The organism is Streptomyces sp. NPDC088707, assembly GCF_044752725.1.
GTDB lineage: Bacteria > Actinomycetota > Actinomycetes > Streptomycetales > Streptomycetaceae > Streptomyces.
In genome coordinates this window covers 1-49,863 of sequence record NZ_JBIVLV010000021.1, presented here as the reverse complement: position 1 = coordinate 49,863, position 49,863 = coordinate 1, and the positions used below count along the sequence as shown (strand labels likewise).

Here is a 49,863-nt window from a genome sequence, read left to right as displayed (position 1 = left end):
TGACGGGCCGAACAGAGGTAGGAGAGGGTGCGGGTAGGCGATCCGGGTGCGTGCTTCAAAGATAGCAGCTAGCTTAAGACTGGAATGGTTCCGCACCACCCTTGACCAGGAAAAACCGGGCTGCGGATTACTTCTGAGGTGTGGTGTGCGAGAAATAGAGAAAGGCCGGACAATTAGTGAATGGCAGCTCCAGAATAGAGCGCCGGAAATAGGGAGTAATTCGACCGGATACGCTCTGCGGTGATTAACCGGGATGGTGTAGATGAGAGCTGTGAGCCTGCAGGATCTGCGGGGCGAGGAGGCCCGCCGTCTCGTGAGGCTGGGGCGGCCTGGCGGGCGGATCGACGGAGCTGCGGGTGGCCGGCCCTCACGCGCGCGAGGGGGTGGCTGGAGCCCACTGATAGGTGCGTATAGAGGGAACACGCATCGTCGCAGGTCAGAGGCCATGTGATGTATCAATCGAGGCTATTCGAGTAGCAGATCGGGACGCACCTTTCCCCTGGAGGGGAAACGCTCAGTGGTCCGGATCGGGCGCCGGTCGGCGTGGCGGGTTCCCCTGGAGGGGAAATGCTCGCTACGGTCAGGCCGCGTACATCGTTCCCCTCTAGGGGAAATCCCAAGGTGAGGAGCGGTATGAGCCGGGCAAGGCCAGCGGTGAACACCAGCACGGGCGAGTACGTCCAGCTGGAGCTGCTGAAGGAGGACGACAAGCCGTACGACTGGAGTGGCGGCGGTCGGCACGTCAACGCCAGCAAGAAGCTGGGCGCCGCGCTGTGGAAGAAGGGCAGCGGCTACACCAAGAACGACAAGCTGGTCTACGGCTACTACCTGTTCAACGCGCCGTCCGGGGACGAGCCGCTGCGCAGGAGCTTCCGCGAAATCGGCAACGACCTGGAGTTGCGTCCGAACGCGGTGAGCAGGTCCGTGGGTAACCTCAACAGGGGAGGCTTCCTCCTGGAGGCCGAGCAGGTGGGCCGGGTGAAGTTCTACAAGCTGAACTCCCGGGCCGCCTTCGACGGCTCCTCGGGGCAGCAGCGCTGGGCTACGCAGCACGCCCGACACCCTGTAACCCCGTGCCCGCCGGAGAAGAAGGAGAGGGAGGCGTCATGACGTCGCCGATCGCCGAGCCGTTCGCGCCGCGCTTCATGGAGGCCGGCGAGCTCAACGACCTCCTGCTGCGGTCGAAGCTCAAGCAGGGCGCGGACCTGAAGGTCCTCATGTACTACGCCACCGCGGTCCCGGTCGGGGAGCCCGTGCGCAGCACCGCCACGGACATCGGGAAGCTGGTCGGCCTGAGCACCACCAGCGCCTCGCGCAGCATCGGCCGGCTCGCCGAGAACGGCTGGCTGGCGCTCGCCTACACGGCCGTCGGCGTGAAGTTCTACCGCCTGGGCTCCAAGGCCACCGGTCAGCCGGCACCCACCGAGCCCGAGGACGACGACGCGCCCCTGGCAACCGTCCGGCAGCTCCACGCCTCGTAGCCACACCGCCCGCACTGCGGCGCCGCACCCCACGGTGCGGCGCCGTTTCTGCGTGCGCCGAGGGCGATACATCGTTCCCCTGGGCGGGAAACCAGCAGGTCGGTGACCAGCTCAGGGCGGGAGTTTGTCCCCGCACGGGTGGCCAAAGGGGCCGAATTTGTCCACGCAGAGGTGGAACAACGTTCCCCTGGAGGGGAAAACCGCAGGTGGGGAGCCGCCCGCGTTGTGTCGGCAGGAACACTGCCTTCGGGCCCTGGGCAGCTGACGAGGCTGTTGCGGGGCCTCGTGAACATCGTTCCCCTGGGGGGGAAGGCCGGGCCAAAGGCCGGGAGCTCCACCGCTTCCCGCACGCGGGACGCGTATGTCAGATACGCGCACACGGTTCCCGCAGGCGGGAAACGCGCAGGTCGCGGCCCCGCGAAAAGAATCATGAGCGACCCTCTTGCGCCTCCCTCCTGTATGAACTTCAATACATGTATTGAAGTTCATACAGGGGAGGAACCCACCGTGTTAGTCACCCTCGTCACCGCCGCCCTCGCCATCGTCGGCACGCTGCTCGGCTCGATCGTCAGCGGGCGTTTCCAGGAGCGCGCCGCCGAACGGTCCGTCCGCGTCACCCACGGCGAGGCGATCCGCCGCGACCGGCTGGAGGCCGTCACCGCGCTGGCCTGCGCCGTCAGCGACCACCGCCGGGCGATGTGGATGCGCGGCGACGCCGTCCTCAAGCAGGCCGGCTCCGAGCGGATCGAGGCCCTGCGCGGCGAGAGCCACATGACCCGGTCCGCCGTCACCCGCCCGCTGGTCGCGCTGCGGGTGCTCATCGAGGACCAGGCGGTGCGCGCCGCGGCCGACGAGATGGTCACGCTGACGTACGCGCTGCGCGACGCCTACGCCAGCACCGAGGCCCTGACCGCCGCCCGCGAGGCCGCGAAGGTCGCCCACGACACCTTCGTCGACGTCGCCGCCGGCTACCTCAGCCGGACCGCCTGACCCCCCGCCAGCCGAGAGGAGAGCCCGTCATGGAGCACACGTCCACGGAGATCGTGAAGGCCGCCGACATCACCGCCATCGAGACCAGCGCCGACCGGGGCGGCGTCGACAGCGAGCTGGCGTACCTGGCCCCGGCGGCGGCCGCCGCGCTCGGGCTGCTCGCCGACGCCATCAAGCGGGGCACCGCCGACCGCGAGTCCGTGCTCCAGGCCCTGAAGGAGGCGGCCGTCCACGAGCGGTTCGCCGACGTCCTGGCGGCCGCGTCCGAGGACGTCATGGACGAGACGGAGGACCCGTTCGACTTCGACGCCCGCCTGGACGCCGACAACCTCTCGGGCGCGGCCTCCGAGGTCCGCGACCTCTTCCGCTGGCTGTAGACCACCCGCCCGCTGACCCCGCCGCTCGACACCCACGAGGGAGACACCGTGTTCAACGGAACCGCTGAGGAACTCCGCGCCCGCCAGGCGCAGGCCCGCGAGCTCGCGGAGCAGGCCGCCGCGCTGTTGAACGAGATCGACGCGCTGGGCCTGGGCGCGGGCGGCGGGCAGCTGCACACCCCCGGCGGCATCATCCGTATCCGGCCCGGCGAGGGCTGGACCGTCGCCGACCGCTGACCGATCCACCCGAGGAAGGAGACCGCGGTGAGCACCGACCCCGCGTCCGACAACCACCGCCAGGAGCAGCTCCTGGTCCCGCTCGCCGCCGAGGACGTCGCCGCGCTCGGCAGCGACGGCGAGCAGCTGGCCGCGCTGTTGGCCGCCGCGCTGCACGGCCTGGCGCTGCTGCGTACGGGCGGTGCGAGCGCCGCGGAGCTCGCGGCCGCCATCGAGGGCGCCACCGGGCTGCTGGAGCGCCTGGAGGCCGTCCGGGACGCCTCGCTGCGTCAGCCGGCGGCCAAGGAGGTCTCGCACGCCGACCTGGCGAAGGCGATGCACCTGGAGAGCCGTGCGACCGCGCAGTCCCGCCGTCGCACCCTGCTGAAGAAGCCGGTGAGCGACCTGGAGCGGTGGGCCACCGGCACCGCCGACTGAGGGTCGCAGCACGCCGTGCAGCAGCCGAACGACCGTTTGCTGCACGGCGTGCTGCCCCCGGTGCAGCACGGCCTGCTACCCGAGCAGCACCCGTGCGGCGCCCGGGGCCGGCCTTCGAAATGTCATCGCTCTCCGGCACCCCCGACCACCAGCAGCAGCAACCGAGCAGCAGACACAGCAGCGCCCCGGACCCAAGCGGATCCGGGGCGCTGCTGCATGTCGATCAGGCTTCGACGTACGCGACGATCGTGATCTGCCGAAGGGCCGTGACGTAGTAGATGACGCGGACCCCGTCGACGTCGTCGACGTAGTCGCGCAGCAGGGTGTCGGGCACCGGGGTGCCCAGCTCGGGGTTGACGCTGATCGCGACGATCGCGCGGTCCAGGCGGTGCGTCTCGCGCGCCGTGAGCTTCGCCAGCTGGCTCAGCGCGGGCTCCACCAGGACGACCTGGGAGCGGCGCGGGGCGTGGTCAGGCGACACGGGGCTGCTCACCGGCGAGGCGGTCCAGGTGGGCGTCGCGGGCTTCCTCCCACAGCACGCCCGTCTCCGGGGACGGGTAGCCGTTGGCGGCAATGTCCTCGAGGACCGAGGCGAGGACGTCGACTCGGGCGCGCTGGTCGGCCGCGTACGCGCGGGCGGAAGCGGCGGCGTGCTCATCGAGGGGCTGGCGGTCGGGCACGAGGGCCGGCTGCTCGCTCATCCGGGGGCTCCTGGCTGTCATCTGGCGTGTGTCACCACGGTATCGCCGGGCCGGGCCACCGGACCCCGGTACGGACGAACCGGACCGGTGAGGGCGCTGCAGGGCGCGGGGCCGGCGCTTCCGGCCCGCTGCCGACCGACACGGACCGTGATCACCGGCCGGTGGGGTGTCACGCTGTCGCGCCTGTCACGCGGAAACGGCCCGGAGGGGGGTTTCCGGGCCGCATCCACGCCTGTATGTCCGAATTGAAGGGCTTTCGGGCGTGTGCTGTCACGCGGTCTTCCGGCAACGTGACAGGGGGCGTGACAACCGACTATCACTCTCGGTGAGCGTGACAACTGGTTGTCAGGTCTGGAGCGGGGGCCAGACGTGCGGGCCGGTGCACTGCCCGCAAGCGGCGCAGCCGGCGCACTCCATGCAGAGCTGGCGCGGGACGCGCGGACACGAGCAGATCGGGTTGTAGTCGGGGTCGTCGTCACCCTCGAACCAGGGCTCCCCCAGCGGTGGCGTGTAGTCGACGTGGACCTGGCCGCCGGCCGTCAGCACTTCATGGCGGGTGCCGCAGCCGGTCGACTGCGCCCACGTGGCGACCACGCGGTCGGCGGCGCTCACCGGCTGCTCCGGGCGGGGGTCCCGATCCACGCGGCGAGCGCGAGGACGGCGTCCGGGTCCGCCTGCGCCAGGCGGACCGCGTGGCCCACGTCGAAGCTCTCCAGCCCCCCGGCCCGCGCCATAGCTCGGAGGAGCGCGCTGTGCGCCCGCACGGACGCTGGCACGGCGTCCGGGTCCCTGGGAGGGGCCATGCCACGGCCCTCCAGGATGCGGAACATCTCGTAGAACTCGCCGTACTCGTTCAGGTAGTCGAGCGCGTCCGTGTCCTCGGGTTCGTGCAGCACGAGCGGGCCTTCGGCGCCGTAGTGCGCACCGGTCGTGCCGAGGAGGCCGGCCTTCTCCAGGGCCATCAGCATGTGGGCGCGTTCGGGCAGCCCGTTGGAGTGCAGCCACTCCTGCCGCTGCTGCTCCATCTCCAGGTCGCGGAGTTCGGCCTCCGCTTCGGCGGCCGCCGCGGCTTCGGCGGCGAGCTCGTCCAGGACGACGGTGTCGGCCTTCGGGTCGTACGTTCCGCCGGTTGCGGCGAGCAGCTGCGCGACGCGTTCCCACTCCGCGACTTCGGCGGGGCCGCGTTCATCGTCGGCCAGGTCCTCACGATCACGGTCGATGTGCTGCTGCAGCCGGGCGTCCTCGAGCGCGGCCGCGGCCTCGGTAGCGGTCATGCCAGTGGCGCGTCGGCGGACCGAGCTGCGGCCGATCTTCGCTTGGTCGACCGGCGGGCGGGGCGCGGACGCGCCGGGCGCGGGTACGCGGGGACGTCGGCGGGAGCGGGGCGCAGGGGTGCTCACACGAGCCTCTCAATCGTCACGGGGAAAAGGGCGGGATATCGAGCCGTTGCGCACGGGCGCGTCAGCTCAACACAGGTTTATCGCAGCCGTTAATTCCGCGCTGCTAGAACGCGATTTTCAACCACTCCACGTCCGCGAATTCCACCTCCAGGCCCGCACGGCCGCCACCGCCTTGACGGAAATAGGCGTCCGCGATGGCCTCCGCAACCACGTCGTGCAGGTCGCTGTCCGTCGCACCATCCTCCTGTGCGGCGATGATGGCGGCCGCGTGGGAGGGGCTGACGGCCACGCTGATGTCCCGCACCCGGCCCGCGTCCGAGGTGCCCTCCGAACCGAATCCGAAGGACGCCCGGCAGGAGATGACCAGCCCGCCCGAGGACGCCGCGCGCTGCCTGGCCTGTGCCCTGACCTGCGGTTGCCACTCCGACTCGGTCTCCTGCACTAGCGCCTCCTTGAGGCGCTTGTTCGGCTTGGTGGACTCGCCCGAGAGGTAGCGCTGCACCGTCTTGCGGGAGACGCCCAGCCGCTCCGCGAGGCTCTTGGTGGAGCCCTTCTCCCGCGTGCGAAGGAATTTCATCTGCGCTCGCGGCGATTTCGGCGCGGGCCGGGTGAACAGCTTCCGCTCCGCACGGGCGAAGCCCTCCATGATCTTGGCGCGCGTCCTGGCCGCCTGCGCCGCCTTCTTTGCCTTCTCTTCCTCAGTCATGGAGGTAGCTCACAGCCGCGGACCTGTGGACAGAGGCCGACGACGATGGGGCACCCTGCGGCTGATCGCCACTCCTCCGGGTAACGCGCCCTGGTGAGCGCCGCCGCCAGGCCGCTACGTTCCCTGGGACTTGATGATCGAGGGGGAGGGCCAAGGGATGAGCGAGCGCGGCGCGTTACGGGGTCTGCGGGTCTTGATGTGGGTGGTCATCGCGATCGAGGTGCCGGTGTACCTGGTGTGGCTGGTCCAGGTCGGCTACCTCACCGGGCAGGAGCTGCCCCGCGGCGACGTCGCGCGGTGGGCGCCGCCCGTGCTGCTGCCGCCGGCGGCCGTCCTGTTCTGCGTGATGGCGGGCTGGACCTGGTGGCTGAGCGTGGTGGCCGGCACCCGGTCTTCGCTGCGGGAGCGGTGGATCGTCGCCTCGCTGGTGTTCGTCGCCGCCTTCTCGGTGTTCTGCGGGGTGGCCTCGGTCGACGACCCGTCGGTGTCGGTGGGCCTGCTGAGCGCCGCCGTGACCGGACTCGGCATGACCGGGCTGTTCTTCATCCCGGCCGCCGCCTCCCGCCAGCTGCCCGACGTCATCCGCCGACGTTCTTGTCGTACGGCGGCCGCGCCGGGCGAGGCGGACCCGGAGCCCCAGTAGCCGGGCCGTCCGATTGCCCGGGGCGCCGCGCGGCAGGCATGCTGCGCGTTCCGGAGGAGAAGGGGAGAGCGTGTCCGAACACGACGATGCGAGCGCGGCGAAAGCGGCGCTCAGGACGGCCGTGGAGCAGCTGAGCAGCGACGGGCCGGGCGACGGCAGCGAGGCCGCCCAGGAGGCCGTCCAGGCGCTTGCTGACGGCTCTGGGAAGGCATGGACGCCCGAGCAGGAGACGCAGATCAGGGCCATGGTGGAGCAGATCCGCAAGCTGCGGGATCTGAACCGGCCGGGCGGTGGCTGGTGGCGTCGGCGCCGGGAGTGGCGGGCCCGGGAGCGGCTGGTCGACATGATGGAGGCTGGCGGCCCGGAGCTCCTGAACGAGGCGGAACTGCGGCACTGGAAGAGCCTGGCCATGGTGGAGCTGATGCTGGAGTTCGCGGGCAGCTCGATGAAGCAGGACGACGTGGTGAAGGTGCTCGCCCAGAGGGAGGCGGTGAACGCCGTGACGTACGAGGACTACCAGCGGGCCAAGAAGGCGCTCGCCGAGAAGAAGGCCGCCGCCGGCTGACACGGCGACGGCATATGGGAGGGGCCCCGAACCGGCGCGCGGTTCGGGGCCCCTGCCGTGGGCGGTGATCACAGCTCGATGTCGAGCCGCTCCACGTCGGTGAACTCCACGCCCAGGCCGTGGGCCCGGGAGTTGTTCGCCCGGAAGTACATCCGGGCCAGGCCGTCGGCGGCGATCTGCCGGAGCTGGTCCTCGCTTTGGCCCTGCTCCCGTGCGGTGAACAGCTTGTCGGCGTACTCGGGCGGCAGGGCCTGGGTGATGTCCCGGATCCGGGCGTCGTCGGTCGTGCCGCCAGCGGCTTCGAACCCGAAGCGGGCGCGGGTGGAGACGACCAGCCCGCCCGTGGACGCCGCCTTCTTCCTCGCCTTCGCGCGGATCTGCGGCTGCCACCTCTTCTTCACCTCGCGCTCCAGGCGACCGCGCAGGTCCTGGCGGGGCCGCTTGAGCTTGCCCGAGACGTACCGCTCCACGGTGCGCTGGGAGATCCCGAGCGCCTGGGCGGCGGCCTTGGTGCCCTTGAGCTGCTTGACGAGGTACTTCATCTGCGCCTGGGCGCTCTGGGGGATGCGGCGGGTGAACGCCCCCTCCAGCGCGCGGTCCAGACTGTCCCCGAGCGAGTCCACCACGGCCTACTCCCCTTCTCCGGCTGTCGGGTCGGCGGTCTTGATGAGGTTGGAGATGTTGAAGACGCCGCCGCGCTCCTCGAACTGCTGCTCCGCCCACAGGACGGTCTGGGTGCCCTGGTGCTTCACCATTCCCGGCGAGACCCCGAGCCGGAACGCGCCGGGCGCCGGCTTGCCCTCGGGCGTGTACGGCAGGCAGTCCAGCGGCGACGGGCCGGGCGACGGGTAGACGATGGCGTCGGTGCCGATCGCGACCGGGTAGAGGTCGGCGGCGGCCGCCGTCTTCATCAGCTTGCGGTGCAGGCCGGTGCGCTGGTTCGCGAGCACGGCGGCCCGGATGTCGGGGCGCCACGTCCACCGGTCCAGCGCCGGGTAGGGCTCGTAGTACGGCACCTGGCCCCGGGAGCGCTGGCGGAGCTTGCCGATCGCGCCCTTCGCCGTGGCCTTGATCGCGGTCTCCAGCAGCGCCATCGTCGGGTCGACCTGCTTGCGCCGCGCCATCGCCTCGAGGAACTCCTGGCCCTGGAGGTCGGTGGTGACGCCCATGTCGGCCATCGTGTCCACGTACGCGTCGCGCAGCCGCTTGTACCAGGAGTCGAGGTAGCGGCCGGTCTGGGTGCGCACGTACGCCTCGATCGGCGCGACGTCGAAGCCGAGCTCCACCGCGTAGGCGACGGTGGGCGTGGCGTACCAGGCCGGGCCCTCGGGGTGGTCGCCCTTCGGCGTGAACGGGGACGGCAGCCGGGAGCCGTCGACCGTGCGGCCGTTGACCCGGCATCGGGACAGGTCGACGTGGCTCAGGTCGACCAGCCACGAGCCGGGCAGCGCCGGATCGAACTTCGGGTTGCCGGTCAGGTGGGTCGGTCCGTTCAGCCCGACCGTGAGCCCGTTCGCCGCCGCGGCGAAGCTCATGTTGATGTCGACGACGACCAGGTACGGGTTGGCGCACTCCTCATCGGTCAGCGGTCGGCACCAGTCGTACGGCTCCTCCATCAGCATCTCTGCCGGGGTGCGGATGTGGTGCCGGGCGAACCCCGCGTCCTTCAGGATCGGGTGCTCGTCGGGCACCTCGCACGGCACGACGTCGTACTTGGCGGTGATCGCGTCATCGTTGAACGCGGGCTTGAACTCCCCGGTGGCCTCGTCCTTCTGCGCGCGGGTCGGCGGGCGCAGCGCGGTCATCAGCTCCAGGCCGGTCGTCGCGGTGGAGCCGCGCGGCGTGATCACCCGAGCCGCGTACAGACCGAGGTACTGGACGAGTTCGGCCGGGTGCATCGTCGGCAGCTGCGGGTCGTCGCGCTTGTCCCACTCGCGGGCGTCCAGGGCGTTCCACGGCAGGATGCACAGCTGGACGCAGCGGCGCCGGGAGCCCTCCGGGTCGCGGTAGACGCGGGCCCACGGGCCGAAGCCGCGCTGGCTCATCTTGAGCCCGGCCCGTTCGATCTGCTTGACCACCTTGTGGCCGGACGGGAGCCGGCCCGCGTGCCGTTCCTCCTCCGACAGGGCGACCGGCAGGCCGAAGCGCTCCAGCGCGGACGCGGTCAGGACGAGGATCGGGTCGGCGTCGCGGCCGTTGCGGTGCAGCCGGGCCTGCCCGAGCTTCGCCTCGGTCAGCGTCCAGTCGACCAGCGCGGGGATCGTCTTGGCGGGCACGTCCAGGACCAGGCCGCCGACGCAGTACGCCGACACCTGCCCGTCGGCGTCGGCGTCGATCACCGCGAGCGGACCGTTCTCGAAGCGCGGGTCGACGGCGGCCGCCGATGCCGTGGTCTTCTTCGGCGCCGCCTTCTTCGCACCCGGGCGCCGCGACGACGAGGCGGGCTTCGCGGCGGGCGCCGGGCGTACGGCAGCAGCCGGGGGCGCCGGCGCTTCGGCCGCCGGGGCCTCGTCCAGCGGCGGCGGGATGGGCGGCAGGGACGGCAGGACGAAGGGCCTCGGGTCCGCCTTCGCCCTGGCCTCCATCTCCAGGTGCTCCGCGAACGTGGGGGTCGGTGACGGAACGTACGACCCGTCAGTGTTGGTCGCCGGGGCGGGGAAGCGGGCGGCGAGGCCCTCCAGGAGCCGGGCGTACGCGGCGCGCTTCGGCGGCCGCGGCTCGGTCTTGCCGGTCTCCCAGTTCCCCACCGCCTCCCGGCGGGCGTCCAGCGCCTTCGCGATCTGCGCCTGGCTCAGGCCCGCCGCCTCCCGCAGGCGCTTACGCTCCGCAGGGGCCGGCAGGTCGTCCTGTGCGACTTGCTCCAGCAGCGCATCGACAGCGCTGAACAGCTCGTTCTCAGTGGACACAGAGGTCACCTCCAATAGACATCATAGCGGATCGCGCATTGATTCGCTCACCCAATCGCGCATGAATCGCGCGATTGGCGAGATTGCAACACGTGGGCGGGTAAGCGGCGCAATAGGCGTTTGTGCAGGTCAGGGCTGCAACGCGGTGTGTTGCAGCCCTCTGTTGCAGCGCGTGTTGCACTGCGCGTTGCACTTACAGCGGCGGAAGGCGATGGCGACGTTGCAGAACGGGAGCCGGCTGAGCGAGTCCGGCCCCCGGCTCACCCCCGGCGTCGGCCTCCTCTGCGCGCGGGCCGGGCGGGAAGCGGCGGCGCGACGGTCGGGCCCCGCGTCGCGCGCCCCCAGGGGAGGAAGAGGGCCAGCGCGGCCAGGACCTGGCCAAGGCCGGGAAGGATGTGCGGTAAGTCCTCGGGCCGCGCCTTCGCCACGACCGCCCGCGCGACGATGGCGACCACGGTGAGCAGCACGACGATGACCGCGAGCGCGGCGAGCAGGACGTAGGCGGGTACGGCGGAAGCGAGTTCCGTCACGGGGACCTCCGGATATAGGGAGAGCCCCGGCGGCTGCCGGGGCTCTCGGACACGGGACGAGCAGGGCTGGGTTGGGGCGGGGGCATACAAAGAGACCCGCGCCCGGAGAGTCCGGGCGCGGGTGTGCCTTCGAGCGGGTGGAGCCAGCGAGGGATTTGGTGGAGCTATCAACCTTCGCCTTGGTGCTTGCACCGTACGTGAGAGAGCTCGGCTGCGACCTCGAACGTTCAGTGCCTCTGTATGCGGTTGTGGGGCGGCATCGTTGCAGCGTCGGTGACGTCCGGTCAAACCGGGTGGTCACGGGCCCGCGCCGAATGCACGACGGGACGGATTGGTGCCGGCGGTGAGGGAGTTGGAAGAGCCTCTGAAACCTCTGCCGTGGTGCGGGGCGCCATCCTACGCGGTCTTGGCGAAGCTCTGGGACACCGTCGTGCCGGACGCTACGCCCGCCCGCTCGGCTCGCGCCCGGCGCAGTGCAGCGGCATGGGAGGCGTCGGCCGCTCGCCGCCGCTCGGCACGTGCGTCCTCGAGGGGAGTCGGGCCGCCGTCCGGGGCCGGCTCGGGCTCGGGGAAGGCGCGGCGGCTGAGTTCGCGCATCGCCCGGTTCTGCCGCTCGATCGCCTCGGTGACGCCCGAGCTGACGTGCTGGACGCGCGGGACGGCCTGGTGGGCGGTGAGCGCGCGGTGGAAGCCGGGTGCGGCCATGTCGCGAGTCTTCACCGGCGCCTCGGGCGCGGCCGCCGCCGACGTCGCGGTGACCGCCTCGCGGGCCGGGGCGGCCGGGGCGCCCACGGCCAGGACCCGGACGGTGCGGATCGCCTGGGTGCCGACCGCGTCGTTCGCCGCGGCGACGATCCGGGAGCTGATCAGGCGCAGCTGCGTGGCGTACGCGGACGAGTCGGGGCGCAGGTCCAGCTGGCCGGTCTCCGCGTGGAAGGCGACCGCCGTCACGTGCGAGGCCAGCTTCGGGGAGAGCGCGGCCGCGATGGCCGGCCACTGGTCCAGGATGCTTCCGCCGGCGGCCGGGATGTCCCAGGCCCGGTCGGCCATCAGGCCCTGGAGCACGGCGGCGAACCCGCTCGGCTCCCGGCCGTCACGCCGCACCGTCGTCCGCAGGGGGCGCTTCGCCTTGCGGGTGCCGCCCTCGCCGCGGGTCTTGGCGGCCTCGCGGGCCTGGTGCAGCGCGACCCGGGCCAGGTCGACGCCCGACAGCTCCGGGGCCGGCTGCTCGCTGCTGGTGGTGGTGTTCAGGGTCTCGGTCATCACGGCCTCCTACCGGCGTCCGATGTTCATCAGCGAGCTGCCGCTCGCCAGCTTGCGGGCGCGCTGCACCAGGTCAGCGCCGAAGATGTGCACGGCGGCGGCCGGGCCGAGGGCGTCGTAGGTGCTCATGACGAGCGTGGTGTCGCCCGCCATGAACTCGCCCCAGCCCGTGGCCCGCATGTCCGCCACGTCCTGCTCGCTCAGGTCCTCGACACCGCCCAGCTCGGGCAGCGACTCGTACTGGTCGGAGGGCTGCGCCTGCGGGGCGAACGCCTCAGCGACCATGCGACGGACCGCCATGCTGCGCGGGGCCTGCCAGTCGCCCTCCCACTCCTGGTGGCGGGCCTTCTCCGCGCGGCGGGAGTCCCGGTACGCCTGGACGGCCCGCTCCCGGCCTTCCTCGGTCGGCCACAGCGCCACCGCCCCCTTCAGCCGCCCGGCGAGGAACCCGGACGGCCGGTGGACGATGCCCGGGGCGTCGCCGCAGTCCAGGAAGGCGATCACCTGGTCGGCCGTCCAGCCCGCGTCCGAGACCTCCTTGAGGATCCAGGCGATCCGGGGCACCGCAGCGCGGCCCATCCACGGCACCTGGCGGATCAGCTCCGAGGCCAGCTGGAAACGGCGCCCGACGCTGTTGAGCTTCCGGCGGCCGCGCTTGACCTTCTTCGGGGTGGGGGACTTGCTCTGCCCGCTTGCGAGCTTGCTCTCAGGGGGGAAGGAAGTAGTTCCCGCAGAAGAAACACTGCGGGAACTACCCCCCATTGGGGTGCAACGGACCTCATCCGAAACAGCCGTCACAGCGCCCTGGTCAGCACCCTTCCGGGCACCCTTCGACGGGGCCTTCGAGGACGACTTCGCGCGCCGCTTACGGGCCTTGCGGGCCGCCTTCTTGGCCAGCGCCGCCATCAGCTCCCGGCCGGCCTCCGCGATCCCGGTCATCCGCCGCCCGGTGCCCTCACCGGCCGTACGGACGCCCAGCGCCACGTCGAACTCCACCGGCACCATCCGCGCGAACTCCGACGCCTGCGCGGCCGCACCGCGGACCCGGGTGCCCCGCACGACGTACGCGAGCAGCCCGGCCTCCCGCAGCATCCCCAGGTGGTACTCCACCGACCGCTCCGACAGCCCGGTGCGCCGCACCAGGTACTCGATCCCCGGACGGCACGGGAACAGCTCCGCGAGCTCCTGGGCGACGCGCACCGTCGTCGGCCCGAACGAGCGCGGCCCGTGCGACCGGTAGCGGCGCGGCTCGTACAGCCCGGACCCGGCGACCCAGTGGACCGCCTGCATCCAGGAGTAGCCGTCCAGCGCGATCCGGCCCGTCGACGTCGTCAGCCACTGGGACGCCTCCGGCACGTACAGCGTCGCGGGCAGCACCGAGACCGCGTCGACGTCGACCGACGGACGCGGGGCAGGAATCAGCGCGACGGCCGGTGCCGCCGTGCTGCTCATCGGCCCACCGTCCCGGCCGGTGCGATGGAGATCGCCTGTGTCGTCATCAGGCTGGTGTACACGCCAAAGCGGACACCCCCCTCAGCAGGCAAAACGCGTGCTTCGTGATCCATCCGACGACCCTGCACGAGTCGGCCTGTGGACAAAGTCCGCGGAGCCCGGATCACCCCCCGCGCTCCCGCACGGCGGGCAACAACTTCAGATCGCGTCCCGCCACACGGGACGCCGTCCTCGAGGACGCTCCCGTCGACGGAGTTGTGGACGACGTCGACGAGCGGGTGCACGAGCCGGACGGCCGGCGTCGCGATCGGACCCGGCGAGACCGCTCCGAAAGCCCCGCGCTTGTAGCTTCCTACCGGAAGACCCTCTTCCTGTACGAACAGGAAAAGAGGGGAGGAACCGTACGCCGATCCCGTCACACGGGACGACCGCCGCGCCTGAACCGGCATGAAACGGACAAGGTCAAGCTGACAGGGGGACACCACTTCGGGCACTATGAGAACGACCCACCTTCCATATAGCTGAACCGAACCGAGCCCCTCGGGGCTGGACGGCCAGATGTGCGGATGTGTTGGGACCGCCCCCTTCGTGAGAAGCGGGCGGACCTGGATTGGGTGGGGGGAGATTTCTCCTCCCCTCCCGCTCCTGGTGAACCGCAGGGCCCCCGTCACAGGGCCCCGCGGATCGGTAGGGCATCGACCGTTGTCAGCGGCCGGGTCTTGCTGGTGAAGAAGGCCCTTGTCAAAGGGGCCGACCCGCTTGTCAAGGCGGGGTTTTGCGAGAGAAGTGGCTCGATGAGCCGAAGCTCAGGACCGGCGTCAACCGGAACTGAGCAGCCGCACTGAGGTGTCATGCCCCAGTCGGTGCGAAGGGTCGCGCTGGCCGAAGCGGATTGTCAGTCCGCAAGGTGGCCGCGCGGCCGGTGGCGGCTACGTCACCCCGACCCCCTTGAATCCGAGGCTGGCGTCGGCGTGCCCTCATCCGCCTTCGCGGCCTCGGGGAAGCGTTCCGCGAGGCCCTTGAGGAGACGCAAGTAGTTCTCGCGGTGCGGGCGCCGAGGGCTGGTCTGACCCAGCTCCCAGCGCGTGACCGCGACCCTCTTCACGCCCACGGCGTCCGCGACGTCCTGCTGAGTGAGGCCGGCCGCGAGGCGCAGCTTCGCGCGCACGCGCGGAGACGGCAGAGCCTCGGGCAGGCCGTTCAGCAGAGCGTCCACCCGCTGCGAGCGGTCCGAGTCGGACATAGCCACGCCTTCCATGATCGTTGTAACTACGAAAGATACACGATCTGATCTCCAGTGGGGGCGCGGCGCTACTGCGGGGGGCGAGACGTTCACTGGGATCCTTCCTCGCCCAGGCCCGGCAGGTGCGAGTTGGTCGCCTTCGCGGCCGCCGCCAACTCGGGCAGTTCCACCACAACCACTCCGGCCTCCACCAGCTGCTCGTAGCCGACGCAGTCGTCGACGAACAGGCTCGGCTCGCGCCATGCGATGACGACGCGCGGGATGCCGGCCTCGAGGATCCGCCGCGCGCAGGGAGTACGGGAGGCGCTGCGCTGGGAGCAGGGCTCCAGCGTGCTGTAGATCGTCGCCCCGGCGAGCCGCGGGTCGCCCTGGGGGAGTTGGGCGAGGGCGACTTCCTCCGCGTGCTCGCGGGGGCCGGTCGCGCGGGAGTAGCCGGACGCCAGCTCGGTGCCGTCCTCGCCGACGATGACCGCCCCGACCGAGTAGGCGCCGGCGGCCGGAGGGCACAGCGCGGCAAGGTCGATCGCACGCTGTATCCAGCGCAGGTCCTGGGCTCGGTCGGGGGCGTACATCAGGCGGTGCGCTCCTTCGGGGAGTAGCGGACGAAGACGACGTCGTCGATCGCCCGGATCTCCAGCACCTTCATCCGGGCCGTCGATCCGCCGGGGTAGTCGGCGGCGCCCAGGAAGCGTGCCGCCTCCGGCTGACCCACCAGCAGGGGCGCGATGGCAAGGTGCACTTCGTCGGCGAGGTCCGCGGCCATGAGCTGGGTGTGGATGGTGCCGCCGCCCTCCACCATGAGCCGGCCGACGCCACGGCGCCCCAGCTCATCGAGGACCAGGCCCCAGTCGAGCTCCGGGCCGACGCTGACGACGTCGGCAAGGCCACCGAGGGTGGCGCGCACCTTCTCCACTGCGTCGTCGACGGTGACGACCAGCTTCTCGCCGCCGTGGTGCCAGAAGTTGAGGTCGGCGGAGAGGTCTCCGGTCCGGGTGACCGTGACCTTGAGCGGATAGGCCGGCTTGCCCTCGGCAACGCGCTGAGCCCGGCGTTCCTCGCTGTTGACCAGGAGGCGCGGGTTGTCCTTCCGCATGGTCGTCGCGCCGATCAGGATGGCGTCGGACTCCGCGCGGACCTGGTCGACGCGGTCGAAGTCGGCCGCGTTGGACAGGCGCAGCCGCTCGGGGCTGGCGTCGTCCAGGTAGCCGTCGACCGACATGGCGGCGGAGAGGATGACGTACGGACGCGTGGTCATAGGTGGTGTGATCCGTTCTGCTCAGGATTCGTGGGCGAGTGTGCCGTCGAAGTGCGCGCGGAACTCTGCGACCTCGGGCTGGCGCTGCCAGGGCACCAGCGCCTTGTCGAGACGCGCGAGCTCCCGGACGATCCGGCCCGAGCCCGTGTCGTTGGCGATGGTCAGGGCCTGGAGGCCGACTGCGGCGGCCTGGTCGGGCGCGCCGGCACCGGCGTGGGCAACGGCGGCCCGAGCCATGTAGACGCCGCGGTCGCGGTGGTAGCCGTCGGGCAGTGCCTTGATGGCGCTGGTGAAGACCTCTGCGGCCTCCGCGTGCTTGCCCAGCACCTCCAGGCCCTGCGCGCGGTGCACCTCCACGTACTGCTCGTTCAGCCACACACCCCAGGGGGTCGTGTCTCCGGAGACGCGATCGAGAGCGTTGCGTACGTCGTCGATCGCGCGCTCGCTGTCGGTCGACTCACCGCGCAGCGCGTGCCCGTACGACTCGTAGGTCCGGGCGACGGCGGCCAGTCGGCTGCGGGGCCGGGCCATGCGCTGCGCGGCTTCGGCGAGGTCGACGACGTCGACCAGGTCGCGCATCTCGCCGGCGAGCTGTGCCTTGCGGGCCATCACGTACGAGGTCAGGTCACCGTCCCCGACGGTGTGGCTCCACTGGAACGCCCGGTCGAGCCAGAACTGCGCGCTGTCGAAGTCGCCCAGGTCCTGGTAGAGCCAGGAGGCGAATTCCGCGTACTGGGTCTGGAGCTCCATGAGGGCGTGGCGATCAGCGCCCTTTGCGTCCTGGCGCAGCTGCTTGATGTCCTCGATGTGCTGACGCGCGGCCGCGACGGCTCGGCCGGGGCCGAGGAGGTTGTCGCTGTCGATCAGCAGACGACGCGCACGCTGGAAGTGCTCCACCGGCGTACCGCTGTAGGCGGAAGCCGATCGGGCAGGCCGTGTCAGCCCCGGCAGAGAGCTGGCGGCCGCCGGCGTCCCCGCGCCCAGCGCAGCAGCTGCGCCGAGCCCCATCCCGCCACGCAGCATCGCGCGTCGATCCAGCGCCACGAAAACCACCGATCCATCCCGTAGACGAGCGGGGACAAAGATCCCCTCATCGTCCGACGTTGCCCGCTGGGATGCGGCCATGGCCAGGTCCACCGATGATTCGGACACATGGAGCCCTGAAACGGACACATGGCCCCGCGGGGAATCATCCGCGCCGATGCGCTCCCACAACTCGATCAGCAGGCCCTGGGCGTTGAGTACGCGGTCCAGCTCTTCGACCTCGGAGCGGTACTTCGGAGCGCGCTTCGCGTTTTCCCATTTCCACAGCTTGGAGTACGAGCAGAAGGTGGCTTCCGCAAGCCCTCGCAGGCTGAGGCCGCGCCGCTCGCGGAGGTCCCGAACCGTGTAGCCGAAGCGGTCCAGGGGCGATGCCTCCGGGGTCAGAACGTTCGGCTTCTGCCCCACGCTGATCCCCCTCCATGTCTCCTATCGGTGTGTCCAGGCGCTGGACACATGTCAGACCTAGAACCAGCTCCGTGGTCGGGCCTACAACTTTGCTAACGAAGTTGGACCGGCCAGGGAGGGACGAACATGCGCAACGGGACGCGAGGAAGGACGTCAGTCGCTTCGGCCCTTCTCGATCCTTTCGAGTCGTGCGGCGAGGTCGGCGACCTGCTCCTCAAGTGCTCGGAGAGCGCGGGCAGTCGAGTCCTCGCTGGACTCGGAGGCGGTCTCCGTGACGAAGGAGCCGCGCCCCTGGTGCGAGTAGATGAGCCCAGCCGTGCGCAGCTCGGTCAGGGCTCGCTGGACGGTGCCGGCCGCGACGCCGTACTCCTCTGCCAGCTCGCCGATGCTCGGCAGTTTCGTCCCGGCGGTCCAGCGGCCGGAGCGGATCTTGTCGCGGACATCCTGAACGATTCGCTGGTACGGCTGAACGGCCTCGTTGCTCATGAGCGACATCGTAGGTCGACCCCCTCGCCTTAGCTAGCTTCCATAGCTTCCTCAATCAAGTGCTTGACACGCCCCCGACTCTATCAGCTAAGTTAGCTATGCCGACAAGGTGAGCGGGGCGGCAAAGGCCCCCACCTGCCACTTCCTGGGATCACGTACAGCCCGAACTCGAAGGGAGCACCACCCCATGAACACCACCAGCCGCCCCACCGCCAGCCTCGCCACCGAGAACTTCGACGCTGAGACGCTCGCCCTCCTGGAGGCGGTGGAGGTGCCGCTCCCCGAGTTCGGCGGCCTGGACCTGGACGTCGCCTTCGGGATGCCGCTGGAGATGTTCGAGGCCGGCGCCCTTCCCCACGAGCGGCTGGACGGCCTGGACATCACCGCCGCCGTCGCCGCGATCGAGGCCCGCGAGAACCGGATGCTCGCCGCCCGCGACATCCTCGCCACCGACCCGACCGCCACCGAGCTGGTGCGCGAGCGCCTGGTCGACGTGCTCCTCCCCTACGCCGCGCAGCTGCGCATCACGCGGCCGGCCGCCGCGGCGCCCCTGCCGCTCGCGGCCTGACCAAGTCCCTCCGGCTCTGACGGCTCCCATCGTCGCCACCTTGAGTGGCGGCGGTCGAAGCGGCCAGATTCACCGACCGCCTAGCCCCCGGAGAAGGCCACGTTGCGACTGGCGTCGCGGCCGGACCGGGGAGTGACCGTTCCTTGAAAACCGAAGACGCTACGCCGGGTGACGACTACCGCCCCTGACCAGGCAACTGGCCGGGTGTTGTGGCAAGGGTGACCGGACTCCAGTCCTTGCGGGGCTGTCGGATGCGTCAGAAGGGCACGACCGGAGCCAGAATCCCGGTCACCGTGAACGGCGGTACGAGGCGGGGAAGTGAGAGCGACCCTTCTTCGTGCCACGGAGCGGCAGCAAGGCAGACCACGGTCTGTTTCGGCTGCCGCGTGGGCCGAGCGATCACCCTCCCCCGCAGAACCTTGCGGCGGTAGCGCGACGACAGCCCCCAGCCGGTAAGCGGAACATCGCACGACCCGGCGGGTGAGCCAGTGGTCGCGGGCACTCCACCTCCCGGTCGAAAGGTGGTCAGCGCGGAAGGCAGCAGGCCGTGCACCGCAACACCCCAAGCACTTCGCAGCCCCGCGCTGCCCAGTCGTCCACCGCCGGCCTTCGGGTCGTTCGGTGGGCGGTGGAGAGCGCGGTGGACACCGGCTCTACCAACGGCGACAGCCCCAGGGATCGGACCCCCGGGGCTGTCCAGGACCTGTATGGAGGCCCCGATGCAGATCAGCATCGCACGGAACAACGGCGACTCCGACACCGACATGGACGAGGCCCTGCGCCGCGTCCGGCAGGGGAAGTGACCCCGGTGGACTGGCGACACAACGCGGTCTGCCGCGAAGAGGACCCCGAGCTGTTCTTCCCGATCGGCAACACCGGCCCGGCGCTCCTGCAGATCGAGGAGGCCAAGGCGGTCTGCCGCCGCTGCCCGGTCATGGAGCAGTGCCTCCAGTGGGCGCTGGAGGCCGGCCAGGACGACGGCGTCTGGGGCGGCCTGTCCGAGGACGAGCGCCGCGCCATGAAGCGCCGCGCCGCCCGCAACCGGGCCCGCTCCGCTGCCTGACCATCCAACTCCCCCTGGAAGAAGGCGACATGCGGTTCATCTACCTGCTCGGCATGGCCGGGCCGTTCATCGTCATCGCCGCGGTCCTCCTGGCCCGCTGACCCCGCTGCGCTTCCTGCGTTGCCCAGTCGCCACCGGCCCGCCCCTGCGCGGTCCGGTGGCGGTGGAGAGCGAAGGAGCACCCGCCCCTCAGCTCGGTTCGGCCCTCGTGGCTGGAGAGCACTTCCCCGACTCCCCGTCCTTGGAGGACCTCGTGATTGCACTGCCCCTCTTCCTGCTCGCCGGTGGCGCCACCTGGCTGTTCTGGCGCGCCGACATGCGAGCGGGCGTCCTGATCGCCGCGCTGGTCTGCGGCTACGCCCTGGCGACGTCGCCGCTCTCGAACGCGATCGACGGCATCGGCACCGGCATCGGCGCCGCGGTCTCCAGCGCCAACGACAGCGCCGCCACCAGCAAGTGACCTTGCCGCTTGCCCGTGGCTCCGCACCGCGAGGTGCGGGCCCGCGGGGAGGTGACAGCCCCCGACCCGTCCGCACGACCCCCGACCTGGAAGGAACCCACCCCGACATGAGCGACAGCAGCGACAGCGGCGAGAAGCTCGGCTCGAACCTCTCGGAGCTCATCAAGCAGCTGGAGAAGATCGAGTTCACGAGCGACCGCGACCTCTACCAGTACGCCCGGATCCTGCGGGCGATCGGCCTGGAGCTCCACATGCGGATCGGCATGGACGCGGACATGGTCGGCGCCATCCTCGCCCAGTACAAGGGCAAGTGGTGGACCTTCGGTGCCCAGTCCAAGATCCGCGCGAAGCTCGTGTCCGCCCACCTCAAGGGCGGCGCGTCCGCCGCGAAGGTCCTCGGGCTGAGCGGCGTGAAGATGTACGCCTCCTTCGTCAAGCACTTCATCCAGCCCGAGATCGAGGCTGAGCGGAAGGCGCGCGAGGGCAAGGGCTCGAAGAAGCCCGGATTCTCCATCGGTGACAAGCCCAAGGGCGCCGCCGGGCGTCCGGGCGAGGCCGGAAGGGCAGCGTGATGGCTCGCCGTATCTCCTCCCGTTCGAAGAAGATCGACACCCGTACCGAAGAGGAGCAGGAGTCCTCGAGGAAGGCATGGGTCACCTACGGCGGGCCGTGGGGCATCAACATCGGCGGCTGCATCGTCGCCGAGACCGCCCACGTGCTGCTCGCCACCACCCCGGCCTCCCTGGCGCTCGCCGCGCTCGGTCTGGCCGGCACCGGCGCGGCCCTGGCCAAGTTCATCAACCACATGGACCACAAGGCCAAGCGCGACAAGGACGTGCGCTACCTCCACCAGGTCAACGCCGTCGCCACCACGGCCGGGGTCACCTTGGGCACCGTGGTGGGCCTGGAGTCCGGCGCCACGATGGGCACCTGGATGCTCGCCGGGTCCGGCCTGTGCATCGCCAACCACCTCTGGTCGGCGCTGTACAAGAAGGGCTCGGGCGAGAAGGCCGGCGGCAAGTGGGCCAAGCTCGAATCCGAGATCGGACTGGCCAAGCACGAGCTCCAGGAGGCCAAGTCCAACGGCAAGGGCACGGTCGTCGCCAAGATCGAGGCGAAGGACGGGGCTACGGCGGACGAGTTCGCCCGCCGTATCCCCGCCATGACCTCCGCGCTCAAGCTCGGGCAGGGCCGCATCACCCACACCGTCGACGACGACGACGCCTCGCTGATCACCATGCGGGTCCAGGTGGCCGACCTCCTCAAGGACGGCTTCGCCTGGCCCGGCCCGAGCGCGTTCGGCGCCGGGTTCGGTGACCTGCCGATCAGCCTCGGTCGGTACGAGGACGGCGAGACGCTCAAGCTCAACCTGCCCGGCGTCCTCAACGACTTCCAGGAGGTCGAAGGCGGGCAGAACGTCGAGCACTGCGTCGCCCAGGGCGTCAACGGCGCGGGCAAGACGGTCGGCAACTCGATCATCGTGACCGAGGCCGCCACCCGCACCGAGGTGTCCGTCATCGTCATCAACTGCTCGAAGTTCATGCAGGACTACGGGCACGTCCGGCACGCCGCCGACATGGTGATCACCAACGAGAAGGACGCCCGCCGGTTCTTCAAGCAGATGCACACCGTCATCAAGGCCCGCGGCGACTACCTCGCCGCCAAGGGCCTGGCCAAGTGGAAGCCGGGCTGCGGCCTGAACTTCCTGGTGATCATCGGTGAGGAGGCCGCCGACTTCGCCGACGGCGACGAGTACGCCAAGGTGCTGCGCACCCTGCGCTCCACCGGCGGCTGGTTCCTCTCCTCCATCCAGCGCGCCACGCACGACCAGATGAACACCACGGCGCGCTCCAACCACCCCGCCGGTATGGCCTACGGCCTGTCCGACGGCGCGGAGGCCCAGTACGTCCTGCCGCCCGAGGCGATCGACGCCGGCGCCTTCCCCGGCTGGGCGAACAGGAAGCCCGGCTACCTGTACGCGGCCGGGATGGGCATCCCCGAGGACCGCTGGGCGGTCACCGCCCGCACCTACAACGCCGACCGCCCGACCCTGGCGGCCGCCGTCACCGCGGGCGTGAACGTGCGCACGCCCATGGACGCCACGACCGCTGAGGCGTTCGGCGCGCTGTGGACGAACCGCACCTTCTACACCACCCCGCTCCTGGAGGGCGACGCCGACGGATCCGGCGCCTTCCCCCAGCAGTCGGCCGCCCCCGCCGCCCCGGCGGCGGACCCGGCCTCCGAGTACGACGCCGACGACGAGTACGAGGAGGACGAGGACGTGGAGATCGACCCGGACCTGCTCGCGAAGGAGACCGAGGACTTGGACGAGGAACTGCGCCGGATCCTGGAGGCCGACCCCGAGCCCGGCGCGTACGACCACCTCAGCGTCGAGACCGAGATCGAGGCGCCGGCCGACGACGCCCCGGTCTTCCAGCTGCCCGGCGCGGTGGCCGACGAGGACAAGCTCTCCCCCGAGGACACCAAGGCCGCCATCTTTGCTCGCCTGGATTCCTGGGTGCGCGAAGGCAAAGACAGCTTCGAGCCCAAGGAGCTCAACGACCTGTGGATGCGGGTCAACAAGAAGGGCGCCCGCGACTGGTGGAACCGCCTGAAGAAGCAGCTCCTGGACGACGGCGTCATCGCCAAGGACGAGTCCGAGGAGGGCTACGGATCGTACGACCTGATCCGTTCCCCGCTCGAAAACGGCAACTGACAGTAACCGACCCCGGGAGGGGCCGCACAGCGCACACCGCACTGTGCGGCCCCTCCCTCCCCCTAGGGACTTTCCAGTGTGCAGGCCCGCACACAGGTGATTGATCCCGGTTTGCACCCTGTGCAGTGTGCGCCGCACACTCCCCCCGCACACTACGGAAGGTAGCCAGAATGAGCGCCCCGACCGTGCCCCGGCCGAAGCAGGCCGGGCCGCCCAAGACCCCTCTCCCGCCCCCTCCGGTCAGCGAGGCAGACGCCGCCAAGGCCCGGAAGTCCATCGCCAAGCTGGACGAGGTCCTGGCCATGGTCACCAAGGCGCTGCTCACCCTCGGGGGCGGCGCTTTGATCTTCACTTGTGTGAATGTGACCCTGTTCGGCATCTCCCACGAGATCCCCTGGTTCATCGCCTGGATGCTGGACCCGCTGGCCAGCCTCGCCCTGATCACCGTCCTGTACGTCGACGGTGTCCTCGCGGAGCACGGCGGTGACTACAAGCCCGGCGGCTGGCCGTTCCTGCTGCGCTGGACCGCCGGCCTCTCCACCTGGGTGATGAACTGCTGGACGTCGCTCTACCCGGACGGCCACTTCCACTTCGTCCCGCAGAAGCCGGACGCGGGCGGCATCCTGCTCCACTCCGTCGCCCCCGCGCTGCTGATCCTGCTCGCGGAAGCTGCTACCGGCTACCGCAAGTACGCGACCCGGCGGCGCGGCGAACTGACCGCGATCATCGCGCGGTTCGAGAGCGCGAAGGTCGCGGAACGCGAGGCCGCCGAAAAGCGAGCCCGCGAGGAGGCAGAACGCGAGGCCGCTGCGAAGCGCGAGGAGGCGGAACGCGAGGCTGCCGCGAAGCGCGAGGCGGCAGAACGCGAGGCCGCCCGGCGCGAACGCGAGGAAATCGCGAGGCTCGAAAACGAGCGGCGGCAGGCAGAAATCGAGGCGGCCGACCGTACCCGTCGCGCAGAAATCGAGGCAGAACGCGAGCGGCTCGCCCTGACCGAGCGCACCGCAGAAATCGAGGCGAACCGCCGCAAGGCCGAGGCCGAGATCGAGGACCGCCGCCGCCGTGAGGAGTGGGAGCGGGAGCAGGCCGAGCGGGACCGTGAGGCCGCCCGCCAGGCCGAGATCGTTAAGGCAGAAGCGCAGGCAGAGGCGCTGCGCAAGGAAGCCGAAGCCCAGGCGGAGGCGCTGCGCAAGGAGGCCGAAGCCGCCGCTGAGGCTGAGCGGATCAGGGCTGAGGCTGAGGCCCGCGCCCTGGAGGAAGCCGAGAAGCTGAAGCGTCAGCGCGCCCTGGAGCGGGCCGCCGCCAAGGCTCGCGGAACCTCGGAAAGTGCAGGAGCCCGCGCCTCGATTTCTGCGGGCCGCTCCTCGGAAAGTGGGGTCGCGCTCAGCGCGGTGCCCGCCCTGACCGCCTCGGAAAACGGCGGCCGGATCCCTCGCGAAGTGCGCGAGAAGCAGCGTGACGAAGCCGAGCGGTACATCGCGAAGTGCTCGCTGTCCGGCATCGCGCCGGACCTGGAGCGCCTCGGAAACCAGTACGGCAAGGGCGAGACGTGGGTCGGAGACCGCGTCCGCGCCGCCAAGCGCCGCCTCGCGGAAGAGGACGGATTCGAGGAGTCGGTCATCGCCGACGCCCTGGACGTCTTCGAGGACGACGACAGCGACAGCGCCGGTGCGGCATGACCCACCGGCCCGAAGAAGAGGAAGAGGACACCGTGGACACGGACTTCGAGTTCGACTTCACCCACCTGGGCACCGAGCCGGTCGCCCTGCTCCCCAAGGCCGGCCCCGAGCACCCGCCCACGATCCTGCTGCGCCGGGACGCGCTGCTGCCCACGCGGTGGCGCCAGCTCACCGACTGACGCGCGCTTCGACGGCTCCACTGGCCCCCGAGATGTTGTAGCCACCTCGGGGGCCGGTGAAGAGGCCGAAGCCTCCCCCGGACCTCACACGCCAGCGATCCGTCCGGGCTCCCCATCGAGGAGAGGACCCATCATGCCGTCTCACGGCGAGCAGCCCCAGCCCACCTACTACCCGACGCCGCTGCCGCCCCAGTACGGGCAGCCGCCCGCCCCGCAGTACGGGCAGCACGTCGTCCCGCTCCCCCAGGGCGCGGTCGTCTACCCGCCGACCGCCGGCCTGGACGGTGTCGTGATGATGCCGGGCCCGAACGGCCACCCGGTCGCCTACTACATGCCGCCGCCCGCCCCGGCCCCGCAGCCCTACGTCTCCCCGCTCCTGGTGAAGGCCGCGCTGGTCGCGTTCATCGTCGGCATCGCCGGGGTCGGCGTCTACTTCCTGGCCGCCGCCATCCTCGAGCTCGCCAAGGCGCTCGCCATCATCGCGGGCGTCGCCCTGGTCGGCTTCGTCCTGCTCAAGATGCTCGTCACCGGCCCCGGCAGCGGCCGCTCGATCAACGTCAACGCCCGCGGCCGCGCCAAGGTCCAGGTCCACACCGGCCGCGGGCACAACCGTGGCCGCCGCCGCTGAACCCGCGTCCCCGCCGGCCGTCCGGGACGTCGACGTCTACGCCGACCCCACCGGCGCCCTCCCCGTCTACCGCTGGAGGCAAGCCCCCCAAGGGCTCGCCACCCGGCGGCAGCTGCGGGAGCGGCGCTTACGGCCCGGCGGCCAGGACCCGGTCGCCGTCATCGAATGCCGGGGCGGCAAGCGCAAGGCGTGGCTGTACGAGATCAAGAAGGCCAAGCCGATACGGCCGATGACCTTCGCCAAGGAGCTCGCGCTCGACAAGGCGATGGCGGCCCGGCAGACCTGCCCGACCTGTTCGAGGCGGTACTACCACTGCCTGCCTCTGCGCACCCTCGGGTCGTGTTTGGAGTGCTACGACGGCACCCCGGCCGCGCCCGGCAGCTACATGCGCCCGCCCGGCGAGCACCTCGCCGCCGCGGCCTGAATCCCTCTCCCGCGTCTGCCGGTTGCCTGATCCACCCGCCCATCCGGCGGGTGGTGAAGGGGAGTCGGTGAGCCCGGCCCGCCCACGTACCGCACCACCTCATCCCGCAGCCGTCGACCACCGTGAAGGAGAACCCGGTGAGCGAGCCCGACAAGCCCCGCGAGCCCGAGCCCAGCGTCCCGCCGCTGGAGACCATCGACGACAGCCAGCGTGTCCCGCCGCCTCGCAGGCCGGCCCCGCCCCGGCCGCGCCCGATCAAGGCCGCCGACGACGTCCCGCCCGGCGTCATCGTCGCGTTCGGCGTCGTCGGCCTGGTCGCCCTGGTCCTCGTCCTCAAGTGGGGCATCCCCAAGGGCATCGACTGGTACCACCACCAGGACTGGGCGTGGTTCACCCAGTGGACCGCCACCGTCGCCGACCCCGTCCACGCCTACCTGAGCGCGCACACGGTCGGCCTGCCCCTGACGGCGACCAGCGCGTTCGTCATCTGGCAGGGCGTCGGCATCGTCTCCCTGGCCCTGTCCTGGATCACCGGCGCCGTCGGCGCCCGGCTGACCTGGACGGCACACGGCGCCTGCTCGGTGTTCATGGTGTGGGACGCCGCCCCCGCCGCCGGCCGCCCCGTCGCCGCCGCCCTCGCGGTCCTGGCCTGGACGATCGGCAGCTTCTTCGCCCTGCGCGGCCTGTCCCTGCGCCCGCTGATCCACCTGCACAACCACAACCACAACCATCCGGCTCGCTGATCTGACGGCTGCCTGATCCACCCGCCCCGCACACGCGGGCCGGGTGGTGACGGGGAGCCGGACAGCCCGGCCCGGATGGGAGTCGCACGTGACCACCGCCCCCCTCACCATCAGCGGCGACCGGAACCTGGACGCCGCCTGCACCACCGTGAGCGGCGAGATCGCCCGCACCGACAGCAAGGCCAGCCTGCTGCTCGCCTTCGACGGCGCGGTCCTCGCGGGTCTGGCCAGCGTCGCCGACAAGGACCTGCCCGTCTTCACGAAGGTCGTCGGCGCCCTGGCCGTCCTCGCCCTCGCCGCCGCGGCGGTCTTACTCCTCCTGGTCGTCCGGCCCTGCCTGAACGTGCCCGGCCGCCCCGCGCCGGGCACCTTCCCGCAGTGGGCGCACCTGGAGGAGAACGAGCTCCAGGAGGCGATGGACCAGGACCACCGCCCCGCCCGCATCAAGGCGCTGTCGATCCTCGCGGTCCGCAAGTTCCGCCGCCTGGCCCTCGCGGTCGACGTCATCCTCGCCGCGCTCGCCCTGCTGACCGTCGCCGCGATCGGGGTGCTGGTGTGAGCACCGCCGCCAGTTTCGTCATCAGCTACGCCAGCATCACCGGCGCGCTCGCCATCCCGTTCGTGATCGCCGCCGCCCGCCGCACCGCCGCCCGCATCCACGCCCAGGCCGACCAGAAGGAGCAGTAACCATGTCCCTCGCCCTGTTCGCCCGCCGCCCCGAGCCCGTCGAAGCGCCGGCCCCCGAGCCGTGGCCCGAGATCGGCGAGACCTGGAAGCCCGAGGGCGTCACCATCGCCCAGCGGTACTACAACCAGGCGCACGCGGTCGTCCTCGTCTACACCACCGACGATGGCCCGCACGGCACCTACTACTCCGTCGCCTGCCTCGGCTGCCACTACGCCACCGCGAAGGACGGGAAGCGCACCTACAACACGCGCTACGGCCTCGCCGACGCCGCGACGGTGGCCAACGAGCACGCCACGACCTGCCGGGCGCTTCCCCGCGACATCCCCGCCCGCCCGGACGACGACACCGTCCGCGAGCAGCTGCACGCCTGGGTCCGCAGGTCCCGCCGCCGGGACGGGGACACGCAGGTGTGGGTGTCCGACCTGGACCTGATCCGCCTCACCCTCCAGCGCACCAACGACTGGATCGTGGCCGTGCTCAACCAGCTGGTCGTCGACGAGCCGGAGATCATGCGCGTCGAGCGCAGCGAGTACAGCGACTACGTCTCCTACTACGCACGCCGCCTCCCGGAGAACTGACCGGCGCTCTCCGCGCGTCCCCGCCCGCCGCCCGACGGCGGCCGGGGACGACGCGGTGTCCGCCCGGTCAGCCGAGACCGGACGACCGGCCCTCCCCCGGAGGTCACCGTGTCCCTCGCCCGCCGCTCCCTCATGGAGGCCGCCGCCGCCCGCTTCGGCTGGCGCCGCGCCTACGGCACCACCACGCAGGTCGACGCGCTGCTCACCGAGCAGACCGAGACCGCGTACACCGAGGCCGCCGACCACGCGGCCCTGGCGACCGCGAAGAACGACGACGTCCTCGCCGTGCAGCCCGGCGTCCTGGACGTCCGCGGCCGCGTCCTCGCCGACGTCCTCTACCTCGAGGGCGTCCTGGCCGGCGCCCGCAACCGCGGCCTGCCCGGCGAGCTCATCGAGCGCCTGGAGGACGCCGTCGACCACGGCCACGAGCTGACCGTGCTGCTCGCCGACACCGTCCGCACCACCGCCGCGCTCCACGCGGCCAGCTGAGCGCCCGGGGCGGCCGCAGGCATCGAACCCGGCCGCCCCGGAGCAACGCCCCCTCCCCCACCAGAGCGCATCCGACAGAAGAAGGAGCCCCACCATCATGAACCGAGCTGTTCGCCGCGCCACCCTCACCGTCGCCGACGCCGCGACCGAGGGCCTGGACATGGTCACCGTCGTGATCGGCGGCGCCATCGGCGCCTGGGCGGGCTACACCTACTCGCCCGACACCTGGTCCGGCGACTGGCGCCTGGCCTTCGCCGGCGGCGTCGCGGTCGTGGCCGCCGTCGCCGTCAACTCCCTGGCCGAGCTGTTCCTGACCCCGCTGCGCCGCCTGCTCACCAAGGCCCGCAGCACCGCCCAGCCGACCACCACGCGCAGGCGCACCGCCCCGGCCGCGCCGGCCACCCTGTCCGAGGGCCTGGCGCAGGTCGCCACCGCCACCGAGAACGACGCCGCCTCCCGCGCCGCCTCCGACGCATGGGAGCTCGACCAGGGCGACGGCTTCCTCCGGACCGAGGACCGGTGGCGCGGCTACGAGGACGCCACGGCGTCCTTCTTCCTCGCCCCCGGCGTCTGGCTGCACTACCGCACCGAGAAGAACGAGTACGGCCGCAACGCGGCGCGCTTCACGCTGCTGACCGGTGACGGCGACCAGCCGGTGCCGATCACCCGCATGGAGCAGATCCGCCACCGCCTCGCCGCCCGCGCCGCCGGCCTCCCCGCCGTCCCGGCGACCGGCGACACCGAGGACACGGTCGCGGACACGATCGCCGAACTCGACAACCACCTCAAGGCCCTCGAAGCCTGACGGGCTACCCGTTCCGCCCCGGCCCTTCCCGGCCGGGGCGGTGCGGTGGCCAATCAGCCCACCCGACCGAGCCGGAAGGCCCCTGATGCCGAAGTCCACGTCCAACCAGATCTCGATCATCCGCGACGGCCTCTTCACCTCGCGCCGCCTGACCGCCGACATCGCCGACACCGTGCCCACCGCCCAGAAGCTGGTGAAGGAGCACTTCGGCCGCCGCCCGCTGAGCGCCGTGGAGGTGGTGATCACCTCCCCCAAGAAGATCCCCGCCCTCGCCGCCATGGCGCAGGGCGCAGCCGCGGGCATCCCGGAGAAGGTCTACGCGGAGAAGCTCCTCAGCGTCACCGCCAAGCCCAACGACCTGTACTCGCTGACCGTGATCGCCCCGAAGAACACGATCCGCGTCCTGATCAACGCCAAGCGGCTGCGACGCCGCCCTCGCGAGATCGGCGCGACGCTGGTCTGGGCGTTCGTGGAGATCGACCAGCTGACCCGCAAGGGCGCGCTGGAGCGGCGTATCGCCCTGACCCGGCACGAGATGGGCACCCACGTCCTGTCCAAGGGCAAGGCCCGCAGCCTGTACCGGGTCGAAGCCGAGATGGAGACCGAAGCCGCGAAGGTCACCGGGCAGATCGTCGGCAAGGTCATCCAGCAGAACCGGAAGGCCGAAGCCGCCGCCCGTGAAGAGGCCGCCGCCGCCACCGCCGCGCAGAACGCCGCCGCCTGACCGCGCACCGTGCCGCCCCGCCCCGACCCCGGCCGGGACGGCGCGGTGCCCCGTCAGCCGTCGACCCTGCAAGGAGGCCCCGTGCCCCGTCCTGCCGCGCACGCCCCCGAACGCTTCATCGCGATCGTCGGGCAGATCGTCGGAAGCCAGTGGAGTGCGCCCAGCGCCCCCAACTGGCCGGTGAACTTCACCCGCACCGCCGCCGACCTCGCCCTCACCGTCTACCCGGACCGCAAGAACAGCCGGATCATCTTCACCACCGCGTCCCTGGCCGCTCCCGACCGGCGGTGCCACGCGAAGTACACCCCCGACCTGGCGGGCCACGACGACATCGACGCCTGGCTCGCCGACGGCGACCTGGACGCTGTCGCCGACGCCCTCGGTGTCGTCGTACGCAGGCTGGTCGACCAGCCGCTGCCCGAGCCCGTCGCCCCACACCCCGACCCCGTCGGCCGGGAGCTGGACCAGCTCGCCCAGCGCGCCCAGGAGTTGGCCCGGCTCACCGCACAGTTCGCCGCCGGCCTCATCCGCGGCGAGCCCGTCGCCGACAAGGCCGGCCGCATCACCCACCTCGCCCAGCTGACCGAGCAGTCCGCCACGCGCGTGGACGAACTGCGCGGCCCGGCCCCCGCCAGCACCGCCGGACGGCTCTGAACCCACCCACCGCACGTCCCGACCTGGAGGAATCCTCATGGCACGCAGCGCCCGGCCCGTCGTCCACTACATGGCGACCCGGCCTGACGGCACCGTCCCGCCCACCGACAACTACCTCGCCCGCTACTACAGCGGCCTGGGCGAGACCATCCCGACCGTGAACCTCGCCGACCACATCGGCCAGGTCATCGACCACCCCAGCCCCGGCCAGAAGTGGTACACGGACAAGCCGTTCTCGTACTTCCACATGTACACCCGGCCCGGCGAGATCCTGGAGCGCATCGAGGAGGGCTGGCCGGTCCGGCTCTGGATCGTGGAGCCGCTCGGTGAGACCGGCAACTGGGGCGGGGACTTCTACCCGTACTGGCTGATGTCCCAGCAGATCCGCGTCGTCGAGGAGACCGACGCCTGGAAGGCGTTCGGGCACCGCGGCGCGCAGACCCTGGCCGTCATCGCCCAGCTGCCCGACCTCGCCCGGCAGTGGGCCACGGAGTGGGCCGCCGACCCCGAGGGCACGCGCCGTACCTACGCCGCGTGGAACGAGCGGGTGAACGACACCCACGCCCTGGACTGGTGGGCGCACTACCGGGCGCAGTACTCCCGGCGGGAGGCCGGCCTCAAGGCGGCCGACCAGCTCGCCGACACCGCCGCCGCCCAGGCCGCGACCGACGCCGGCGCCGACCCCGAGGCACTGGCCGCGATCCGCCTGCGGGCCCGCTGCCTGGTCGCCGGTCAGCTCATGTTCGACCGGATCCGCAACGGCGAGTACGAGCAGTCGATCCGCGGCCTGCTGCTCGGTACCGGGCTCGACACCCCGGCCCCCGTCCCGGCCTGACCGCCCCGCACTCCCTCCAGGCCACCCCGCCCGGGGCGGCCTGCTCCACCCTCTTCGAGACCAGGAGACATCTGGTGATCACCGACACTACCGACGAGACGATCCGCTACACCGCCGACGTGGTCCTGTTCGCCGACCGGCACGTCCTTCTGATCGAGCGGGGCTGGGACCCGTTCAAGTCCCGGTGGGCGCTGCCCGGCGGACACGTGGACAAGGGCGAGAGCAGCCTGGACGCCTCCGCGCGCGAGCTGGAGGAGGAGACCGGCATCACCGTCCCCACCGCCGACCTCCGGCAGGTCGGTGCCTTCGACGCCGTCGGCCGTGACCCGCGCGGCCGGTACGTCAGCGTCGCCTACACCGCCACCCTGCCCGAGCTGGTCGAACCGACCGCCGGGGACGACGCCACCGCCGCCCGATGGTGGCCCCTGGCCGCCCTCCCCGACCTCGCGTTCGACCACGCCGAGATCGTCGCGGAGGCCGTGAGGCGCTGACCTCGTCCGCGTGGACGCGGCGTTCCTCCGTGCCGCCCCGGCTTCACCGGCCGGGGCGGTCGCGGTGTTCCGCCACGACCAGCGACAGGAAGGAGCGGCAGCCATGCAGCGAACGGAGTTCTACGAGGTCGACGTCCCCATACACACCCCCGACCGGACGCTGCACGGCGTGCACGTCTTCACCGGCAAGGCGACCTCGGTCGACGAGGCCCTGACCCGCGCCCACCAGGTCTACGACGCCGCGTTCGCCGCGCGGCAGGCCGGGCTCGAGGTCCCCTGGCAGCAGGACGGCGGCTGGGGAGCGCGCGGGGTCCGCGACGGCTGGGAGCTGGACTGGGCGGCGGCGAAGGCCGGCCGCTGGTCCAACCCGAACGACTGGACCCGCAAAACGCCCTACGAGCTGTAGATACGCCCCGAGGCAGGCGCACCAGGTCTGGAAACCGTCGCCTGCCTCGGGCCACCCATCCCGTACAAGACGAGAGGGAGAGACCAGTATGGCCTCCACCGCGCGCGTACAGGCCCCTTCGGGAAATCGCGCCCTGCTCATCACCACGCTCGCCGTGCCGCTGACCGGCTGGACCGTGCACGCGGTCAGCCTGCACCGCAAGCTCGCCGCCGCCCGCCGCGACCCGCTCACCGGGCTGCTCGGACGCGACGGATACACGGCCAAGGCCCGGCAGATCACCGACCGGTACGGCGACGCCGCCCTGGTCGTCCTGGTGGACCTGGACCACTTCAAGCAGATCAACGACGGGCCCGGCGGGCACGCCGCCGGCGACCGCGTCCTGGCCGCCACCGCGACCCGGCTCACCGCCTGGGCGGGCAGCCGCGGGGCGGTCGGCAGGCTCGGGGGCGATGAGTTCGCCGTCGCGGTCCGGATCGGCCCGGCCCGCCGCGAACTCCGTCTCGCCCAGCTCGTCACCCTGCTCGCGCAGCCGGTGGAGGTCGAGGACGGCGTCCTGGTCGACGTCGCCGCGTCGATCGGCGCGGCCTCCCCCGACGTCCTCGGCACGACGGACCTGTCCGTGCTCCAGCGGGCCGCCGACGCCGCGATGTACGCGGGCAAGCACACCGGCCGGGCGGTCCTCGCCGGGCCGCAGCACGCCACGGTCCCGTCCATCAACGGCCGCCGCGCCGGACGGCCGGGCACCAACTCCCTGGGGCGGGCGGCATGAGCGAGTCCACCGCCGTCGACCCGGGCACCTGGATCCGGGGCATCACGATCCGCCAGCCCTGGACGAGCTGCATTCTCGCCGGGAAGGACGTGGAGAACCGCCCGGCTCCCTGGTCCTGGCGCGGCTGGCTGCTGCTGCACGCCGGGCAGGCCACCGAGCGGGCCCCGATGCGTGACCCGCTGGTCGCCACCGCGATCCGCGGCCGCGCCCTGCCCACCCGGGCCGTCATCGGCGTCGCCCGCCTCACCGACTGCCACCAGGACGCCGCCGGTACCGCCCCGTGCTCGAAGTGGGCGCAGGCCGACGCGTTCCACCTGGTCCTCGCCGACGTCCAGGAGCTCGCGCTGCCCATCCCGTGGCTGCACGGGCAGCTCGGGCCGTGGCGCCCGCCGCAGGACCTCGTGGACCAGGTCCTCCTCCAGTTCCCCCACCTCGCTCCGGAGGCCACCTCATGAGCGGCAACCGCACCGGCGTCGCCAACGCGCCGGCCATCGTTCTCGCTGACGACCGGATCCCCTTCCCCGACACCGACCAGACTCTGCGCTGCCGTACGAGCCCGGCCCTATTCCAGATCGAGGACATCCCCAACACCGACCAGGACCCCCGCGCCCGCGAGAAGGCGCTCGCCAAGGCCAAGCACGCCTGCTCCGGCTGCCCGATCGTCAAGGACTGCCTGAAGTGGGCGCTGGCCAACCCCGCCCTGACGAAGACCGGCGTGTGGGCGGCGACCACCAAGCGCGACCGCACGCAGCTGCGCAAACAGCTCGTGGCCCGGCTCGGTGAGGACTGGGTCGGCGTGGTCGCCGAACAGGACCGGCTCCGCAGGGAGCGGGCGCGCGCGGCTCGCGCCGTGCCCCCGACCGCCCGCGAACTCGCCCTCGCCCGCCTGGAGCTGGAGTCCATCCCCACCCGGCCCGCGCCGTACAACCGCTGGAAGGAACCGATCACCCCCCAGCGCGCGGCGTCGAACCTGCGCGTGCTGGCGCTGGTCGCCAGCGGCAAGGCCGCGTGATGTTCACCGACTGGACCGAGGCCCTCGAAGCCGAGTCGCTGCCCCTGGACCCGAACCCGGCGCAGCAGCTCGCCGCCGCGGCCCGGGTCACCGCCCGCCGCTCCCGCGACAAGGACGACCTCGGGCTGCTCCTGGACGTCCTCGGGCTGCCCACCGACACCGACACCCTCACCGCCCTGCTCCCCCTCATCCCGGAAACCGGAGACGCACCCACCATGACGAACACCCCCGCCCCCGCCCCGGCCCTCTCCGCGTTCGAGGCCATGGCGATCTCCATGCACAACAACGGCGACTCCGAGCAGGCGATCCGCGAGGCCACCGGCCTGAGCGAGACCGAGCTCAGCGACCTCATCGCCGACCAGGTCCTCGGACTGCCCCGCGCGGCCGCCGACGCGTCGGCCATCGACGTCCCCGTCGTCGCGCTGCCCGTCTCCAACGCGCTCCAGGAGCTGATCGACTGGGCGGCCGCGCACCCGACCGCCTCGGTCCGCAGCCGCGCCGCCCGCATCACCGCCGACCTCTCCGAGCTGTCCGAGCGCCGCAACAGCGAGGCCGCGCAGCGCGAGGCGGAGGAGAAGGTCGCCAAGGCCCGCGCCGAACTGGAGAAGGCGCAGGAGGAGCTGCGCACCGTCAAGGCCGGCACCCGCACCACCACGGCGGCCGCCTCCGCGCCCACCCCGATCCGGGCGGGCCTGGGCAGCGGCCGCACCCGCGAGGAGCTCGCCGCCGTACGGGCGTGGGCGCGCGAGAACGGCCACCAGGTCGCCGACGCCGGGATGGTGCCCAAGCGGATCCTCGAGGCGTACGACGCCGCACACCGGGCGCCGGTCCGGAAGGCCGGCTGACCGTGGCCGCCGACGACGCGATAGCCCTGGACGGCTTCCTGGACGAGGAGACCGTGCCCGGCGACCTGCACGGGTCGACGGCGCGGTTCCGCCTCACCGTCTCCCCGACGGACGAGCGCACGGACGAGATGATTCTGCCCTGCAGCGTCGCCGACCCGGCGCTGGCGCACGCGGTCATCCACGACCTGGTCCCCGGCGACAAGCTCCGCGTCACCGGCTACCTCCGGCTGCCCCGCACGCCGGATGAGCCGATGTGGCTGGTCGTCACCACGCTCGCCGTGCTGGAGACCGCGCCGGAGCTGTCCGACCCGGCCGCCGTCGCCACGGCCGTCATCGAGCGCTACGGGCCGTACGTCTGCTGGTTCGACGCCGACACCACCGACGTGGAGGTGTTCACCGAGGGCGGCACGTGGGTCGGCACTGCGCCCGAGCCGAACGACCTGGGCGAGCTGCTCGAAGCCTTCGAGCACCGCCAGGCCGCCGGCGGCGAGTAGCGGAGCCGCCGTGCCCATCCGTCCCGAGAATCTGCACCGCTACCCGCGCGACTGGAACGAGATCAGCGCGCGGATCCGGTTCGAGCGGGCGGGCGGCCGCTGCGAGTGCACGGGCCACTGCGGTCTGGCGCACCCCGGCGGCCGCTGCCCCGCCGTCCATGAGGAGATCCACCCGGACACCGGGTCCGTGGTCGGCCTCACCACCGCCCACCTCAACCACACACCCGAAGACGTGCGAGACGAGAACCTGCTCGCCGCCTGCCAGCTCTGCCACCTGCGCATCGACCACGGCCACCACCGGGTCACCCGCTCGCTCACCCTGGCCGCCCGCGCGGCCGCCGCCGGACAGCTCGGACTCCTCCCCGAGACCGCGCTCGTCCGTACCGAGCCGCCCACCCCGCCGCGCCCCACCCGGGGCCGCGCCCCGGTGGCCGCGCTTCACCAGCTGCCCTTCCCCGAGCCCGAACAGGAGACGAAGCCCATGGCTCGCATCAGCGTGAAGATCGCCCCGCTCCACCCGGACGGCACCGAATGCACCCACGCGGTCAGCCCCTCCGGCAAGCCCCGCGACCCGGACGCCGGATGCGCGGGCCGCCGCAACTACGCCGTGGTGTGCAGCTCCTGCGGCCGGGTCGGCGAGCCGCACGGCCTGCGCGTCCTCGCCGAACCGGCGCAGAGCGCGCACCGCGACAGCCACAAGGCCGCGCTCACCCCGGCTTCCCGCTGACCCCCGCCCGCCCGGCCGCCGGGACCACCACGGTCCCGGCGGCCCCGTCGAATGTGAGGGCAGATGCCCACCACCGTCTTCGACCAGTTCACCCGCCGCACGGCCGACGTCACCGCCCAGCTCGCCACCCTGGGTATCCCGCTCACCGCGCCGGCCCCGCCGCCCGCCGACCCCGACCCGGCCGACCCGTGGGCCAGCAGCTACGCCGTCCCGGTCGACCGCTCCAGCCTCGCCTGGTGCACCGCCGTGACGATGCTCGCCGACCACCACGGCACCGGCATCGACCGCCAGGTCCTCGCCGCCGACGCCCTGCTGCGCGAGCTCGGAGTCCGCGGCCTCGCCCAGCTCCACTCCGACCTCCACGCGGGCGCGCCCGTCGACTACCGCTTCACCCGCTGCCCGTACTGCTCCGGCATCGGCGAGGACCCCACCCAGCCGGACTGCAGGGAGGTCGGCTGCGCGTCGTGGCTTGAGTTCGCCGGACACGATCACGTGTGCCCGGTCTGCCACGGTGAGGACTACCAGCCCCAGTGGTTCGCCGAGGAGCAGATGACCGAGCTCGAGGAACTGCTCGCCGATGCCATCGAGGAGCGCGAGGAGCGCGCCTCCCTCCGCTACCGGATCCGGGCGCGGCTGTACCGCCGGACGGTGCGCTCGTGACGGCCCGCGTGGTTGACGGCAAGCCCTGGACCGGGCGCATGCGCACCGCGGCGCTCCGGCGGGGCCTGGTCCGGCCTGCCGAGTTCTCCACGTGGGCCGGTGCTCGCCGGTATCACGAGCGGCACGGCCGGGACCGCCAGGCGCTGGAGAAGCTGCGGGCCTCGATCCCCAAGGACGGGATCCGGGAGCCGCTCCTGCTGGGCGTCCGCGCAGCCGACCGGCTCGTCTTCGTCTTCGAGGGGCACCACCGGGCCGTCGTCGCCCTCGAACTGGGGGTGCGCTCCTTCCCCTTCCGGTGGTTCTGGGACCCGGACGTGCAGGTCGTGGAGCACGAGCCGTTCCCGCACCACGCCCTGGGGCCGGACGGGCAGGAGTGGCTGTGCCACCAGGAGGCGCGCTCATGACCGCCCGCTTCCGCAGATGCGGACACGGCAGCGGACCGATGCACCCCGGCGACCAGAAGGCCGTCGCTGAGTTCACCGCCCTGCTCGCCGCCCGCCAGCGGCCGGTCCCGTGGACCGGCCGCGGTGACGCCGCCATACGCATCGGGGAGCGCGGCCTGGAGCGCGGGCGCCCGCTCCCCGAGCAGCCGGCCGACACCGACCCCGTCGCCCTGGTCCTCATCCACCCCGACACCGAGACCGCCCTCACCGGCACCCTTCACTGCGCCAGGGCACGAATCCACAGCGCGTGGACCGGGCCCTACCGACTCCTCACCCACGCCCTCGCCGGACGCGACCTCCCCGGCGACATCGACCTGCGCACCTGAGCACACGAAGCGGCCCCCGCCGTCCGGACCTTCGCGGTCCGAGCGGCGGGGGCCGCTTTTCGTGTTTCTGGAGCCGTCAGGCCGCCGACGACTCCGCGGCGGGCGCCTTGATCTCTACCTCTATGCCGACTGAAGCCGACAGCGCCTCGATCAGCTCGCGCACCATCGTGCGGGTGCCCTCGGGGTTGCGCTCCATCGCGGCCTGGAGGGTGTCCGCGTCCAACTTCTTGGTGGCCCGGGTCAGCGCCTTGTACGGGTCCCTGGCCGCCGGGAGCTCGGTCTTGCCCTCGATACTCGCCAGGTATGCGAGCACGGCTTCCTCGGTGGCCTTCTTCTTCCCGGCCGCCGCCGGGGGCAGGCTCCCCGCCGCGCCCTTCACCAGGTTCGCCGTGACGCCCATACCCTTCACCTGGATCAAGGCGAGGTACAGCAGGGCGGCCGCGTCGACGCTGTGCTCTTCGGCCAGGGCGACCAGCTCCCACGCCTGCCCGAAGCCCAGCTTCTTGGAAAGAATTCTTTCCAAGTCGTTCGATTTCCCGCCGACCATTTCGAACAGCTTCTCTGCGATCTTCCAGGACCGGATCAGCTGGTTCGCGTACTGCCGGCTGATGTCCCATTGCTCCTGGCAGTAGTCCTCGAAGTTGTCGTGGGTCGCCCGGTACAGCCGACCGTCCCTGATGACCTGGAGAGCCTTGCCCGCTGCCCAGTAGGCGACCCGCAGGTTCTCCAGCGCCGCCTCGCAGCGCACCAGCAGCTGCTGCTCCTGGGCGATGAGGACAGGCGTGTCCGCGAGCTGCTTCGTCGGCAGCTGGTCGATCGACCGCGCCAACGCCACCGCCGTGTCCGGCTTCCCCGGCCCCTGTGGTGCGCCGTTGATGTTGATCTGTCGTCCCATCAGAGCATCTGCTCCATCGTCAGGGCGACGCGCATGAAGTCCTCGCGGGCGTTCAGCGCGGTGCCGCTCATCTTGTACTCGGTGACGAGCGTGCCGTTCTCGTAGGCGTGCTCATGGATCGTGTACCTGCGGATCGGGTCGGAGACGCGCGGGTAGTTCCGCTGGTCGATCCAGACCTTCACCTTGTTCAGCTGCTTCTCTTCGCGGTCCTTGCCCGGGTCGTGCATGTTGATCACGACCAGGAAAGGGATCCCGCGCGGCTTGAGAACACGCTCGATCGTGAACTCGCACTCGTCCCAGGTGATTTTCGACGGGGTGATCGGCACGATCGCCAGGTCTGCCATCTCCAGGACCTCGCGCAGGGCGTCGGCCGTACGGCTGTCGCCCAGCGGGTCCGCGCCCCACTCCGCGTCCGGGTCGACGTCCAGGAAGCCCGGGGTGTCGATGATGACCCGGCGGCGGTCAGGGTCCTGCACTATGCCGGGGAGGATGCCGGTCTTGCTCTTGGTGACGACGTAGTCGAACGGCAGCGACGCCTCCCGCACGCCCGCACACCACTTCTCCAGGGTCCCCTGGACGTCGATGCCAGCGGCGACGACGGGCGCACCGGTGTCCTCGTCCGCGTTCGACAGGACCGCCGATCGGCCGGCGCACGCCGCCGTGTTGACCGCGATCGTGGACTTGCCCGCGCCGCCCTTCTGCTGAATGACGACGATCACCTTCGCCGCCCGACCAGTCCGGGCTGCTGTCTCGGTGGCATGTTGCACGGCTGTGGATGTGGTCATCCGATGGCCTCTCAGTCGTCCGTTGATTTCACCGCCCAGTGCGGCTACTCGGACGCGCCACAGCTTGCCAGACACGAAAGATCCAGCGCAGCCGCCCCGCCCGCTCAACGGGATGAACGCACCACACGGGGGAGAGGTACCGGGGCCGCCCGCTCGGAAGTATCCCGGGCGGGGCACTTCCGAGCGGCCAGGGGTCGGTCCAGGATGCTGTGGGTCCCGATCCGGTGCCACACGATGTGGGGGAGTCCGGCGACCACCACCCGGCCGTACGACCACGTCGCGCGCCCGTCCGGCGCCCAGGTGAGTTCGTAGACGCCCGGCGCGCAGCGCACGCCCTTGACCCGTAAGCCGGGGCGGAACTGGCGGCCGGTGCGCAGGTCGGGGACGAAGGCGTCCAGGACGACGCGGCGGAAGCGCCGGCGCTGCGCGGGGGTGAGGTGCTGGAGGTCGGCGGTGAAGCGGGGGCAGGTCTCGAAGGTCGGCACGGTGGGTTCCTCCGGGCAGCACGACGAAGCCCCCGACGGATGCCGGGGGCTGCTGTAGGCGGTGCTTCCTTGGCGGTGCTCGTCTTTTGGCGCGTGGTGATGCTCAGTGGTGCTTGTTGGTGTCGTTCGGGTCGTGGTGTGCGTGCTGCCGGAGAGCGATGACATTCGCGTCCGGCCCGGCGCCGCTTCCCGCCCGGCGGGCACCTGAGAAGAAAGTTCGGCCTCTCCTCCCGCCTGGCGGGACGCCGGGCTGATCGGCCTTTCCTTGCAGGTCAGAGCCGTGTGGCGTGGCCTGCATGACAGTCGACATCAGGGTCATCCGGGCCGGTCAGATGTACCGCTACTACCTGCGCGAGACCGTCGTCGGCGACGGCCGCCGCCCGGCCCGCACACCGCTGCGCGCCGCCCAGGACCAAGCTGGCGTCCCGGCCGGGCGCTGGATGGGCCGGGGACTCGCCGCGCTCGGGCTTGCGCCGGGTGAGGAGGTCACCGAGGCGCAGCTGCGGAACCTCTTCGGCGAGCGGGGCCGCCACCCGTACGCGGACCGGATCGAGGCCGACCGGCTCGCCGGGGGCGACTCGGCGAAGAAGGCGTTCAAGGCCGGCGCCCTCGGACGCCGGGTCACGGTCACGGGCGTGGACTTCGTGTTCCGGCCGCAGCCGACGATCTACCTCCTGTGGGCGTTCGGGGATGAGGAGACCCGTCTGGCGATCGAGGCCGCGCACGAGCGGGCGATCGAGCGGGTGCTGGAGTGGATCGAGGACGAGGTCGCCGTGATCCGGTACGGCAAGGACGGCATCTACCGGGTGAGGCCGCCCGGCGGTCTGGTCGCCGCCCGCTTCCGCCACTTCGAGGCTCGCTCCGGCCGGCCGTTGCTGCATGACCATCTTTTGCTGTCGGTGAAGGGGCAGCGCCTGGACGGGAAGTGGGGCTCGATCCACACCACGGCCCTGCACGAGAACACGGTGGCGGCCTCCGCGCTCTACAACGAGCTGGTCGCCTCCGAGGTCTGCGAGGCCCTGGGGCTGGCGACCGAGCCGCGAATCGTCACCCCTGGGCGCCGGCCGGTGATGGAGATTGCCGGGGTGCCGCACGAGCTGATCCGCTGGACCGCCCGGCGCAGCGACCAGATCGCCGCCTGCCTGGCCGAGCTGGAGCACGAGTACGTCACCGCCGTCGACGACGACGGCGAGCCGCGGTTCCTGCCCGTGGTCTCCGAGCGGGCCCGCGCCAAGATGAACCAGATCGCCGCCCGCAAGACCCGCCCGCCCAAGCGGAAGACCCAGCCGCTCGCGCAACTGCGCGTCTGGTGGAAGGTGAGCGCGATCCTCACCTCCAAGGTCGCCGCCGACGTCATCAACTCCCTCCTCGAGCACGCCCGCGCCGCGGCCGCCGCGATCCGGGCCCGCGTCGCGGCCGTGGTCGACATGGCGCTGGCGGCCGTCGACGTCACCGCGACGGTGTTCGTGATGAACGAGGGCGGCCGTTTCCACCGCCGGCACCTGCTCGCCGAAGCCCGCCGCCATCTCGCCCTGGTCCTGCGCGGCCGCCGCCGCGACCCCGGCCTGGACGAGGAGATCGTGGCCACCGCCATCTCCACCCACTGCCTGGACATCAGCGAGCCGAAGACCACCGTCGGCCTGCTGGCGGACTACCGCCTCTACACCGCCCGGTGGGACCTGGCCGACCTCCCCGCCCGCCGCCGCCCACCGGCCCCCGCGCCCGAACCGGACCGGCAGCCCCCGGCCGATCCCGGCGAGCCGGCCGCGCTCCGGCCGCCGGGACAGGACGCGGGGGAGTGGGAGATCCCGCGTATCCCGCTCCAGTACGACCGTGCCGTCCTCGCCGGTGCGGTGGTGCGGGAGAAGCTGCGCACCACCACGACCGCCGCCGTGCGGGGCCGGGCGTACGACGTCGTCGCCCACCAGCAGGCGGCGATGCCCGAGCAGCTGCTCGCGCCCGAGCCGGCCGACCCCGAGCACGGCGACCAGGAGCCGGAGGCCGGTCGCGGGGATGCGATCGACATGACGGCGCTGCGGGCCTGGCGGAAGTCCCGCACGGACGTGGAAGCACTCGATCTCACCGCCGACCGGCTGCGCCGCATCCGGGAGGCGGGGACCAAGATGGTCAACGACTCCCGCGCCCGCGCGGACCGCCACACCGCACCAGCCGACGCCGACGCGGTGCGCCCGGTGCGCCCGGACGACCAGCAGGCGCACCGCCCACAGCAACCCGGACCGCACCGTGGCCGGGAGGCCGGCCACTGAGTGGACCCGATGGTGCGCACCCGGTGCGGTGGTGCGCACCGACGACGCCCGGCTCCACTCCACTGAGTGGAGTCCACCGTCCGGGAGTGGACGCCACCGTGCTCGGCATCCACTTCACCGAGTGGAGCCCACCGGGTGGAAGTGGACGTCATCGACGGGAGTGGGGCCGCGCATCCACCCGGTGCGTTTCTCCTTGACCTTGGCTCAGGTCAAGGAGAAATGCGCCGCCTCCACCGTCTCCACTCGGGCCCACTCACCGCACCGAGTCCACCCGGTGCGCACCACTCCCGCGCGCCGGCCGCACCGGTGCGCGCACCGCCCACTGAGTGGAGCGCACCGGATGGACGGTGGTGCGCATCGTGGTGCGCACCGGATGGGTCCGCCACCGCACCAGTACGCACCGGGTGGGTGCGCTCCACCGCACCGGTGCGCATCGACGTGGCTACGGCCGCGCGGTCATGGACTGCACGGCGCGGGCCCACTCCAGGTGTTCGTCGCGCATGGTCTCCAGGGTGGCTCGGGTGTCTCCGTGGTCGTCGGGGTCGGGGATGACGTTCTCGACGAAGCGGATGATGCTGCGGGCGATGCCCAGCACGGCCGTGGTGGGGGAGTCGCGCGTCCAGTCCCGCAGGGCGGACAGCAAGATGCATCCGACCTCGTCCAGGGCGAAGGAGTCCGCGTGCGGCTCCCCGTCGCCCAGGACTCCCGTGACGGGGAAGACGATGTTTTCGGCGAGCCGCAGCAGCAGGAAGGCCAGCTCTGGAGAGGCCGGCGTGCGGCCGGAGACGTAGTTCCCGCCGCCCATCTGGAGCGCCAGGAGGTAGTCGAAGCCCTGCTCCACCTGGTCGGGCGTCAGCGGCGTGCGGGACGGGAACGGGTACAGCATCAAGCTCTCCTCACGATGGGCCGCCGCGCGACTCGCGGCGTGCTCATCGCATGGTTGGCGGGCGGGCCTGTGGACAGAGACCAGAGATTTCTCCCTGCTCAAGAGAAACCGGCAAATCGGGGCTGCAAGGGCCAAACCGGGCCCCCTTGTCCAGGGTGGTCGGCCCGACCTCGAATCCGGCTCTGACCCCTTGTCCACCTCTGCTACCGCCCGCTCGCCGCCGTGTTTCTCCTTGACCTGGCCACCGTTAGACCGCGGACAAGGGGGTCCCCTGCACGCTGCTCCTTCGCCCCGACCACCCCGGCCGGGGCAGCGAAGGAGAGCAGACGATGACGACCACCCACCCGAGGGCCGGGCAGCGGCGCCGCGCGGGCCGATCGGACGTGAAGGCCGGCCCGGACTGGGCAAGCCCAAGGGGCGTCCCTGGGTGCCCCCTTTGGAGGGCCCTTGGGATCCCCCTTTGGTGCCCGGCACCCCAGGCCGGAGGAAAACCCCTTGTCAGCGCGGGAATGGGCGCGAAAACTGCGCCGTCACAACCCTCTTCTCTCCTCTATATGTCCGTAGTGGAGGAGAGCATCGGGTTCCGGGGGGCCCGGACGCCCTCCCAGGCCGGGCGCGGCCAGCGCCAGCAGCGGCGCCGGTCGGCCGGCGGCCGGTCGCGAGCAACGAGGGAGCAGAGCTGATGGCGGGGAAGCGGAAGAACAACCCGGCGGGGTCGACGAACACCTACCGCGGCGACGTGCTGCGCGTGCTCGGAGCGCTGAAGGTCGCGACGACGGATCAGATCCAGCGGATCGGCGCTCCGCACCTGACCTTCCGGCACGCCGACAAGGAGACCCCGTCGAAGCGCAAGCAGGCCCGCACCGCCTCGCACACCGCCGCGCTCTCCGACATGCGGGGGCACGGCCTGTCCGAGAACGGCGGCTCCACCGAGACGGGTGACGCCCTGCGGAACCTGACCCCCAAGGGACTGCAAGCCGCCTCCTACGAGCTGAACCGGCCGGTGACGGAGATGGGCTCCACCGCGCGCGGCGCGGGCTCCAGTGGCGCCTCCCACCCGATGGCCGTCAACGAGACCGTGATCGCGATGCTGCGCCCGAAGCCGAACATGGCCAGGCTCGCCAAGGACTCGGCCGAAGTCCGGGCCGCCGCCCAGGCCGCCGTCGACTCACCGGACGGCATCGGCACCATCGCCTCGTACTGGACCGAGGTCCCGCTCCCGGCGACCGGCACGTGGAACGCGCCCGGCAAGGGCGGCGCCCAGGCCGACATCGTGCTCACCGCCCCGCAGGACGGTGTGCCGCTGCTGTTCATCGAGGTCGACAACTGCCACGAGACCGCCGAGGAACTCGCCGACAAGCTGGAGAAGTACGCCCGCTTCTTCAAGCGGAAGGTGAAGGACACCGACGGCAAGGAGCGCCCGATGTGGCGTACGCGCTGGACGGTCCCCGAGGGCCGACCCGGCGATGTGCCGCATCCGCCCGTGCTGCTGGTGTTCAACCGCATCGGCGAGCGCAACCCCAACCGCACCGTCCCGCGCCTGATGGAGCTGACCCGGCACCTGTGGCAGGGGCAGCGGCTGCCCGGCGGCCACCACCTTTACGACCGGAAGATCCCCATCATCGCGGTCGGGCTGAACCAGCTGCGTGAGCACGGTCCGGCCGGGCCGGTGTTTGCCCGCTTCGGACGCAGCGGCCCGCAGACCCTGCTGGAGGCGATCGGCAACCCGCGCCGCGAGGCCGCCGACGCCCGCGAGCAAGAGAAGGCCAAGGCCCGCGCGGCGGCGTACCAGGCAGAGATGCGGCGGGCAGCCCAGGAGCATGCCGCGAAGCAGGCAGCCGAGCGCGAGGCACGCCGTCCCGTCTGCACCGGCTGCGGGGCGAAGTTCACCGACACCCGCTGGGAGGCGGTACAGCCGAAGGACTGGGGAGCCACGAAGGACTCCCACCCGCACCTGTGCGACGACTGCAAGGCCGGCGCCGTCGTCAGCCCAGCGGCTGGCACGAAGGAGCGCCAGGAGCCGATACGCGGTGAGGCCGGGTCGGACGACTTCTGGCCCGACCCCCAGCGCCCCGTCTGCACCGAGTGCGGTGCCGCGTTCACCGATGAACGATGGAAGGCGACCAAGTCCGTCGGCTGGACTGCTTCCCCGGCGAAGCGTCCGTCTCTGTGCGGGGACTGCGACCAGAGGTTCGAGGCCGACCTGGACCGGGCCTGGGGTGTGAGCCCCTGGCAGGAGGAGCGCGACCAGGAGCAGGAGCCGGCCGTGCCCGAGCAGAAGACCGGCTGGCTCTCGCGCCTGCGCCGCTGAGCCGAGCACGCCGCTGGCGGCCGGGCGACGGGTACATGTACCGGTCCGCCCGGCCGCCGGTGGTGGGGGAGACTGAGGGCCACCATTCCAGCGGCGAGGGGCGAGAACATGGCGAAGACGGATCCGGCGCAGTTGGTGCGTCAGGCCCGAGACCTGATCGAAGAGTTCAACCGCGTGGTGCTGGACGACGCGCAGGAGCTGTCCGCGCCCGCGCTGTCGGAGGCCACCCAGGTGCTGAAGTCGTTGGTCGAGCGCCTCCCGCAGGCGTTCGAGCAGACCGCCGACGTCCTGGAGCTCCTGGCCAAGAGCGACAAGGTCACGGTCGAGCAGGGGGACGTGAAGACCGAGGTGGCCACAACCGCCGCGGAACTCCGGACGGTCGCGGCCGACAGCGAGCGGCTGGGCAAGAGCCTCGCCAACCCGGCATCGGCCCTGTTCCTCATGGGCGGCCGCTGACCATGACCGACCTGCCCTCGCCCGAAGAGGTCGAAGCCGCCCGCACGCCCGCCGGCGGCTGGAAGCGAGACCAGCTCGCCGCCTGGGGCGTTCCGTGGCCTCCGCCGAAGGGCTGGAAGGACGAGCTGGCCGAACGCTGGGAGGCCGCCCGCCCGGACGGACCGCCGGCGCCCCCGCCCACCCCAGCCCCGGCCGACTTTGCCCAGGACACGCTCGACTTCGGCTGACCCGACGACAGCGGGGCCGGACAGGATCACCCTGCCCGGCCCCGCTGCTCGTTCCCGGCTGCTCACCGGCTGAGGCGGATGCGCGGCCCCCACGCGAACTCGAGGTCGTCCAGGAAGACGGTCTCCAGCTGCTTCTCCCACTGGCCGCGCAGGAGGAACGGCGCGGCCTCCATCCGCTCCAGGATGACCAGGGTCTCGGGCTGTCCGATCAGCGCGTACCGGCCGTGCGAGGCGGGCCTGCTGCCCGGCCCGTACGCGCGCAGCAGCTCCTCCAGGCGGTCGCGGTGCTCCTCCACGAACGCCTCCAGGCGCTCGATGTACCCCGCGCGTTCCTCGTTGGCCACCGCGCTCAGCGCGGCATCCAGGAAGTCCGACCCGTCCGGCCAGTGGCGCGTCCCCGGCGCGGCCACGGCCCACGGGAAGCGTTCCGCGGCCGCCAGGACGTCCTTCGCGTCCAGCTCCACGGCCGGGGCCGGGTCTTCCGCCGGGGTGGGGGAGTGCGGCTGCTGGAGGTGGGCGAGGAGCATGGCGCTGGAGGCGGCACGGCCGCGCCCCGCGTGGGCGGTGGTGTCGGCGATGCGCAGCAGGTAGCTGGCGACGTCGCGGACACCGGCGAACCAGCCGTCCTCGAACCGCTGCTCCGATCCGTGCGGGGGGCTGCTCTCGGAGATCCAGGTGTGGGCGCCGGCCACCGCCCCGGCCTCCAGCTTCGCCACGATGTCGTCGGCCTGCTCGTGCCCGATGCCGACGGCGGTCAGGGCCTGGAAGACCGTGAACCGCGCGTCGGTGGCCTCGTGCTGGTGGTGGCTGATGCGGGCCAGCTCCTGGCCGTACGCGTCGGCGTCGTGCTGCTCGGGGCTCACGCGGTGCCTCCCTGGTCGGTGCGGGTGCGGTTGGCGACCCAGTCCGGATCGCGTACGGGCACCGGTGCTCGGGTCTCGGTGGCCGGGGTGCGCATGATGCGCCAGCTGGTGCGTGGCGCGGTGACGGCGTGGGCCAGGACGACGACGGCCTGGCGGGCGGCACCGCCCCGGACCCACGTGCCGGTGAAGCGGACCTGATCGGCCGCCCAGTCGCCCAGCCGCTGCCACGGGCGCAGCCGCCCGAGCAGATAGCCGGCCGCGAGCGCGGCGGCCGCGGTGACGACGACGCCCACCATCAGGACCACCGCATCCCGATCGCGGACAGCAGCTCCATCCGCTCCGGCGTCAGCGTCGCCGCTCGGGAGCGCTGATTCCCGATCCAGGCCCCCAGCTTGTGCTCCCGCTCCTCCTGGTCCTCGCCGACGATCCGCTCGACGTGCTTCCTGGGGACCTGAAGGTGCCCCTCGCGCTCGTAGAACTGGCGGGCGGCCGCGTAGTTCATCGCCCACTTGTCGGCCTGCGTACGGCGCTTGGGCTTCTCGTCCTCGGTCGCGGGCTCGATCCCGAGGACCTGCTCGCACATCCACTGCTGCACGGCCGTGAGCTGGTCCCAGCCGAGCCGCACCGACTGCACCCACCGCCCCAGATCCTCGCCCTGGCGCACGACGTCGCCCGCCTCGGTGGGCAGCGCCTCACCGGCGTCCAGGTGCATCCGCACCAGGTGGAAGCACCGCTGCCACGTCACCGGCCAGCTCGGGCACCAGGACGCGTCGATCTCCTCCAGCTGCTCGCGCCGCTCGTCCGACAGCGCCCCGGCCGACGACTCCACCGGCAGCCCCTCGGCACGCCGCTGCTCGATCTCCTGTGCCTTCCGGGCGGCGGCCCGCGCGTTCTTCAGGAAGATGCCCACCCGGTAGCCCTGGAACGTGGCGTCCAGCGGGGCCAGGAGGTGCCCGTGCTCGGCCGCCCACCCGCGCGCGGCGGACAGGCCCTCCTCCCACGCGACGTCGAAGTGCGACCAGATCATGCCGAGCTTCTCCAGCTGCGCGACGCGGTCCTCGTCCATGTCACCGCGGGCGTAGAACCGGCGAGCGTCGGCGGTCCACTGCCCCAGCGGGAACCCGGCGAGCGAGGCCGGCCACACCGCACCTTCCTCCCCCTGCTCCTGGTCGTCGACGGCAGGCACCCGGAACGTGAACGGCACACGCAGGTCGCCGTGCTCGCGGGCGTAGATGACGGCGGCCTCCACACCGCGCCGCCAGTGCTCGTGCTCCGGGTTGAGGACCCGCAGGTTGATGAACGCGGCGAGGGCGGCCGGGTCGCGGGGCGTGGAGAACTTCAGCAGGGCCTTGGCGGGGGCGCTGACGCCTCCGGAGCCCTCGCCGCTCCCGCCCGTGCTCTTGCCGCTGTCGTCCTTGCTGACGGGCTTGTAGCGGCTCGGGGCCTGCTGCTCCGCGAGGCTCTCCACGATCCGCGCGTCGTGCGCCCGCAGCGCCTCCAGGAGCTTCGCCAGCCCGCCGAACGCCCGGCTCGTGAGCATGTTGTCCGCGGTCTCGCCCGGCCCGAGCAGCACCGGGACCACGAGCGAGGCGACCTTGCCCTCGCCGGGCTGCATCCGCAGGGCGCGCCCCACGGCCTGGACGAGGTCGGGCATCGAGCCGCGCACGTCGGCCCAGTACACGGAGTCGCAGTTCTTGGTGTCGACCCCTTCCCCGAGCACCTTCACCGAGCACAGGAAGCACTTCTCCACGACGGTGCCGTCCGTGGCGATCCCGGCCGCGAACTCCCCGAGGAGGCGGCGGCGGTGGAGCGGCTTGTGGTCGCCGCACAGCCAGTCCGCCCAGATCGTCTTGGGGTACAGCTCGGGGTCGGATGCGTGCAGCTGGGCGGCGACGTCGGGGAGGCCGGCCGCGAACGCTTCGGCTTCCTTGACGACGTGGTGGAAGACGAGCGTGCGCCGGAAGTTCTCCTCCGCGGACGCCTTCACCAGGGCGGTCTGGAGCGCGGCGAGCCGGGCTCCGCGGACTTCTGCCGAGCGGCTTTCGGCGCCCAGGAGCTGCGCGGCCTGGAGCTGTGTGTCGGTGACGTCCACGCATACGACCTGGTAGGGGGCACAGATTCCCCTGTCGATGGCGTCCGAGAGGGTCAGGGTGAAGCAGCGGCTGCCGAAGGGGCCCTCGGGGTCGTCTTCCATGCTCGCGACCAGCTCGCCGGGGGCGCCGGCCGCATCGTCGTCCCCGAGCTGCCACAGCCGGGGCGTGGCCGTCATGTAGAGGCGGCGCAGGGACGGGATCTTCTGGTTGTCGTGGACGACCGCCCACGGCTTCCCGATCCGGCCCGAAACGCGGTGGGCCTCGTCCACGACGATCAGGTCCCAGGCCGCGAGGCCCGCGGTGTGCGCCCGCTCCAGCGTGCCCAGACCGAGGCTGGCGTACGTGGCGTACACGGTGACCTTGTCCAGGCCCCGCGTCCACTCCACCAGCTCGTCCACGTCCGTGGTGTTGGGGAAGGACACCTCCTCACCCCGCAGCGAGGACACCCCGATCATCGGCCCCCGGCGGCCTCCCTCGCGCCACGCGGACTCGGTCTGGGCGAGCAGGTCCAGCGAAGGCACGAGCACCAGCACACGGCCCGCGTGGAGCTCCTCCGCGCTGCGGACCGCTACCCGGGTCTTCCCGGACCCGGTCGCCATGATCACCTGCGTTCGAAGGCCCCGTTCCGGCACAAGTGATCTTGCAGGCAATTCGAGGGCGCGCACGACCGCGTCAACGGCTTCTCGCTGGGCTGCCTCGCGCTGGTCAACGCGGTCTGTGCTCGACATATCGCCTGCCTTCTCCTGGGATGCCGCCCGGTCGATTCGAGCGGCGGGAAACGGGAAACCTGCACGTGAGGGAGCCGCAAGGGCTACGGTTGGACTGACGCGATCGGCTGGTTGCTCTGCCTCACCGGAGCACCAGCAAGGCCGTGGGATGGATCTCGATAGCCCTTCGGAGCGGTCCGGGGTGGTGTGCTCTGAGTCCATAGCTTATCTCGGCTCCAAAAATGAAGCACACAGAATCGCGAGATTCCCTCTAACGTGGCCGAAAGCTGCTAGTCTTGCCTTATCGCAAGCCAATCCAGCACTTTGACACCCCCTCAACTTGTCCCCTTTCCAGGGATGGCCGGCCCCCGCGCCCCCGTCG

At 71.7% G+C, this 49,863-nt stretch carries 63 protein-coding genes; 41 read left to right on the top strand and 22 right to left on the bottom strand.

The features are described from left to right. Positions 1 to 654 precede the first annotated feature (654 nt). The 6 genes from ACIP84_RS38040 (at position 655) to ACIP84_RS38015 (ending at position 3,502) form a co-directional block, all read left to right on the top strand. Complete coding sequence (locus tag ACIP84_RS38040; protein ID WP_401804851.1) at positions 655 to 1,110, top strand: transcriptional regulator; 456 nt, start codon at positions 655 to 657, stop codon at positions 1,108 to 1,110. Continuing rightward, the gene (locus tag ACIP84_RS38035) at positions 1,107 to 1,481 is read left to right on the top strand and encodes a hypothetical protein (protein WP_401804848.1); all 375 of its coding nucleotides are present in this window, start codon (positions 1,107 to 1,109) and stop codon (positions 1,479 to 1,481) included. Before ACIP84_RS38040 ends, ACIP84_RS38035 begins: the two co-directional genes overlap by 4 nt. A gap of 507 nt (positions 1,482 to 1,988) precedes the next feature. After that, the gene (locus ACIP84_RS38030) at positions 1,989 to 2,471 is read left to right on the top strand and encodes a hypothetical protein (RefSeq protein WP_401804845.1); all 483 of its coding nucleotides are present in this window, start codon (positions 1,989 to 1,991) and stop codon (positions 2,469 to 2,471) included. A 29-nt stretch (positions 2,472 to 2,500) separates the two neighbouring features. Then, positions 2,501 to 2,848, top strand: coding sequence for a hypothetical protein (locus ACIP84_RS38025; protein WP_401804843.1), 348 nt, complete (start codon positions 2,501 to 2,503; stop codon positions 2,846 to 2,848). A gap of 48 nt (positions 2,849 to 2,896) precedes the next feature. Continuing rightward, the gene (locus tag ACIP84_RS38020) at positions 2,897 to 3,085 is read left to right on the top strand and encodes a hypothetical protein (RefSeq protein ID WP_401804842.1); all 189 of its coding nucleotides are present in this window, start codon (positions 2,897 to 2,899) and stop codon (positions 3,083 to 3,085) included. Positions 3,086 to 3,112: 27 nt separating this feature from the next. Next, positions 3,113 to 3,502 carry a hypothetical protein gene (locus tag ACIP84_RS38015; protein WP_401804840.1) on the top strand — a complete coding sequence of 130 codons (390 nt, stop codon included), beginning with the start codon at positions 3,113 to 3,115 and terminating at the stop codon, positions 3,500 to 3,502. Between the two features lie 223 nt (positions 3,503 to 3,725). On the opposite strand, the gene ACIP84_RS38010 is transcribed toward ACIP84_RS38015, so the two are convergent. The 5 genes from ACIP84_RS38010 to tpg (ACIP84_RS37990) all read right to left on the bottom strand — a co-directional run bounded on the left by ACIP84_RS38010 (position 3,726) and on the right by tpg (ACIP84_RS37990) (position 6,309). After that, positions 3,726 to 3,983 carry a hypothetical protein gene (locus ACIP84_RS38010; protein ID WP_366870515.1) on the bottom strand — a complete coding sequence of 86 codons (258 nt, stop codon included), beginning with the start codon at positions 3,981 to 3,983 and terminating at the stop codon, positions 3,726 to 3,728. After that, a complete protein-coding gene (locus ACIP84_RS38005; protein WP_182854134.1) occupies positions 3,973 to 4,203 on the bottom strand; it encodes a hypothetical protein in 231 nt (76 codons plus the stop codon). The genes ACIP84_RS38010 and ACIP84_RS38005 overlap by 11 nt, the downstream gene beginning before the upstream one ends. 345 nt (positions 4,204 to 4,548) lie before the next feature. Next, the gene (locus ACIP84_RS38000) at positions 4,549 to 4,815 is read right to left on the bottom strand and encodes a hypothetical protein (protein WP_401804837.1); all 267 of its coding nucleotides are present in this window, start codon (positions 4,813 to 4,815) and stop codon (positions 4,549 to 4,551) included. Continuing rightward, positions 4,812 to 5,477, bottom strand: a complete 666-nt coding sequence (locus ACIP84_RS37995) for a hypothetical protein (protein WP_401804834.1) — start codon at positions 5,475 to 5,477, stop codon at positions 4,812 to 4,814. Before ACIP84_RS37995 ends, ACIP84_RS38000 begins: the two co-directional genes overlap by 4 nt. A 229-nt stretch (positions 5,478 to 5,706) precedes the next feature. Further along, positions 5,707 to 6,309, bottom strand: a complete 603-nt coding sequence (gene tpg / locus ACIP84_RS37990; protein WP_401804832.1) for a telomere-protecting terminal protein Tpg — start codon at positions 6,307 to 6,309, stop codon at positions 5,707 to 5,709. A 157-nt stretch (positions 6,310 to 6,466) separates the two neighbouring features. Between tpg (ACIP84_RS37990) and ACIP84_RS37985 the strand changes: the two genes are divergently transcribed. Both ACIP84_RS37985 and ACIP84_RS37980 read left to right on the top strand, forming a co-directional pair. Beyond that, complete coding sequence (locus tag ACIP84_RS37985) at positions 6,467 to 6,952, top strand: hypothetical protein (protein ID WP_401804829.1); 486 nt, start codon at positions 6,467 to 6,469, stop codon at positions 6,950 to 6,952. A 70-nt stretch (positions 6,953 to 7,022) separates the two neighbouring features. Then, positions 7,023 to 7,517, top strand: coding sequence for a hypothetical protein (locus ACIP84_RS37980; protein ID WP_401804827.1), 495 nt, complete (start codon positions 7,023 to 7,025; stop codon positions 7,515 to 7,517). Between the two features lie 68 nt (positions 7,518 to 7,585). Here the strand turns inward: ACIP84_RS37980 and tpg (ACIP84_RS37975) are convergent, their stop codons facing one another. The 10 genes from tpg (ACIP84_RS37975) to ACIP84_RS37930 form a co-directional block, all read right to left on the bottom strand. Continuing rightward, on the bottom strand, positions 7,586 to 8,143 hold the full coding sequence (tpg, locus tag ACIP84_RS37975; protein ID WP_401804824.1) for a telomere-protecting terminal protein Tpg: 558 nt from the start codon (positions 8,141 to 8,143) through the stop codon (positions 7,586 to 7,588). 3 nt (positions 8,144 to 8,146) lie between these two features. After that, positions 8,147 to 10,423 carry a telomere-associated protein Tap gene (gene tap, locus ACIP84_RS37970; protein ID WP_401804821.1) on the bottom strand — a complete coding sequence of 759 codons (2,277 nt, stop codon included), beginning with the start codon at positions 10,421 to 10,423 and terminating at the stop codon, positions 8,147 to 8,149. Positions 10,424 to 10,683: 260 nt separating this feature from the next. Beyond that, positions 10,684 to 10,953, bottom strand: coding sequence for a hypothetical protein (locus tag ACIP84_RS37965; RefSeq protein WP_401804819.1), 270 nt, complete (start codon positions 10,951 to 10,953; stop codon positions 10,684 to 10,686). A 396-nt stretch (positions 10,954 to 11,349) separates the two neighbouring features. After that, positions 11,350 to 12,216: a DciA family protein gene (locus ACIP84_RS37960; RefSeq protein WP_401804818.1), complete on the bottom strand. Its 867-nt coding sequence runs from the start codon at positions 12,214 to 12,216 to the stop codon at positions 11,350 to 11,352. Positions 12,217 to 12,225: 9 nt separating this feature from the next. After that, entirely contained in the window at positions 12,226 to 13,668 is a 1,443-nt protein-coding gene (locus ACIP84_RS37955; RefSeq protein ID WP_401804815.1) for a winged helix-turn-helix domain-containing protein, read from the bottom strand. A gap of 934 nt (positions 13,669 to 14,602) precedes the next feature. Next, positions 14,603 to 14,911: a helix-turn-helix transcriptional regulator gene (locus ACIP84_RS37950; RefSeq protein ID WP_401804854.1), complete on the bottom strand. Its 309-nt coding sequence runs from the start codon at positions 14,909 to 14,911 to the stop codon at positions 14,603 to 14,605. 89 nt (positions 14,912 to 15,000) lie between these two features. Further along, on the bottom strand, positions 15,001 to 15,483 hold the full coding sequence (locus ACIP84_RS37945) for a deaminase (RefSeq protein WP_401804812.1): 483 nt from the start codon (positions 15,481 to 15,483) through the stop codon (positions 15,001 to 15,003). Beyond that, complete coding sequence (locus ACIP84_RS37940; protein ID WP_401804809.1) at positions 15,483 to 16,166, bottom strand: RibD family protein; 684 nt, start codon at positions 16,164 to 16,166, stop codon at positions 15,483 to 15,485. Before ACIP84_RS37940 ends, ACIP84_RS37945 begins: the two co-directional genes overlap by 1 nt. A 21-nt stretch (positions 16,167 to 16,187) precedes the next feature. Next, positions 16,188 to 17,615 (bottom strand): helix-turn-helix domain-containing protein, encoded by a 1,428-nt coding sequence (locus ACIP84_RS37935; protein WP_401804807.1) that lies wholly within the window; start codon positions 17,613 to 17,615, stop codon positions 16,188 to 16,190. A gap of 153 nt (positions 17,616 to 17,768) precedes the next feature. Continuing rightward, the gene (locus ACIP84_RS37930; protein ID WP_190175236.1) at positions 17,769 to 18,101 is read right to left on the bottom strand and encodes a GntR family transcriptional regulator; all 333 of its coding nucleotides are present in this window, start codon (positions 18,099 to 18,101) and stop codon (positions 17,769 to 17,771) included. A gap of 187 nt (positions 18,102 to 18,288) precedes the next feature. On the opposite strand from ACIP84_RS37930, the gene ACIP84_RS37925 reads away from it, so the two are divergent. From ACIP84_RS37925 to ACIP84_RS37785, 29 genes are all read left to right on the top strand, one after another. Further along, the gene (locus ACIP84_RS37925; protein WP_401804804.1) at positions 18,289 to 18,669 is read left to right on the top strand and encodes a hypothetical protein; all 381 of its coding nucleotides are present in this window, start codon (positions 18,289 to 18,291) and stop codon (positions 18,667 to 18,669) included. A gap of 808 nt (positions 18,670 to 19,477) precedes the next feature. Beyond that, the gene (locus ACIP84_RS37920; protein WP_391269383.1) at positions 19,478 to 19,732 is read left to right on the top strand and encodes a WhiB family transcriptional regulator; all 255 of its coding nucleotides are present in this window, start codon (positions 19,478 to 19,480) and stop codon (positions 19,730 to 19,732) included. A gap of 253 nt (positions 19,733 to 19,985) precedes the next feature. After that, positions 19,986 to 20,192: a hypothetical protein gene (locus tag ACIP84_RS37915; RefSeq protein WP_401804802.1), complete on the top strand. Its 207-nt coding sequence runs from the start codon at positions 19,986 to 19,988 to the stop codon at positions 20,190 to 20,192. Positions 20,193 to 20,299: 107 nt separating this feature from the next. Next, a complete protein-coding gene (locus tag ACIP84_RS37910; RefSeq protein WP_358832341.1) occupies positions 20,300 to 20,764 on the top strand; it encodes a hypothetical protein in 465 nt (154 codons plus the stop codon). Next, positions 20,764 to 22,908, top strand: coding sequence for a hypothetical protein (locus ACIP84_RS37905; protein ID WP_401804799.1), 2,145 nt, complete (start codon positions 20,764 to 20,766; stop codon positions 22,906 to 22,908). Before ACIP84_RS37910 ends, ACIP84_RS37905 begins: the two co-directional genes overlap by 1 nt. A gap of 170 nt (positions 22,909 to 23,078) precedes the next feature. Then, a complete protein-coding gene (locus tag ACIP84_RS37900; protein ID WP_401804796.1) occupies positions 23,079 to 24,587 on the top strand; it encodes a hypothetical protein in 1,509 nt (502 codons plus the stop codon). A gap of 32 nt (positions 24,588 to 24,619) precedes the next feature. After that, positions 24,620 to 24,766 carry a hypothetical protein gene (locus tag ACIP84_RS37895; protein WP_401804793.1) on the top strand — a complete coding sequence of 49 codons (147 nt, stop codon included), beginning with the start codon at positions 24,620 to 24,622 and terminating at the stop codon, positions 24,764 to 24,766. 133 nt (positions 24,767 to 24,899) lie between these two features. Beyond that, positions 24,900 to 25,394: a hypothetical protein gene (locus ACIP84_RS37890; RefSeq protein ID WP_401804790.1), complete on the top strand. Its 495-nt coding sequence runs from the start codon at positions 24,900 to 24,902 to the stop codon at positions 25,392 to 25,394. Next, positions 25,378 to 25,818 (top strand): RRQRL motif-containing zinc-binding protein, encoded by a 441-nt coding sequence (locus ACIP84_RS37885; protein ID WP_401804787.1) that lies wholly within the window; start codon positions 25,378 to 25,380, stop codon positions 25,816 to 25,818. Before ACIP84_RS37890 ends, ACIP84_RS37885 begins: the two co-directional genes overlap by 17 nt. Before the next feature lie 137 nt (positions 25,819 to 25,955). Beyond that, positions 25,956 to 26,561 (top strand): hypothetical protein, encoded by a 606-nt coding sequence (locus ACIP84_RS37880; RefSeq protein ID WP_401804785.1) that lies wholly within the window; start codon positions 25,956 to 25,958, stop codon positions 26,559 to 26,561. 88 nt (positions 26,562 to 26,649) lie between these two features. After that, a complete protein-coding gene (locus ACIP84_RS37875) occupies positions 26,650 to 27,120 on the top strand; it encodes a Pycsar system effector family protein (protein ID WP_401804782.1) in 471 nt (156 codons plus the stop codon). Beyond that, the gene (locus ACIP84_RS37870) at positions 27,117 to 27,248 is read left to right on the top strand and encodes a hypothetical protein (protein ID WP_401804780.1); all 132 of its coding nucleotides are present in this window, start codon (positions 27,117 to 27,119) and stop codon (positions 27,246 to 27,248) included. Before ACIP84_RS37875 ends, ACIP84_RS37870 begins: the two co-directional genes overlap by 4 nt. A 2-nt stretch (positions 27,249 to 27,250) precedes the next feature. After that, a complete protein-coding gene (locus ACIP84_RS37865) occupies positions 27,251 to 27,826 on the top strand; it encodes a hypothetical protein (RefSeq protein WP_401804777.1) in 576 nt (191 codons plus the stop codon). 108 nt (positions 27,827 to 27,934) lie between these two features. After that, positions 27,935 to 28,315 (top strand): hypothetical protein, encoded by a 381-nt coding sequence (locus tag ACIP84_RS37860; protein WP_401804774.1) that lies wholly within the window; start codon positions 27,935 to 27,937, stop codon positions 28,313 to 28,315. Positions 28,316 to 28,412: 97 nt separating this feature from the next. After that, positions 28,413 to 29,120 (top strand): hypothetical protein, encoded by a 708-nt coding sequence (locus ACIP84_RS37855; RefSeq protein WP_401804772.1) that lies wholly within the window; start codon positions 28,413 to 28,415, stop codon positions 29,118 to 29,120. 85 nt (positions 29,121 to 29,205) lie between these two features. Further along, positions 29,206 to 29,844 (top strand): hypothetical protein, encoded by a 639-nt coding sequence (locus ACIP84_RS37850; RefSeq protein ID WP_401804770.1) that lies wholly within the window; start codon positions 29,206 to 29,208, stop codon positions 29,842 to 29,844. A gap of 81 nt (positions 29,845 to 29,925) precedes the next feature. Next, positions 29,926 to 30,498 carry a hypothetical protein gene (locus ACIP84_RS37845; protein WP_401804768.1) on the top strand — a complete coding sequence of 191 codons (573 nt, stop codon included), beginning with the start codon at positions 29,926 to 29,928 and terminating at the stop codon, positions 30,496 to 30,498. A gap of 37 nt (positions 30,499 to 30,535) precedes the next feature. Beyond that, a complete protein-coding gene (locus ACIP84_RS37840) occupies positions 30,536 to 31,333 on the top strand; it encodes a hypothetical protein (protein ID WP_401804767.1) in 798 nt (265 codons plus the stop codon). Between the two features lie 74 nt (positions 31,334 to 31,407). Continuing rightward, positions 31,408 to 31,824: an NUDIX domain-containing protein gene (locus tag ACIP84_RS37835; RefSeq protein ID WP_401804764.1), complete on the top strand. Its 417-nt coding sequence runs from the start codon at positions 31,408 to 31,410 to the stop codon at positions 31,822 to 31,824. Between the two features lie 103 nt (positions 31,825 to 31,927). Then, positions 31,928 to 32,230, top strand: coding sequence for a hypothetical protein (locus tag ACIP84_RS37830; RefSeq protein WP_401804761.1), 303 nt, complete (start codon positions 31,928 to 31,930; stop codon positions 32,228 to 32,230). 88 nt (positions 32,231 to 32,318) lie between these two features. Continuing rightward, positions 32,319 to 32,999 carry a GGDEF domain-containing protein gene (locus ACIP84_RS37825; RefSeq protein ID WP_401804758.1) on the top strand — a complete coding sequence of 227 codons (681 nt, stop codon included), beginning with the start codon at positions 32,319 to 32,321 and terminating at the stop codon, positions 32,997 to 32,999. Further along, positions 32,996 to 33,454: a hypothetical protein gene (locus tag ACIP84_RS37820; protein ID WP_401804752.1), complete on the top strand. Its 459-nt coding sequence runs from the start codon at positions 32,996 to 32,998 to the stop codon at positions 33,452 to 33,454. Before ACIP84_RS37825 ends, ACIP84_RS37820 begins: the two co-directional genes overlap by 4 nt. Next, complete coding sequence (locus tag ACIP84_RS37815) at positions 33,451 to 34,011, top strand: WhiB family transcriptional regulator (protein ID WP_401804749.1); 561 nt, start codon at positions 33,451 to 33,453, stop codon at positions 34,009 to 34,011. Before ACIP84_RS37820 ends, ACIP84_RS37815 begins: the two co-directional genes overlap by 4 nt. Beyond that, positions 34,011 to 34,856, top strand: a complete 846-nt coding sequence (locus ACIP84_RS37810) for a histone-like nucleoid-structuring protein Lsr2 (protein ID WP_401804746.1) — start codon at positions 34,011 to 34,013, stop codon at positions 34,854 to 34,856. The genes ACIP84_RS37815 and ACIP84_RS37810 overlap by 1 nt, the downstream gene beginning before the upstream one ends. Before the next feature lie 2 nt (positions 34,857 to 34,858). Then, entirely contained in the window at positions 34,859 to 35,350 is a 492-nt protein-coding gene (locus ACIP84_RS37805) for a hypothetical protein (protein WP_401804744.1), read from the top strand. A gap of 10 nt (positions 35,351 to 35,360) precedes the next feature. Further along, positions 35,361 to 36,077: a hypothetical protein gene (locus ACIP84_RS37800; RefSeq protein WP_401804741.1), complete on the top strand. Its 717-nt coding sequence runs from the start codon at positions 35,361 to 35,363 to the stop codon at positions 36,075 to 36,077. Positions 36,078 to 36,140: 63 nt separating this feature from the next. After that, complete coding sequence (locus ACIP84_RS37795; RefSeq protein ID WP_401804739.1) at positions 36,141 to 36,737, top strand: hypothetical protein; 597 nt, start codon at positions 36,141 to 36,143, stop codon at positions 36,735 to 36,737. After that, entirely contained in the window at positions 36,734 to 37,141 is a 408-nt protein-coding gene (locus tag ACIP84_RS37790; RefSeq protein ID WP_401804737.1) for a ParB N-terminal domain-containing protein, read from the top strand. The genes ACIP84_RS37795 and ACIP84_RS37790 overlap by 4 nt, the downstream gene beginning before the upstream one ends. Further along, positions 37,138 to 37,506 (top strand): hypothetical protein, encoded by a 369-nt coding sequence (locus tag ACIP84_RS37785; RefSeq protein WP_401804735.1) that lies wholly within the window; start codon positions 37,138 to 37,140, stop codon positions 37,504 to 37,506. The genes ACIP84_RS37790 and ACIP84_RS37785 overlap by 4 nt, the downstream gene beginning before the upstream one ends. Positions 37,507 to 37,582: 76 nt before the next feature. Here the strand turns inward: ACIP84_RS37785 and ACIP84_RS37780 are convergent, their stop codons facing one another. The 3 genes from ACIP84_RS37780 to ACIP84_RS37770 all read right to left on the bottom strand — a co-directional run bounded on the left by ACIP84_RS37780 (position 37,583) and on the right by ACIP84_RS37770 (position 39,671). Then, positions 37,583 to 38,401 (bottom strand): hypothetical protein, encoded by an 819-nt coding sequence (locus ACIP84_RS37780; protein WP_401804733.1) that lies wholly within the window; start codon positions 38,399 to 38,401, stop codon positions 37,583 to 37,585. Continuing rightward, on the bottom strand, positions 38,401 to 39,186 hold the full coding sequence (locus ACIP84_RS37775) for a ParA family protein (protein ID WP_401804730.1): 786 nt from the start codon (positions 39,184 to 39,186) through the stop codon (positions 38,401 to 38,403). Before ACIP84_RS37775 ends, ACIP84_RS37780 begins: the two co-directional genes overlap by 1 nt. Before the next feature lie 104 nt (positions 39,187 to 39,290). Next, positions 39,291 to 39,671 carry a hypothetical protein gene (locus tag ACIP84_RS37770; RefSeq protein ID WP_401804728.1) on the bottom strand — a complete coding sequence of 127 codons (381 nt, stop codon included), beginning with the start codon at positions 39,669 to 39,671 and terminating at the stop codon, positions 39,291 to 39,293. Positions 39,672 to 39,967: 296 nt separating this feature from the next. Between ACIP84_RS37770 and mobF the strand changes: the two genes are divergently transcribed. Next, a complete protein-coding gene (mobF, locus tag ACIP84_RS37765; RefSeq protein WP_401804725.1) occupies positions 39,968 to 41,938 on the top strand; it encodes a MobF family relaxase in 1,971 nt (656 codons plus the stop codon). 442 nt (positions 41,939 to 42,380) lie between these two features. On the opposite strand, the gene ACIP84_RS37760 is transcribed toward mobF, so the two are convergent. Next, positions 42,381 to 42,824, bottom strand: coding sequence for a hypothetical protein (locus ACIP84_RS37760; RefSeq protein WP_401492317.1), 444 nt, complete (start codon positions 42,822 to 42,824; stop codon positions 42,381 to 42,383). A 682-nt stretch (positions 42,825 to 43,506) separates the two neighbouring features. Here ACIP84_RS37760 and ACIP84_RS37755 point away from each other — a divergent pair. From ACIP84_RS37755 to ACIP84_RS37745, 3 genes are all read left to right on the top strand, one after another. Next, a complete protein-coding gene (locus tag ACIP84_RS37755; protein ID WP_401804722.1) occupies positions 43,507 to 45,135 on the top strand; it encodes a replication-relaxation family protein in 1,629 nt (542 codons plus the stop codon). 108 nt (positions 45,136 to 45,243) lie between these two features. Further along, a complete protein-coding gene (locus ACIP84_RS37750; RefSeq protein ID WP_401804719.1) occupies positions 45,244 to 45,591 on the top strand; it encodes a hypothetical protein in 348 nt (115 codons plus the stop codon). A 2-nt stretch (positions 45,592 to 45,593) separates the two neighbouring features. Continuing rightward, entirely contained in the window at positions 45,594 to 45,818 is a 225-nt protein-coding gene (locus tag ACIP84_RS37745; protein ID WP_393364677.1) for a hypothetical protein, read from the top strand. A 62-nt stretch (positions 45,819 to 45,880) separates the two neighbouring features. Here the strand turns inward: ACIP84_RS37745 and ACIP84_RS37740 are convergent, their stop codons facing one another. Genes ACIP84_RS37740 through ACIP84_RS37730 form a run of 3 tightly spaced genes read right to left on the bottom strand, consistent with a single transcriptional unit; the run spans position 45,881 to position 49,502 of the window. Continuing rightward, entirely contained in the window at positions 45,881 to 46,681 is an 801-nt protein-coding gene (locus tag ACIP84_RS37740; protein ID WP_401804716.1) for a hypothetical protein, read from the bottom strand. After that, complete coding sequence (locus ACIP84_RS37735) at positions 46,678 to 46,977, bottom strand: hypothetical protein (RefSeq protein ID WP_401804713.1); 300 nt, start codon at positions 46,975 to 46,977, stop codon at positions 46,678 to 46,680. The genes ACIP84_RS37740 and ACIP84_RS37735 overlap by 4 nt, the downstream gene beginning before the upstream one ends. Beyond that, on the bottom strand, positions 46,977 to 49,502 hold the full coding sequence (locus tag ACIP84_RS37730; protein WP_401804710.1) for a Helicase associated domain protein: 2,526 nt from the start codon (positions 49,500 to 49,502) through the stop codon (positions 46,977 to 46,979). The genes ACIP84_RS37735 and ACIP84_RS37730 overlap by 1 nt, the downstream gene beginning before the upstream one ends. Positions 49,503 to 49,863: the final 361 nt, after the last annotated feature.

Bases quoted from the DNA above. Each gene is read 5' to 3' on its own strand.
- ACIP84_RS38035 (WP_401804848.1), top strand. From the start codon at position 1,107: ATGACGTCGCCGATCGCCGAGCCGTTCGCGCCGCGCTTCATGGAGGCC.
- ACIP84_RS38025 (WP_401804843.1), top strand. From the start codon at position 2,501: ATGGAGCACACGTCCACGGAGATCGTGAAGGCCGCCGACATCACCGCC.
- ACIP84_RS38005 (WP_182854134.1), bottom strand. From the start codon at position 4,203: ATGAGCGAGCAGCCGGCCCTCGTGCCCGACCGCCAGCCCCTCGATGAG.
- ACIP84_RS37995 (WP_401804834.1), bottom strand. From the start codon at position 5,477: ATGACCGCTACCGAGGCCGCGGCCGCGCTCGAGGACGCCCGGCTGCAG.
- tpg (WP_401804832.1), bottom strand. From the start codon at position 6,309: ATGACTGAGGAAGAGAAGGCAAAGAAGGCGGCGCAGGCGGCCAGGACG.
- ACIP84_RS37985 (WP_401804829.1), top strand. From the start codon at position 6,467: ATGAGCGAGCGCGGCGCGTTACGGGGTCTGCGGGTCTTGATGTGGGTG.
- ACIP84_RS37960 (WP_401804818.1), bottom strand. From the start codon at position 12,216: ATGACCGAGACCCTGAACACCACCACCAGCAGCGAGCAGCCGGCCCCG.
- ACIP84_RS37955 (WP_401804815.1), bottom strand. From the start codon at position 13,668: ATGAGCAGCACGGCGGCACCGGCCGTCGCGCTGATTCCTGCCCCGCGT.
- ACIP84_RS37950 (WP_401804854.1), bottom strand. From the start codon at position 14,911: ATGTCCGACTCGGACCGCTCGCAGCGGGTGGACGCTCTGCTGAACGGC.
- ACIP84_RS37945 (WP_401804812.1), bottom strand. From the start codon at position 15,483: ATGTACGCCCCCGACCGAGCCCAGGACCTGCGCTGGATACAGCGTGCG.
- ACIP84_RS37940 (WP_401804809.1), bottom strand. From the start codon at position 16,166: ATGACCACGCGTCCGTACGTCATCCTCTCCGCCGCCATGTCGGTCGAC.
- ACIP84_RS37930 (WP_190175236.1), bottom strand. From the start codon at position 18,101: ATGAGCAACGAGGCCGTTCAGCCGTACCAGCGAATCGTTCAGGATGTC.
- ACIP84_RS37925 (WP_401804804.1), top strand. From the start codon at position 18,289: ATGAACACCACCAGCCGCCCCACCGCCAGCCTCGCCACCGAGAACTTC.
- ACIP84_RS37910 (WP_358832341.1), top strand. From the start codon at position 20,300: ATGAGCGACAGCAGCGACAGCGGCGAGAAGCTCGGCTCGAACCTCTCG.
- ACIP84_RS37905 (WP_401804799.1), top strand. From the start codon at position 20,764: ATGGCTCGCCGTATCTCCTCCCGTTCGAAGAAGATCGACACCCGTACC.
- ACIP84_RS37900 (WP_401804796.1), top strand. From the start codon at position 23,079: ATGAGCGCCCCGACCGTGCCCCGGCCGAAGCAGGCCGGGCCGCCCAAG.
- ACIP84_RS37890 (WP_401804790.1), top strand. From the start codon at position 24,900: ATGCCGTCTCACGGCGAGCAGCCCCAGCCCACCTACTACCCGACGCCG.
- ACIP84_RS37865 (WP_401804777.1), top strand. From the start codon at position 27,251: ATGTCCCTCGCCCTGTTCGCCCGCCGCCCCGAGCCCGTCGAAGCGCCG.
- ACIP84_RS37855 (WP_401804772.1), top strand. From the start codon at position 28,413: ATGAACCGAGCTGTTCGCCGCGCCACCCTCACCGTCGCCGACGCCGCG.
- ACIP84_RS37850 (WP_401804770.1), top strand. From the start codon at position 29,206: ATGCCGAAGTCCACGTCCAACCAGATCTCGATCATCCGCGACGGCCTC.
- ACIP84_RS37840 (WP_401804767.1), top strand. From the start codon at position 30,536: ATGGCACGCAGCGCCCGGCCCGTCGTCCACTACATGGCGACCCGGCCT.
- ACIP84_RS37830 (WP_401804761.1), top strand. From the start codon at position 31,928: ATGCAGCGAACGGAGTTCTACGAGGTCGACGTCCCCATACACACCCCC.
- ACIP84_RS37825 (WP_401804758.1), top strand. From the start codon at position 32,319: ATGGCCTCCACCGCGCGCGTACAGGCCCCTTCGGGAAATCGCGCCCTG.
- ACIP84_RS37820 (WP_401804752.1), top strand. From the start codon at position 32,996: ATGAGCGAGTCCACCGCCGTCGACCCGGGCACCTGGATCCGGGGCATC.
- ACIP84_RS37815 (WP_401804749.1), top strand. From the start codon at position 33,451: ATGAGCGGCAACCGCACCGGCGTCGCCAACGCGCCGGCCATCGTTCTC.
- ACIP84_RS37810 (WP_401804746.1), top strand. From the start codon at position 34,011: ATGTTCACCGACTGGACCGAGGCCCTCGAAGCCGAGTCGCTGCCCCTG.
- ACIP84_RS37795 (WP_401804739.1), top strand. From the start codon at position 36,141: ATGCCCACCACCGTCTTCGACCAGTTCACCCGCCGCACGGCCGACGTC.
- ACIP84_RS37785 (WP_401804735.1), top strand. From the start codon at position 37,138: ATGACCGCCCGCTTCCGCAGATGCGGACACGGCAGCGGACCGATGCAC.
- ACIP84_RS37780 (WP_401804733.1), bottom strand. From the start codon at position 38,401: ATGGGACGACAGATCAACATCAACGGCGCACCACAGGGGCCGGGGAAG.
- ACIP84_RS37775 (WP_401804730.1), bottom strand. From the start codon at position 39,186: ATGACCACATCCACAGCCGTGCAACATGCCACCGAGACAGCAGCCCGG.
- mobF (WP_401804725.1), top strand. From the start codon at position 39,968: ATGACAGTCGACATCAGGGTCATCCGGGCCGGTCAGATGTACCGCTAC.
- ACIP84_RS37760 (WP_401492317.1), bottom strand. From the start codon at position 42,824: ATGCTGTACCCGTTCCCGTCCCGCACGCCGCTGACGCCCGACCAGGTG.
- ACIP84_RS37755 (WP_401804722.1), top strand. From the start codon at position 43,507: ATGGCGGGGAAGCGGAAGAACAACCCGGCGGGGTCGACGAACACCTAC.
- ACIP84_RS37750 (WP_401804719.1), top strand. From the start codon at position 45,244: ATGGCGAAGACGGATCCGGCGCAGTTGGTGCGTCAGGCCCGAGACCTG.
- ACIP84_RS37745 (WP_393364677.1), top strand. From the start codon at position 45,594: ATGACCGACCTGCCCTCGCCCGAAGAGGTCGAAGCCGCCCGCACGCCC.
- ACIP84_RS37735 (WP_401804713.1), bottom strand. From the start codon at position 46,977: ATGGTGGGCGTCGTCGTCACCGCGGCCGCCGCGCTCGCGGCCGGCTAT.
- ACIP84_RS37730 (WP_401804710.1), bottom strand. From the start codon at position 49,502: ATGTCGAGCACAGACCGCGTTGACCAGCGCGAGGCAGCCCAGCGAGAA.